The sequence below is a fragment of the Brasilonema sennae CENA114 genome (genome assembly GCF_006968745.1).
Classification (GTDB): Bacteria; Cyanobacteriota; Cyanobacteriia; order Cyanobacteriales; family Nostocaceae; genus Brasilonema; species Brasilonema sennae.
In genome coordinates this window covers 3377436-3422653 of the sequence record NZ_CP030118.1, presented here as the reverse complement: position 1 = coordinate 3422653, position 45218 = coordinate 3377436, and the positions used below count along the sequence as shown (strand labels likewise).

Here is a 45218-nt window from a genome sequence, read left to right as displayed (position 1 = left end):
TGCCTTGGGAACCCCCCGCAGTCGCCACAACGGTCAAAGCTCGCCGCTTGGGTTGCTTCCCCCGGCAGACTTTGGGGGAACCCCAACGCCAGATCCCTCTGTCGGGAAACCCTCTCCGTTTGCGTAGCGCCCCCTATGCCTGCGGCACGGCTACGCCTATCGGGGCTAGTTGCCACAACGCGCTTAACCCGCGCAAGGCACAACTCTTGGCAGCGCTGGTCTCACCAGATACCTCTGTCGGGAAACACTCATCAAGTACTGGCTCCCTCCGGGTTCACCAGTCGCCTACGGCGGGAAACCCGCCTGCAGCGCTGGATTCACCGCAAGGCACAACTCTTGGCAGGACTGGCTCCCTCCGGGAACGCCCGTCGCCTACGGCGGTAAACCCGCTCCGTTTGCGTAGCGCCCCCTATGCCTGCGGCACGGCTACGCCTATCGGGGCTAGTTGCCACAACGCGCTTAACCCGACGCCCTTCGGGTTCGCCAGTCGCCTACGGAGGGAGACCCTCCTGCAGCGCTGGTCTCACCAGATACCTCTGTCGGGAAACCCTCATCAAGTACTGGCTCCCTCCGGGTTCACCAGTCGCCTACGGCGGGAAACCCGCCTGCAGCGCTGGATTCACCGCAAGGCACAACTCTTGGCAGCGCTGGATTCACCGCAAGGCGCTGCTCTGGGCAACGCACTGCCTCCCCAAGACCGCGCTGCCTCACCCCGGCGCTGGCTCCTTTATGCCTGGGAACCCATCCACCGGACTGGCTCACCGCCAAGGGCGTCTACAGGGCTGCATAGTCGAAGTCCGTTAAAACGGACTGGAATTTATATTCAGTAAGCTTTAGCTTACTTGACCTTTGAGCCAAGAAATTTATTTCTTGGCGGATCCAAAAGCAGGTGCAAGATCTTAGTTTCCGGAAAACCCCTAAGCAACGCGGATTTCATAAAGTACAAAACCTCACCCCCAACCCCTCTCCTTAGTAAGGAGAGGGGAGACTTTAACGACAGTTAAAGGCGGGGTGAGGTCAAACGAGTGATTTGTATGTTATTTCATCGATGATCATATTTAATAAAATACAAAACCTCACCCCCAACCCCTCTCCTTACTAAGGCTATCCATTACCCGGATCTTTCTTAACAATCCCACAACTATTACAGGGATTGAGTTTTATAAATAGACAAGCATATGTGAACTTGACAAAGGGAGACTTATTGTGCTGCCGATTAGCCGGATATTTCTTAACAAAAATACAGATGACTTAAAAATAAGCCAAGGCATTGCTCGGTATAGTTTTGAGGGAATGAATGGAGCAGGCGATCGCTAATTCTAGGGGTGAATGATGGAAAAATGGGCTTCATTGGAACTGCAACACGTGCAACTTGGAGACTCGCGGCGCAAAAAGCGCTTAGTAAAAATAGTTGAAGACCTGGCGTCACAACCAGGAGAGAGTGTGCCGCAAGCATCGGGGAATGTAGCAGCAACAACAGCGGTGTATGATTTTTGGAACTCACGCTATTTTCACCCGCAAGATATCCGCATAGCCCATAGAGTAAGCACGATAGAAACAATTAAGCAACATAATACTGTCTTAGCGATTCAAGACACCACAGACTTAGATTTCACTGCTCATCCAGCTACCATTGGTCTAGGTCCAACAGATCATTCATCACTTCTGGGTTTAAAAGTGCATTCAACTTTTGTAACTAGTACACAGGGAGTACCATTAGGAGTGATTGACCAACAAGTATGGGCAAGAGAAAAAGAAACTATTGGCATAGCCAAACAGCGTCGGCAACGTGAAACGAAAGACAAAGAGAGTCAACGCTGGTTAGATGCCGCCACAGTCACACAACAGGTGATACCACAAGACATTCAAGTAGTCACCATTACCGACCGGGAAGGAGACATCTACGATTTGTTTGCTATGCCGCGAACAGAAAATTCGGATTTTTTGATTCGTGCCACTCATAACCGACGAGTTGACCATGAAACCAAATACTTACATCAAGCCATCCACAGTATGCAACCGTGTGGCACAATCACAATAGAATTACAGCGTCATCCAGAACGTGAAACCCGAAAAGCAACGCTGACACTACGCTTTATCACATTAGAGATTCAAGTGCCACTGCATCATCTCAAACGTTCAGAACTGAAACCTATAGGTTTGCAGGTAGTCTTGGCAGAAGAAGAAAACCCACCACAAGGAGTTACGCCTATCAGTTGGTTATTACTGACCACAATAGAAGTAGCTGGCTTTGATGATGCAGTGCGCTGTGTACGTTGGTACACTTATCGCTGGTTGATTGAACGTTATCACTATACCCTTAAAAGCGGCTGCGGGATTGAAAAACTCCAACTCGAAACAGCCCGTCGCATTGAAATGGCCTTGGCTACTTATTCCATTGTCGCTTGGCGTTTGTTGTGGTTAACTTATGAGGCTCGGATGAATCCAAACCAGTCGTGTGAGATAGTTTTGCAATCAGATGAATGGCAGTCTCTTTGTGCCACGATTGACAGAACACCACATCCTCCACAAACGCCGCCATCTTTACGAGAAGCTGTGCGAATGATCGCAACTCTCGGTGGCTTTTTAGGACGTATTGGTGATGGTGAGCCGGGAGTTAAGACAATTTGGCGGGGAATGCGGCGATTACACGATATCGCTACTACCTGGAAATTGCTTCACTCCAATTGTCAAAATTTCCTCTTTTGTTAACGATCGCCTGCTGTCATCTTCTTCCTCTTCCTCACAACAAGTGTCATTTTGTCAAGTTCACCTATGCTTGTCTATTTCTAAAACTCCATCCCTGTAGTAGTTGTGGGATTGTTAAGAAAGATCCGGGTAATGGATAGCCTTACTAAGGAGAGGGGAGACTTTAACGATAGTTAAAGGCGGGGTGAGGTCAAACGAGTGATTTGTATGTTATTTCATCGATGATCATAAATAAAAAGTCGAAGCAATAGTAAGGCACTCAAACGAAAACTTACTTAACAGTCACAATAGAATTGGTAGTAACAGTCGAGACAACGCAGAAATTTGTGGGGACGTAGGTAGGCAAAGATGGGGAAGCTAGCATTGCTGATAGGGGTGAGCGAGTATCAACCCGGACTAAATCCGTTACCGGGTGCGGTGAAAGATGTTGATGCAATGCGACGAGTACTGATACACCCAGAAATAGGAAATTTTGCTGAGGTAGATATTACAGTCCTGAAAAATCCCCAAGGTCAGGAAATGCAATATGCTATTGAGAATCTGTTTGCCGATCGCCAGAAAGAAGACTTGTTATTATTTTATTTTTCTGGTCACGGGATTAAAGATGAGTACGGCAAGCTTTACCTCTCAACTTCTACCACTCGTAAACAGAATAACAGGTTGTTCAAGGCTTCAGCAGTAGCAGCGAGTGTTCTGCACGAAAATATGAATGAGAGCCGTTCCCAAAGACAGGTGATTATTTTAGACTGTTGCTTTAGCGGGGCGATCGCCAAAGGACTAACGGTCAAAGATGATGGTAGTGTAAATTTACAGGAACAGCTAGGCGGTAAAGGACGGGCAATCCTCACCTCTTCGACATCCACCCAATACTCATTTGAACAAGAAGGTTCAGACCTCTCCATATACACCCGCTACTTGGTCGAAGGTATGGAAAAAGGTGCAGCGGATCGCGATGGCGATGGTTGGATTTCGATTGATGAACTGCACGAGTATGCTAGCAGCAAGGTAAAAGAAGCAGCACCAGCAATGACTCCCAAGTTTTACCCAATTGAGGAAGGTCATAAAATTTTGCTGGCAAAATCACCAAAGGATGATCCTAAGGTGAAATATCGTAAGGAAGTAGAAAGTCGGGCTAAGGAAGGTCAGGAGTTTTCTGTCTTTGCTCGTAGAATTTTAGACGGAAAGCGGGATGAGTGGGGATTAACTCCGCAAGAAGCCGCTGCAATTGAAGAAGAAGTTTTGCAACCTTATCGGGAGTATGAACATAAGCGCGATGAATATGAGCAAGCATTGATTCAGGCAATTGATCAACAATATCCCTTTAGCCAGACAACCCAAAAAGATTTAAAAGAATATCAGCAGTATCTGGGACTGCGCGATGAAGATATCGCCTCAATTGAACAACGGATCATTACTCCGAAACAAGCAGAATATGAACATAACCGACAAGAAGCAGAGAGGTTACAGCAAGAGCAAGAAAGAACTCAGCAACAAAAGCAGCAAGCAGAATTAAGAGAACTACCTGAAACTCAATCATCACGAGTTTCTCAGCCAAAATCTCCCTCTGTTATTCAAACTAATATTCAAACTGATATTCAAACTCAGCAGTTTGAGTTCGAGTATGCCACAATCATCCTCAAATCAAGTTTAGACAGAGGAAAAACCTACGAAATCAACCGTCATCGGGGTCAAGCAGAATTTTTCACAGAAAACCTGGGCAATAATGCGTTGCTGGAGATGGTGGCAATTCCTGGCGGTCAATTTTTGATGGGTTCTCCAGAGTATGAGCCAGAACGTTTGAATAGTGAAAGTCCACAGCACACTGTCACCATTCAACCTTTCCATATGAGTAAGTTTCCAGTGAAGCAAGCTCAATGGAAAGCCGTTGCCGGTCTTGCTAAGGTCAACATAGATTTAGATCCAGATCCATCCTTCTTTAAAGGAGCTAATCGATCTGTTGAGAGTGTGTCATGGGACGATGCAATTGAATTTTGCAATCGCTTGTCTCACAAAACTGGAAAGCCCTATCGTCTCCCCAGTGAAGCAGAATGGGAATATGCTTGTCGCGCGGGAACAACTACCCCTTTCCACTTTGGCGAAACTATTACCACAGATTTAGCAAACTACAACGGCAACTCTATTTATGCTTCTGAACCAAAGGGTGAATATCGTCAGCAAACAACAGAGGTAGGAAAATTTCCACCAAATGCTTTTGGTTTGTATGATATGCATGGTAATATATGGGAGTGGTGCCAAGATGCATGGCATTATAGCTACAAAAAAGCACCTGCTGATGGTACCGCTTGGATGAGTGAAAATGATAATGATAATCGTCTACTGCGGGGTGGTTCGTGGACTTACGAGCCGAGGGACTGCCGCTCTGCCAACCGCAGCAGGTTTGCGCGTGTCTTCAAGAACCACTACGTGGGTTTTCGGGTTGTGGTTGCGCGGCTCAGGACTTATTAGCCCTTTACACTTTTTTCCTTTTGCACTTTGCGCTTTATTCTTTTCTCTTCACTTTTGAGCGCGAAGCGCGAGCAATTTTTTTTAGATTTTTGGATGAGTGAAATTGAGTAAGGCTCATACCATATCATCTCTGGATAAAAAGTTATAAAAGACGAAGAACCTTACTCGCCTCCAGTAGCCTCTGTGCTGCTTGTACTATTTATTCATAGGGCGCAACATTTCCCGAACTGCAATCACGCACTCAGCAAACGCTAGCGGTGAAATTGTCACATCTTCTGTAAGGATTGCTTCACTTTGATAACCATTTTGACTCGGTAAGCGATATACGTGCAGCTTGCGTGCATTCACATCTAAAACCCAATAATCTACGATACCAGATCGGGCATAAGCTGGAGCTTTGACCTCTCGGTCATATTTGAAACTGCTATCGGCTATCTCAATCATCAGAAAGACTTCAGACGCAGTTGGATGATGGTCATCGTAATCTAGCGGATTGGGCATAACCACCGCAATATCTGGTTCTGGTTCTGAGTAATCATCAAGTTGAACAGGTGACTGAAGCCTTAGCAAAACTTGTTCACCCAAACGTTGGCGAAATAATCTCTCTGTTCTAGTAATTGCTGATTCATGAGCAGTTCCTTTCGCTGAGATTCGGATGATTTGTCCTGCAATCAACTCAACTCGTTCCTCTGGATGAAAAATTCCAATTTCCGCCATGCGATGATATTCTTGAACGCTTAAAAGGCGAATAGCAGGAACCATGCTACTATTCCTCGCTCAACTCAAAATTCACCCGAGCATAAATATCAGTATAGCTAATTTGAAAATCTATAGAATTTAGGACTAAAACGGCATCTTCCCCTTCATGCTCTTTAAAAGTCCATTCTCCTTGTGCTTTTTTCACATATTGTTCCACAGAAAAACTATACTGGTCAATCATAATATATTCTTGAAATTCAGCAATGGAACGGTAATATTTAAACTTGTCTGTTTTGTCATAATTTTTAGTTGAATTTGATAAAACTTCAACAATCAACAAGGGATTAGTAATAGTCGTCATATTCGTTCCTTCATAGACTGGTTCACCTTTAACGATCATGACATCAGGATAAGTGTAGAGACGGTAACGAGGTATCCATACCTTTACATCAGTCATATATATTTCATAAGCTTGTCCTTGTACTGTTAAAGGGAATTTTCTACAAAAATTTCCAGCTATTTTATTATGGTTAGTTGTTCCCCCTGGGATTGGGATAATTTCTCCATCTCTATATTCACTTCTGTATTCGACTCGCTCTTCTAATTCCAGATATTCTTGTGGGGTGTAATGGCGCTTTTGTGTTTGTAATACCATATTCAGTCTCTCAATTAAAAATAACTATACTCAGAACTTGAACCTTCCCCTAAGTACGCCTTGAACTTTAGTTCAAGGCTCATAATCAAAGTCCGTTAAAACGGACTGGAATGTATATTGAGTAAGCTTTAGCTTACTTGAGCTTTGAGCCAACAAATTTATTTCTTGGCGGACGGAAAAGCTGGTGCAAGATCTTAGTATAGTGTTTTAACACAAAGAACTCAGGAGTCAGGAGCCAGAATTCAGTATGAATTCTATGCGACTTCTAATGAGTATTTTTTTTATTGCGAGCGTAAGTGATTCTGACTCCTGAATCAGGACTTGCTGAATTCTTTTTTAAATCTTACTCAACAAACTTCGGTCTTGCCTTTTGAGTAGACTGTATGTGTTGTTCTAAAGCTACCCAATCTTCCTGCTCAACGAGATAAATCAATTCATCTAGATTGTGACGATATTGCTGGAGTGAATTGAGCAAGCAGGCACGATTGTACCGCGCCATCATCAGCCCTAACTCTGGATTACCGCCACCAACACGACTTGTATCTTTAAAACCAGAACTAGCAAACTTCTGGGCTAATTCCAGCACATTCGTGTCGGTTTCACTCATACAAGCTGCAATCAACGAGGAACTAACCATCACGGGCAAATGGGAAATCCAGCTGACTGCTCGGTCGTGCTCTTCTGGAGAACAATGATAGAGAGTTGCCCCAAGTTCATGTACAATTTTTTCTACAATTGTGATTGCATGTGGTGGTGTTGTTTCTGTTGGTGTCAGGACATAAGGTTTTTTTTCAAATAAATTGGGGATAGCTGCTTCTATACCACTATCGGTTCTTCCCGCCATTGGGTGTCCACCGATAAAATTCTCCCACAGGGGAGCTATTGCTTGAACTATCGGTGTTTTAACTGAACCGACATCAGTGACAATTGTATGAGAAGCCAGATGGGGGATGAGCTGCTCTAATGTGGGAACAATAAGCCCTATGGGTGTACAGATAAATACCACTTCGGCTTTTGCTAGCAGGCTGATGTCAACTGACGCTTCATCTGTGCTACCAAGGGCTACTGCTCGCTTACAGGTTGATTCTCGTCGGCTAACGCCTAAAACATGATGTCCTTGCGATCGCAAATCTAAACCTAAGCACCCACCTATCAGTCCAAGTCCTAAAATACCAATATTCATCTATTTGTCATTTTGAGATTTTATATCATGTATATTTTGCACCTTGGTGATCAAAAACTATAAATCTGGAGCTTTCAAACATTCAACAGTGAACAGTCAACAGTAAACAGTGAGTCCAGTGCGCATTATGAGGGTTTCCCGACCTACTAGGCATCTAGTGAGTCCAGCGCTGCGGGAGGGTTTCCCGACAGCCAGGCGACGGGCGTTCCCGAAGGGCGAAGCCGCCGATGGCCGTAAGGCGTGGCGTTAGCCATAGGGTGAAAACTGGTAACTGATAACTGATAACTGATAAGGATTACATTATATAAGTCATGAGTGAGCGGTTAGTGATTAACAGCTAACAACATTCAAAAGGAGGAAGAAACATGCGTAGTACCTTTAATAAGATGATAGGTAAGACCCGTTATGTGGTCTCTCGTATCATGCTAAATTTGAGTGGGTCTGAGGTAGCACCTATTTTAGGAGTTTTAAATCGTGCTGGCAGGGAAGCTATAGATGCCGATGGTGACATAGAAATTTTGGGAGAAGAATTGGTAGAAATCTGCCAAACCCTACTGCAATACGATGAATATTGGCTTTCTGCGGCTAATGAAGGCGACGTATTTTGGAGTGAAGGAGAGGCGGGAGACTATGTGAATGAATTATTTACAGACTCCGCTCAACGTTACCTCAGTGAACCAGATTTTAGTTCTGACTCGGGAAGAGATGAACCTTTATCTCTTCCTGTAACGCGCAATGTCGTGATTATGATCACAATCGCTTGTGAAGGAGAAGTCCCAGATCTAGAGACTGACTTGGCTAATATTACGGCACTTAAGGAAGGCTTTAAGGCTCTAATAAACTTACACTACAAACATAAATTACGGGCAATTCAGGTGCATTTTTCACCAGCTCGATTGGGTGATGAACTCACCAACGACCAGCTATTGCAATATTTCCCGGAATTAATTCCTTTGTAATTGGTTGGGTTGTCCGTACCAACCACCCTAGTAAGAAATTGTTAAGCTCGGAGATAGGATGAGAGTCAAATGTTCATGACAATCGTGCGTAAATTAACAGCGGTTTTTTTGGCCTTGAGTTTGTGTGTAACAACTGTCGCCTGCGGTGGCGGGGGGTCAGATAAAGCTACACCTCAAGCAAGCAGTACAACTCAAACGACGACAGCAACCACCAAACTGAATGATGGTCAGTATCCAGTACAGCAAGCTAACTATAACGATGCTGACGGGGAGTATACGTTGCTTTTACTCAACGCTACGCCCCCAAGTTTTAAAAGCCAAAATTTACAAATGGCGCGGCTGACGGATGATGAAATCAAGCAAGGAAAGAAAAGTTATCTAAAAGTAGAGAATGGACAGCCAGCTTTATATTTAACAGAAGACTTCAAAATTGATTACGTCCACAACGTTACTGAGACGAAAACCAATCCCCAAACCGGACAACAGGAAACAGTAGTCGTCCGTCAACAAAATAGCTTCTGGGCACCCTTTGCCGGATCTGTTGCTGGTTCTATAGCCGGACAGGCTATTGGTAGTATGTTGTTTAGACCTCAACATTATGTACCGCCTGTATATCAGCCTGGTGGAGTCCTGACTGGCTATGGTGGTTATGGTAGTAGCTATGGCGATGCGGTTAGTAGTTATCGCAGCCGCTATAATGCAGCGCCAGCAGTAGAGAGAAACCGTACTTCTTTCCGTAGCACAGGCACAATTAGAAGATCATATCCTGGTAATTCTTCAACCGTACGACAGACTACTCCAAATACGGGCAGTCGTTCGACTGGTTCCGGCTTTGGTGGAAGTACCCTAAGACCTTCTGGTAATTCTAATGTCAGACGTAGTCCTAGCGGTAGTAGTTTTGGTAGCGGCGGTCGTTCGCGAGTCCCCCGTTCAAGTGGTTTTGGTAGAAGGCGGTAGATAAGTCCGCAGTCAATACTGTTCGGTTAACGTTTTAATATTTTGAAGATCCCCGGAAGATCCCCCCAACCCACGCCAGGTGCTAACTCCTGCGGAGACGCTGCGCGTTCGCGTAGCCTGCGCCTTGCGCTTACAAGTCGGCAGAGCCGGACGCCAGATACCTACGGAGGGAGACCCTCTCCGAAGTTGCCACAACGCGGGGAACCCGACGCCAGATACCTACGGAGGGAAACCCTCCTGCAGTACTGGCTCCGCAAGGCACTTCTCTGTGCAGTACTGGCTCACGCCACATGCCTCAACGCGGGGAACCCGCGCACGGCAGTGGCTCCCCAACGCACTGGCTCCCCTTAAAAAGGGGGGCTTATAACCCTCTTTTACCCCCTTTTTAAGGGGGTCGCCGCAGGCAGGGGGATCTTAACCGAACTGTATTGAGTCCGCAGTTACCAACAATAATTGAAAAAACCCCTTCCCGTTACTGGGAAGGGGTTTTTTAGATGATTTAAAATTGACTTTTTACACTATTTGTGCTAAAGCAACCACTTGCTGCTGCCAACGCCCAACTGCCTTACCAATCACCGCAAGTTCTTGCATCAAAGTGTCGAAACGTTCCGGCGTGACAGATTGTGGTCCATCAGATAAGGCTTTTGCTGGGTTGGGATGAACTTCAATCATCAAAGAGTCACATCCACAGGCGATCGCCCCTAAACACATTGAAGGCACATAGCTAGCCCAGCCCGTACCATGACTAGGATCAACCATAATTGGTAGGTGAGTTAGTTTGCGTAGCACTGGCACAGCTGACAAATCCAAGGTATTTCTGGTGTACTGGCGGTCAAAAGTGCGAATACCACGTTCACACAAAATCACATTTGGATTTCCGGCTGCCAGAATATATTCCGCTGCCATCAACCAATCTTCAATGGTTGCAGCCATTCCTCGCTTGAGAAGAACTGGTTTTGACTGTGCGCCTACTTTTTTCAACAGCGAGAAGTTCTGCATGTTTCTTGCCCCAACCTGGACAACATCTGCGACTTGTGCGATTTTCTCCAAGTCTGCACTATCCATCACTTCTGTAATAATGCCCAGCCCAGTTTCTTCTCGCGCCTTTACCAACAATTCCAAAGCACTCTCGCCGTGTCCTTGGAAGGCGTAAGGCGAGGTTCGGGGTTTATATGCACCACCACGCAAAAAGTGTGCCCCGGCAGCTTTGATTCGCCGCGCGGTTTCTACAATCATTTCTTCATTTTCTACTGAGCAGGGACCAGCAACAATAACCACAGGGTGATGTTCGCCAAAAGGAACTGGTCCATTAGGAGTGTTAACGACGACTTCAGAAGATTCTCCATGTCGAAACTCACGGCTAGCGCGTTTGAAAGGCTGTTCTACTCGCAGCACTTGCTCAATCCAAGGGCTAACTTCTTGAATTTGTAGGGGATCTAAGTCAGCGGTGTCACCAACAAGACCAATAACTACCTTATGCTTACCAACAATTTTTTCTGCTGTCAGTCCCCAAGTGCCAAGTTCCTCGCCCAGACGGTCTATTTCCGCCTCAGGGGAACCAATTTTCATGACTACAATCATGTTAAAATTCCTGCCTAGTTGAGTCCTAGCTGAAAATATTTTCCTAGACGAATCAGTGGTTTAAAATTAGAAAGCTTAAGCAAAATCGAGTTTTCAATATAACGCTTAACAGTCGCCTCATTGATGATATTGTGTCTCAAAAGATTCATAAATTTTGAATTTGTAATGTTGAAGTTACAAAATATAAACTTCAACATTATTTTTTTCACTTTTACCCAACGTCACAGTGATTTACGCGGGAGTGGGCTACTGAAAATCTTCGTTCTGAATCGTGGTAAGTGGCAAAATCCCCCGCGCTATGCCCGAAGGGGCACCCTGCGCGAACAGCCGGGGGTAAGCTTACAGTGATTTACTCACTGAGTACTGTTCATCAAACGTTTTTTTTGCCAGTTTCACGCCAAGCTGCTACCATTCGTTCCGAATTAGTTCTGAAGTCATTCCAGCCCAGCCAACCTCCAACTCTGTGTTCATCCCAAGAGGCAGAGAGAACACCATAAGTTATCCCCAACACCCCCAAACCAAAAAATCCCATGTTCACCAGTAAGACGGCGACAGGAGTTAGTTTAATTCCAGCATAAATTAACAGGAAGTAACTCACAATCAGGGTGCTGATTCCCAAAGCTGTTGGCACACCACAAAAAACAGCCACTCGGCGAATCATCCGTTGGCTAACAACTTTGGGTATTGCCATCTCTTCTTTGGTAAAAGATGGCTTCTTGTCGTCCTTTTTCCCAGATTCCTGCTTGGTTTCTGGTTGTTTGCCTTTTGCTTTAGCGGGTTTTTGGCGCTTTTTGTTTGGTTCAAAAGGCAACTGACTGCGTTCAGATTCAGCAGACATAAGCACTAGTCTCTATCCACGAATGCCGAGACGACCAATCAAAGCTTGATAACGTTCTCGGTTTTCTTCCAGAATATAAGATAATAGACGCTTACGTTGACCAATAAGCTTCAACAATCCTCGACGCGAAGAATGATCTTTCTTGTTTGACTGGAGATGTTCGCTAAGACGGTTAATACGCGCTGTTATCATAGCGACTTGAACATCAGCAGAGCCAGTGTCGGTTTCGTGAACTTGGTACTGTGTCAGTATTTCTTGTTTGCGCTCTTGCGTTAAAGCCATGATCTAATCAATTTCTAAATGTATGCAGCAGTTTCCCATAATATCATAGCCATCCAAGAGCATCCCTATTTTGCTAAAAGACTGGGTGATCAGAAATCGCAAAGGCGAAATCCAGCGACATGGAGTCATTTGAGAGTGTGCAGTTTAGTAAGACGAGGATTTGTAGATTTTTTCTACTGCTGGACAAGAATTTTGGCTTGGAATGACTCTATATCAATTCTGATGCCGTCTTTCCCAGCTTCGACATTATAATTACCAGTCCACTCATGCCATGTCCCTGCACAGGGGTAGTCAGGAATATGATATCCACTCTTGTTTTGAGCGGAAAAATTTGCTATCACGACAACGCGAGAATCTTCTTGACTACGAACATATGCCAGTACTTTTTCGTCTAGATTCTCATGGAAAAATTCAATGTTCTCACTTTGCAAAGCCGAATTTTTTTTGCGTAGCACAATCAGTTTTTTATAGTATTCAAATAAATCCCGATTATGGTCTTTTTCTAATAAAGACCATGTAAGTTTTTGAGGCTGAGTGACAGTTTCACTTTTACGTTTGTCTTCTCCAAATTCTTCCCCCATCCACAGCATAGGTATACCCATTGCTGTTAGCAATAGCGCTGCTCCTAATTTGGCTCGTCTAAATGCATCTTCGTCAAAGATACCGCGTCCGGCAGAGCCGCGCCCCAGGCGAACGCCCAATTCTCTCAAAAGATGTTCACGGTCATGACTCGCTAAGTAATTGACTACGTTTATACTACCCTCATAACCCTGTTTTCTTGGGTCTAAAACCTCCTTGAGCTTTTCAGGTTCAAACATCTCACCGCAAATATGCGGAATCACAAAATAGCGAAAACTTTCATGCCAACAAGCATCTAACGGTCCTGATGGAGTCGTCACTTTACTGGTATCAGGAATATGTTCAGCAACGTTATAAAACTGTTTAGGAATCGCACTTTTTTTCGCTTGTTTACCCACCCAATCTAAAAATTCGTAGTTAGCTAATTGACGCACCGCATCAAAGCGAATTCCATCAATGTGATACTCCTGAACCCAAAACCGTATAATATCACCAACGTATTTCCATGCAGGCTTAACGTTTAACTTCTCGTCGTAGTTGTCATAGTTCAACTCCGGTCCCCAATAATTACCTGGATCTTCCGGATAATGCATATATTCGTAATACCAATAATTCCTATCAATCAGCATTAACGGACATTTTTCATCCGTGTGGTTAAAAATTCCATCAAGCAAAACGCGAATACCCCTCGCATGGCACTCGTCTATAAATCGTTTTAAATCTTCTGTTGTGCCGTAGCTAGATTCTGTCGCAAAATAATGACATACTTCGTATCCCCAATTATAATCACCAAAGTGTTCATTAACTGGCATTAATTCAATAGCGTTAATTCCTAACTCATGCAGGTAATCTAATTTTTCAATAGCATCTACATACTTTCCGTGCTGATCAGAGTCAACTTCGCCTCCAGTAAAATCAGCTACATGCATTTCGTATATCACTAACTCATTATTGTTTGGTAATTTTATATTGTCGTGTTGCCAAACATAAGTATCAACAATCTTTTTTCCATTTTTAATTCTTACTACACCGACTTTTAGTTTTTCATTAACCTCTGTTGCATAAGGATCAATAACATCTATCCATTGCTCTGGATAAAATTGTGGACTCTTCGTTTGAATACGGAACTTATACTGATAGATATCATCCTCTAATTCTACTTGAGTACGGAAAAAGCCGTCATTTCCTTTTTCCATTGGTATTTCTTGCCACTCAGAAAAAGAACCAATTAAGGCTGCTTTTTGATTACGAGGAGCAAATAAATAAAATTCAATACTAGTTGCCATTTAAACTACTTAATCAGTGTAATAAAGTAAAATCAAGAATATACAAATAAATTTTTATCTCAGGATAAATTAATATTCTTTATTGAGTAAAATTTATTTTTTCTAATCAATTATTTTCTCAGATACCTAATATTTTTTTGGTAGTTATAATACATATTAGATTTTTTGCCATTTGATGGATAAAAATAAATCAAAAGTAACAAAAAAGTGGGGACTAGCACTCTCTAATTCCCACTTCTTTGTCAATGCATTTGGTGAAAATATAAGTATTTTTTAAGCAGCTGGTACAGGGACAGTTGTTACAGTACGACTATCTAGGATAGGCTTACGGGTTTGAAAGTCAAATTTGTATCCATGTGGCAGAATATGAAGCTTTGCTCCGCAAACTGCTAAAGGTTCATCTTTCAAAATCTCGCCAACGTTGCTATGCACAACTTCTGAGTCATCGACAACTGTCACACAACCCTGTCCAATAACCTGAAACTGGTTATCGGTTACAACCATAGCGGTGTTCTCATCAATACCAAATCCCAAAACAGCAGGCTGCTGTGCTAAAGCTGCAACCAAGCGTCCCAAGCGTCCGCGTTGTGAGAAATGTTGGTCTATCACCACTCCTGGAAGAAAAGCCAAACCAGGACCTAAGTCTACTATTTCCATTCGAGGATTTGTCTCGGAGTCGCCTTCGATAATCATCACATCTGGCATGATAGCGGCTCCTGCGCTTGTACCTCCTATAACTATACCTTCAGAGAAGCGCTGATGAATAGCTGCATCTATTTCCGTATCCTTAAGAATACTTGTGATACGGGCTTGGTCTCCTCCAGTAAAAAATATACCTGTAGCTTTGTTTATCGCTGCTAACGCTGTAGATGAAGACCCATCTTCACGGGTTTCAGTGTCAAGTATACGAACATCCTCAGCACCTAGCCGTTCAAACACTCTAATATAATTCTCTCCGACTTCTCTTGGCAGTTCTGTCGCGGCTGTCATGATCACAATTTTGGCTTTTGTACCCCCAGCGTAGCGAACAAACTCCCGAAGAATTTGGCAATCCCCCTCCTTATCTTCCGCCCCCCCAATAATGACTAGTTGCCGTCTAATGTCACTAGCTACCATAGAGCCTCCTGATACAAGTGGTCTATTTATATAAAACATGATGAATTTAGGGTTAAAAACTACCATTTGGTAGAGAAAGATACAAAAATTTAATGCAGACTATAATATACAAAGTAAATGACCACATGTTTCTCTGTAAAAAGAGCAGAATAAGAGTAAAAATAGTGACTCTTTCTTTAATTCAAGTTCAAGTAAATAAATAAGGTCAAAAGTCATAAACATCTAATTGTTATGACTTTTGACCCGTAAGAGGCTTGTATTAGCTTTTGTATAAATTTTAAAGGCAACTTTTTTACTCACCCCACGACCATTGAAAATACCAAGACCGCTGATCTATAGCTAGCGCCAAGCTACGCCAACAGCAAAAGCCGTGGGATAAGATAAACTCTTTTAGGTTGACTTTAACCTAACGTAATGTTTTCTTTTTGCAAGTTACGTATAAGTTCTCTCAGTACATCAGTTTGCGTTCTGCCTAGTTTTTCGCAGTAATTGCGTAAGATTTCTTTCTCTAGATCATTCACTCTAAATGTAACAAAATTTGTTGGTTTTCCCATAGCACTGACAGTAATATATGGTCCATAGAAATATAGCACAGGTAGCATAACTGCGCTTTACGTGACAAAACAAGTCTGTGGAATCCACACATCTTTATGGTGAGAACACCAAGAATACTTTGGAAAATACCATAACAGGCTCTGTTGGATACGAGTGCAAGCCCCTCAGATTTTGAGCGTGCCTCCTAATTGTAAAATTAGGATGGTTGTAAAAATCAAAACACCTCCCGATTTCAATAATGTTCCGGAGGTCTATCTGACTGAGTGCCGTATACTATTGATGCTGAGTTGTGATGCTTCAGTTGAACGTTAAATACTCAATTCTTCAGAATGTTGATCACCCTGTTGTGTTTCAAACAGTAACTCGCATAAAAAAGAACGTGCCTCTTCTAAAGCGAAATGCCTGGGTTTACCTTGATATACAATTTGATACTCATTACCGTCTGGGCCATCCCCATATCCAGAAATGAGTTTGTGTTGGAAAGCTTCCTCAGCAAGATGCTGAACCTCTTTTCTGAGAACAGCTTTTGCGTTAGTCATACTTGCCGTCTCCTTAGCGCTTCTTAGTACTTACTATTTATAAATTAACTAGTGTCAAATTGCACCCTTCAAAGGTTATATTTTTAGCTATTAGTCAATAGCAATTGTTCAATATTGATCCATCTGTTATTTAGACTATTGACTATTCACTTAGTATAACAGCTTAACTATATCTTTAGATAGCTGAATGTTCTTGGGGATACTGAGTAAGATAATATTGTATAAAAGTAGCTATTAATGCCAGTGTTCACCAGAAAGCACAGATGTGGCGTAGGCATTGACCTTCGCTGACAAAAGGGTATTAAACTCATAGACAGTAAAGACGTCTGAGGAAACGCTAGTATGTGTTCAGATTTCAGGGTGTTTAGTCAGAGGTAATAGTCTTATGGTTCAAGACAAAATCACCAATACAGTTCGCATCAATGCCAGAAAAACTGATGCATTCGACATCTTCAAGTTCAAGCATTACATAGGACCAAATCCTTACTTGGACGCAGGCGCGTTGGTATTTGATTTTGCGGTGACTGAGTTTACAAAGCCTCTGCCGATTGAGGATTACGTCTCAATTATTGGCGATCGCTACCCACACCTGCGCGACCAAACATTTGATTCCTATGCTCATCTGTTTGCCCGCACCGTGTCAGAAGTCGGAAAGCTAGATATGGGCTTACACCTCGACCGTTGGGGTATTAAGTCATATGAAAGTTATGCGACAATTAGCATACAATCGCTTCATGAGCGTACAACTAGAGGTGTACTTTATTTTGTATGGGATTGGTTTGAAGCCATAACTCAACACAAAGACATTACTTTTGAAGAGCAACTTTTATCCCTTCAAAGTAAATTCCGGCAATCAGTCTACGGTGGTCCTACAGTTTACGCTTTACTGCGTACAGCTGACACAAAAGGTATTCCCGCTTTTTATCTATGGGATGAAGGACTCACACAGTACGGATACGGCAAAAAACAGGTTCGCGGAATAGCAACGACATTTGACAGTGATAGCCATCTAGATTCCGACTTCACCACGCGCAAAGATGACTGCAAAGCGTTTCTAAAAACCTTGGGTTTTCCAGTGCCAAAGGGTGATATTGTTAATTCAGAAAAGCAGGCTCTTGCAGTAGCCAGAGACATTAACTACCCAGTAGCAGTCAAACCTGTGGCTGGTCACAAAGGAATTGGAGTCACAGCCGAAGTACGAGACGAGTATGAACTCAAATCTGCTTTTAGAAGGGCGCTTGAGGCAATTCCAGAAAACGAGCCGACCCGAGTTATTGTTGAAAAAAGCATTGTGGGGTCAGACTTCCGCTTGTTGTGTGTGAATGGCAGATTTGTTGCTGCTATTGAACGTCGTCCTGCATGGGTTGTGGGTGATGGGAAATCAACCATTCAACAGTTAATCCGAGACGAAAACCGAAAACCTGGGCGTTTGGATACACCCACCTCGCCGATGACGAAAATTCAGTGCGACGAAGCGATGGAACAGTATCTTGAACAACAGGGCTTGTCATTGGACAGCGTCGTTGAGAAAGATAGAAACGTTTCTCTTCGCAAAGTTGCTAACCTCTCGGCTGGAGGTGTCAGCATTGACGCTACCCGCACTGTTCATCCTGACAATATCATTTTGGCACAAGATATTGCCCAACACTTCCGCCTTGTTTGCCTGGGGATTGATGTTATTGCACCAAATCTTAGCGAATCTTGGAAGTCTAACGACTTTTCTATCTTAGAAATCAACGCTGCGCCAGGAATTTTGATGCATCTCAAGCCTTCTATCGGTGAAAGCGTTGATGTACCCTCACACATTCTGGAAACTTTTTATCAACTGGGTACAGATGCCAGAATACCAATAGTCACGTTCAACAATATCTCAGTTCAGCAAATTCAAGAAACAATTGACCATATTCTTTTACAACATCCAGATTGGACAATAGGCGCTGTTTGTCGTGATGGTGTTTTCATAAATCGTTCAGCAAAAATTTTGAGTCCAGATTACAACACCAATATCCTTTCTTTGTTGCGTAATCCTAAGCTTGATATGCTGATTGCTGAATACAAAGAAGACGTTTTGGAAAATGAAGGAATGTTTTACTACGGAAGTAACATGGTAGTTTTAAACAATCCTACAGAAATCGAAATGACGCTAACGCGGGATGTTTTTGATGATTCAACTGTTGTAATCAAAAATGGAGATAATATTTCTATTAGGCGCAAGGGTTTGATAGAAGAATATACTCTTGGTGTAGATGAACCTTTTACACGGGTTTATTTGAAGGAGATTGGAACGGTTTTGTAAGTTGATGTCATAGCGAATCTAACGTAGGGTGGGCACTGACTAACCACTTATGGCACACCAATGACATAGAAAAGTCGCCAGTGCCCACCTTATACCAATTCAAAATTCGCTCATCACCGTTCGCGCAGCGTGCCCTACGGGCATAGATTTGAGTCTCCTGAGCCTGCCTTCGGCGGAGCCGAAGGGAGACGCTGCGCTTACGAATGTACTCGACATTATATTGAAACTGTATTTAGTGGCATCACTCGTGTTTTCCCAAAGTCAATCCATGCGGTCAGATATAAAGGGTTTTTACTTAAACTGGAAGCATTTCTTTTTGCATATACTCTTCAACACGCGTTTATTTGAAGGTAATCTTTACTATTTTAAAATAATTTAACACTTAGATTTGCACTCTCTACAGAAGTGACGGTGCGCGTAGCGCACCGTCAACTTGTCGTGTGCGATCACCTTTGGTGGCTCCTCCGGAGCATCGCATGAATCAACAAGTGAAAAGCACCCATAATTTAATAACCCAAGTTGTGGGTTATTACTTCAAGAAGACCTCGCCTGTTTTTTCAATTTTCATCGCAATTTTATCCTCACCAAAATTCTTCCCTTCATCCAACTTGACCTCTAATAATCCGGGTGCTGTTTCTTTTTGAAGATGAACACTAAGCAGTCCTTTATCCTGTCGTCGGAAGCTAATAGCTACAGCGACTGGTAAGTCTTTTAAGGTGACAGTTGATTTTCCGGAAAGGGTGCGTTGTTTGGTATGTCCAATGACTTCGTAAGCTAGCACAGCGTTAGTTTGGTTAGTCAGCTTCACGTTAACTTTTCCATTTACAGGTACAATCTTAGCGCTTGGAGTTTGTAGCTCTTCTGGCATAGGTGGGATTACAGAATCATTAGAAGTCTTGGGCGTTTGTTGAGCTTGGGCGCTTTGTGCTAAAAAAAATGGGATTGCAATTGATGATAAACCAATTAGTAAGCTTCCACAAATTGCTCCTACCCTCACAAAATTATTTTTGATAGAGTGTTTGGATTTAGTCATATTTTCAGATCCTATAGCTTTGCATAAGGTTTTATTGTTTTCATTGTTTTCTAACTCTTTATCATAAATATTTTGAGGAAGAGGAATAAAAAGTGTTACCCCAGGAATGAGTAGAATGACTTCTGGATTAGCATGATAAATTTGTTGCCACCGACTACGAACGCCATAAAATTTTTCGGCTATTTTTGGTAGTGTATCTCCATCTTTGACAGTGTAAAACATAAGTGCATTCTCGTGAGTTATCAAACTATTGACGTATTTATGATTTGAGCTACTGCATTTGAACAGGAATTGCACCTTTAGCACAGATAGGTCGATATTTCTTCCCTGACGACGCAAAAAAGAGCGCAAATTCTCGCCAACGGAGCTATTTTCTACAGTTTGTTATTTAGTTAATTGTGACAGTAGGGGCTGTGTCATGGTAAGAAGCTTGAACAGGTCTGGTTTTGAGCCATAAACTTCCTCCGAGAATCAGAGGTACTACTCCAACAGCGCTAACAATTTTTTGCTGAATTTCCATAGTTCAATCTCCCATCCATTGAGTTTATTGTTATTTGCTTATGTTTTCATGTTAAATAGGTTTTCTAAGAAAACGATGAGAGAAACATAAAATTTTGGTTTAGTCAAAGCGCAAATTTATCAAGATTAACAAGAGAAATTAAAAAAATGCTCAGAGGATAAATGACAGCAGTTTGTTTTTAGATAAATTATATATAGCAATCCTAAATGAGTTGTGAAATTATTCGTTGAGGTAGGGAACAGGGAACAGGGAACAGGGAAGAAGAATATACAAATGTACTTTGTTTTTTCACAAATGAAATAGGACTGCTATAGCAATCCTAAATAATCGCTAAAGCCAGCTAGAAAGACAAAGCGATGCAGCCCCATCCTGTCCATAATGATTCCACTAATAAACACGTAGAGGCTACCGAAAATGAGCAGGATGATGACAATATAGTCTAAGTCTGTTCGTCTCAGACTCACCCATCTCCTGCTCTCGCTGATTCTTTCTATATTTTCTTTTTAATTCGGAGGATCAAAGCGATTAACAAAGGCAGCCCAAGGAATCATTGGTAAACCCACGGCAAAACAGAACAACCATTGGTCAAACCTGAGGGGTACTGTGAAGAAAAACTCATTAATTAAAGGTACATAAGAAAAGCAAAGCTGCAAAATTATTGCGCCAATAATACCAAAGCCAATGGCTGGAATATCAACGTTTTCTTTAATTGTACCGTCCATTTTGGCAATCAGATTCGGCACTAATTGACTCAGGCTCAACAGATAAAAGATTCTGCCTGCAATTAAAGCATTGATTGCCATAGTACGGGCTAGATTTATATCCCCTGTAGTTTGTCGAATGTATTCAAAAACTCCAAATATCACAATCCAGTTAAACAGAGAAATCGCCAAGATGCGTTTGATTCTACTACCTGACAGTAATGCTTCATTGGGACGACGGGGCGATTGCTGCATGACATTTTGAGGTTTCGGCTCAAAGGCTAAGGGGACTGTCATGGTAATGGAATTAATGACATTCAGCCAAAGAATTTGCAATGATAATATCGGTAATTCTCTGCCTACCAGCGTGCTGAATAAAATTGTCATCGACTCTCCACCATTGACTGGGAGAATAAAGCACATAGCTTTGACAAGATTTTTGTAAACAGCACGCCCTTCCTCAACCGCAGCTTTAATTGAAGCAAAGTTGTCATCGGTGAGTAGCATATCAGCCGCTTCCTTTGCTACCTCAGTTCCCGCCATACCCATCGCAATGCCAATATCGGCTTGTTTCAAGGCAGGTGCATCGTTCACTCCATCCCCCGTCATGGCGACAATTTCGCCTTTTGATTGTAACGCTTCTACTAGACGCAGCTTTTGTTCTGGTGCGACGCGGGCGAATACAACCCCATCTTCTGCAACTTGGGCAAGTTCTTGGTAGTCCATTTGAGCAAGTTCAGCGCCGGAAAATGCCAGCACCGAACCATTTTTATTGATGCCCATACGAGTTGCGATCGCCTGCGCTGTGACAGCATGGTCGCCAGTAATCATCTTTACCTGAATACCCGCTTCTTGACAGGCTTTCACCGCTTTCATCGCACTTTCGCGTGGTGGGTCAATCATCCCCTGCAAGCCCAAGAAAATCAACCCAGTGTCAATATCTACGTGGTCTACGGTAGTTTGTTCGTTTGGTACAAGCTTCTTTGCCAACGCCAACACCCGTAAGCCTTGACGTGCCATAATATTGACTTCCCGTTCGATAGAGGAGGTATTTAATGTCTCTTGGCAGTCGATTGGTTTGAGTTGTCCGTTGCTATTTAACATGAAGGTGCAGCGTTTGGCGATCGCCTCTACTGAACCCTTAACATAAATCGTCTTACCTGTTGGAGTTGCGTGCAGAGTCGCCATGTACTGAAACTCAGACTCAAAAGGAATCCCATCCAGTCTCGGCATTTGCTGTTCTAGAAGCGGCTTGATTAACCCCAATTTATTAGCGGAGGTGATTAATGCCCCCTCAGTCGGATCACCAACAACAACCCATTTACCGTTTTTGGTTTCCAAGTGAGAGTCATTGCATAACAGTCCAGCGCTGAGACATTCGTGCAAACCGAGATCGCCACTCAAGTCGATTCGTTTGCCATCTTGTACAATTTCTCCTTCCGGAGAATAACCTACACCAGTGACTGCATACTGATGTCCTCCCGCATAGATAGCTTGCACTGTCATTTGATTTTCGGTCAAAGTGCCAGTTTTATCGGAACAAATGACAGTCGCACTACCGAGAGTTTCTACTGCTGGCAGCTTGCGGATAATTGCGTGGCGACGAGCCATGCGGGATACACCGATAGCTAGTGTCACAGTCACTACCGCTGGTAATCCTTCCGGAATCGAGCCGACAATTAATGCCACAGTAGCTTCTATAGCATCTCTCCAAGGTTTGGTTTGCAGTCCCGCCATCAAAGTCAGGGTTGCAACCCCCAAAACCATGTACAGCCAATTTTTGCTGAATTTGTCGAATTTTCGGGTTAAGGGGGTAGAAAGGTCGATTTTATTTTCTAATAGCTGAGAAATTCGCCCTGTTTCGGTAGTATTACCCGTGGCTACTACTATACCTGTCGCCTGCCCAAAAGTAACAAAACCGCCTGTATAAGCCATATTTTTGCGTTCTGCTAACGGGATATCTGGCGGTAGGGGCGGCGTCTCTACACCCGCCTCTTTTTCAACAGCTACAGACTCACCAGTCAGGGCGGATTCATCTACTTGCAGATTCCGCACCTTAATCAGTCGTAAGTCAGCAGGTACTTTGTCACCAGAAGTTAACAGCACCACATCGCCAGGAACTAACTCTCGTGAGGGAATGCGTAACTTTTGGTTCTCGCGGATAACAGTTGCTTCTGTCGTGATGGATTTAGCTAGGGCTGCGATCGCCCCTTCCGCTTTCGATTCCTGAACATATCCAATAATGGCGTTAGTTGTAGTTACACCCCAAATCACAAAAGCGTTGACAAACTCACCTATAATTGCCTTAGTAGCACCCGCAATTAGCAAGATGTACAGTAGCGGCTGATTATATTGCAAAAGAAATTTTAACCACCAGGGTTTTCCTTTCTTTCCGGTCAATTCATTGAAACCAAAACGCGCTATTCGCTCTTTGACTTGAATACTATTCAAGCCCTGTGCTTGGTCAGTTTCTAACAAGTCGATTGTTTCTTCTATATCGAGGGAATGCGAGTTTTGAGGCAGCTTGTCTTGCATTGGGCGAACTGGTTTCAACTTAACTTTATGGGTAGATACAGATCTAGTCATGAGTAAATTCCGATTACAGGGATATAAATTAATTAGGAATCCAGTTTGCTAAGAGAGGAACATCTGTCAAATTCCAGCCTTGCTCAGTTTTCACAATTTCTTTAGTGTTGGCATCAATGTACACTTCTAAATCATTGTTTAGTTCAACTTCCCACACCAAATTATTATTTTCATGCTCTAAATTGACATCAATTGCTGCTGTACCTGGGTTAGCAGCAAGAACCGTTTCTATGGCTTCAACCATTGTGACCGCAGGTGCTGTGTTGTCAGGAGAAGCTTGAACAGGTCTAGTTCTAAAAAACCAACCTCCTACAAGAATCAAAGCTACTACTCCACAAGCAGCTATAATTGTTTGCTTAATTCCCATAATTCAACTTCAGAATTGAAGGTTTGATGTTATTAGCTCATACCTTTATATTAGAGAGGCTTTTTAAGAATACGATGAGAGTAACAAGAAAGTTTTGGTATGAGAAAAGCTTCAAAAAATAGATATTACCAAATTAGATTAAGAAAAAGATGAGAGTCTAGAAAATAAGTTTTTATATAGCAATCCAATATGAATGGTGAGAATCAAAAGTCTCAGAGGTCATTTATAAAGTAAATTTTAAGAGCCTGATTGATGTATTTTGTAGTATTTTGTAGGTTGGGTCGAGGTAACGAGACCCAACTAAGAAGATAAATGTTGGGTAACGCTAAAGCTCTACCCAACCTACACAGACTTAATCTTTACTTTATAAATCAGATCTGAGAAACCCGGTAACTTCTGCGAAACCGGGTTTCCCATTTTTCATGATTGATGCGCGGATTGCTATATGTAAGTAAAGAGAAATATATATAATAATTGTAGGTTTGCTTGAACGTTGCGACTGTCTACGCTAACCTACAATTTATAACTATTAAAACACTAGCTTCAATACGTTAATCGCACTTACCAAAAAGACAATAGAGAAAAAAAGACCCCACAAAAATCCTCGCATAGCATACGGATAACAATCAATCATATATTGACTAGCTTCAGTTTCACATATCGTGTCTTCAGGTATCTGCTGCGATTGGGATATTTGCTGTAATGAAGTTGCATTCAGTTCCATTTCACTTACTGTCATGGTCTAACCCCATTTCAACTCGCTATAATTTAAAATTACAAAACGAAATTAAGAAAATAATGAGAGTCAACAACCATTAGCCCATATCATTAATTTTGATGGATTACATAATTTAATGAATTACCCTTTTTTCCTTTTCTCTTGGCGCACTTGGCGTCTTGGCGGTTCGTTTATTTGATCTGTCTCACGCAAAGCCGCAAAGGCGCAAAGAAGAACGCAAGGGTGTGGCTAATTACCTGAAAACTGCTGTAACCCATCAAAATTAATGAGACAGACCACTATGTTGGGCAATCGGTAGAGTGACGGTAAAAGTAGTTTCTTTGTTAGGAATGCTGTCAGCAGTAATAGTACCGCCATGCAAGCGAGCAATTTCGTGAGCGATCGCCAACCCCAAGCCAGCTCCACTTTTTCCTTGGGAACGGGCTGAGTCTGCGCGATAAAACCGCTCAAATAGGTGAGGTAAATGCTCTTTTGAAATACCTACTCCTGTGTTAATGATCATCACCTGCACGACATTTGAGTGCAAATTTGACCGCACCCAAACAACACCTCCTTGTGGTGTGTATTTAACGGCGTTGTCTACCAGGTTCAAAAACAAACTGGTCAACTGGTCGGGATCGCCTTGCACCCACAAATCGGGGGTCAAGTTATTTAGCAGCTTAATCTGTTGCAATTCTGCGGCATATTGCACTTGTTCCACAATCACTTCCAACAAGTTGTTTAAGTCCACAGGTAATGGCTCAAAAGGCAACTGTCCTCGGTCAATCCTTGCTAGTAACAGTAAACCATTGCTGAGGCGAATGAGCCGGTCTACCTCTTGTTCTAAATCCTGCAAGGTTTGGTGGTATTCATCTGGAGTGCGTTCCCGACTGCGGGTTACGTCTATGCGTCCTTTGATAACCGTCAGGGGAGTACGTAATTCATGGGCTGCATCAGCTGTAAACCGTTGTTCCCGTTCAAAACCTGCTTGTAAACGTTCTAACATCTGGTCAAAGGTGGTCGCCAACTGTCCCACTTCATCTTTTGCCCCTTTGTAGTTTAGACGTTGGGCGAGGTCAATGGCGCTAATAGCTTGAGCAGTCTGAGTGATTTGACTGATGGGTTGCAATGCTCTTGATGAGAGAAATAAACCACCACAACCAGCAAATATCAGTATAAATGGCAACAAAAATAAAAGTTCTGCAGATAATTTATCGGATATTTCTTCTAATGCCTCAAGAGACTTTGCTATTTGCAACCAGCCGATAATCTGACCTTGACGGATTACTGGCTGGCTAATTAGTCGCCAGTCTGCCTTATTTCTTGCCACTCTTGTGTATCCACTGGCACTTGGTATCCAGAGAGGCACTTCTTGGTATTTGCCAAAGCCGTCCACTATTTTGCCTTGGGGAGTGATCAGGCGAACTGCAAATCCAGCCTCTATCAAACGTTGTACGGTATTTTGTCGGCTTGGCTTGTCCGCAAAGGCAAGGGCGTTATTCTTATCGCTTAAATAAACCAAGGACTGAGAACCTGCTATTTGCAGAGCGGTATCCGCCTGGTTAATTATTTTACGCTCAAGTCGGAAATACAAGTAGCCCGTGAACCCGCCCAGAGTCAGCCCCAACAACAGGAGATACCAGGCAGTTAATTTTATACGTACAGGGATGTGATTCAGCCACTTCAAACTAATCATGATTCAGCATCTGCGCTGAGGCAATATCCTACACCACGCACTGTGTGCAGGAGGGGTTTGTCGAAACCGTGGTCTATCTTGCGTCGCAAGTAGCCAATATAAACATCAATAACGTTGGAATTTTCATAAAAGTCAAAATTCCAGGTATGTTCGGTTATTTGATTGCGGCTAAGTACTTGGCGAGGGTGGCGCATAAGATACTGTAGCAGTGTAAATTCACGGGGGCTAAGGTTGATACTTTTTCCAGCGCGGCGTACTTCCCTAATCGCAACGTCCATCTCCAAGTCTCCGACTCGCAGTATTGTGTCCTGTTGCATCGGAGGACGACGTAGTAAGGCACGCAGACGCGCCAATAGTTCGCTCAAAGCAAAGGGCTTAAACAAATAGTCATCAGCACCAGCATCTAGACCTCGAACCCGGTCTTCTACAGCATCACGGGCGGTTAGTAGCAGTACAGGGGTTTTAAGACCTTGCGATCGCAGTTTCCGCAAAACCTGTAGACCGTCCATTTGAGGCAACATTATATCCAATACAATGATGTCATACTCTGCGGCTAAAGCATAATTTAGTCCCTCCTGACCATCAGTAGCTATATCTGTTGCGTAACCTGCTTCTTTCAATCCCTGACTAATAAATTGAGCAATGCCAGGTTCATCCTCTACTATTAAGACGCGCATAAGTCAAGCAATGCTAGATTTTGAAGCCACTCCGTTGCAAAGGCAGCGAAGTGCGGTGAATCATCCCTATATACTTGTATTTTCCAATAATTCCTAATTAATGGCTACACTGGCTACAATCAAAAGAGCTGCCAAGCTGTGTAAGTAGCATAGGGTGTATTGCACCCAAAGTATTTAAAACCAACTAAAATCAACCATTTCTTCCTGTCAGCAACTCAAATTTGCTCGTATATCTGAAATATTCCGAAATAATTCAACTTGAGATTGTAGTTTGGTGTATTCTTGCCAACATAAGATGTACCCTTCCAGGGAGTTGCACCATACTTATGAAACTGGAGTCATTTTGTCAAATCTTGACAGCGGTTACTCAATCCTTAGCCATAGCTTCACTGAGTACGTTTCCTATAATTGCAGCTATCAATCAGCCTAGTTTTGCTAATAGTAATAAATTCTCCTGCGAAAAGCGTAATGGTACACCAGTAACAATGGTTCGTACCTCACGAGGAAATGAAACGTTTATTCGTTGGGTGGTTAGGGATTTTAAAGCTTTTCCACCGGAGAAACGTTGTGCGATCGTTTCTGCAAGATTCCAACAATACTATGATAATGGCTCAGTATACATCACAAGTAAAGATAACTTTAAAGGTTATCCTGTGTTGTGTATTGCGAGTCGTAAGGGTGGTTCTTGTGCCAACGATCAGGATGTACTAGTCACCCTTAAGCCGGGAACTGATACTGGACGCGTGCTGAGACAAATTCTTGATTTCCGCCGAGGCGCTGATGCGAAGCCGATTGAACTGAGCGGCAGTCAATATGTATCCTATTCTGATGGTGATTTATACGTAGATGTTAAGCAACTTGTAGATACAGATGACAGCGCGGGAGGTAATAAGCCTGCTGTAACCAATATTCCTAGTTCAGCACCACTTGAGCGTCGCTTTTGATTCTCAGTTAATTTTGGAGTCAGGAAGAAATGACTTGGAGATGGGTAACGCGGGGGCTTCATTGTACACTACTTTTGGTTGCCTGTCTTGGTGGAATTGCGATAAGCGGAGCTTGCTGCCAAGGGCAGATCGCACTCCCAAGACACAAACCCATTTCTGTGTCTTGTCAAAACCAAAATTGCAAGCTTTCTCAACTCTCGGTAGCCCAAGTGCAACAAAAAGCTGAAGCAATTACAGTCAAAGTTTTGTCAAAAGAGTTACTAGGGACAGGAACTTTGATGAAAAGAAATGGACAAGTTTATACCGTAATTACCAATGCTCATGTGTTGAGATCCGCTGATCCTCCGTATCAAATTCAAACTCCAGATGGGCGTCTTTACTCTGCTGTGGTTTCCAAGTCTGTTGTATTTAAAGATAGAGATTTGGCTATACTGCAGTTTCGTAGCACTAATACAGTTTATACAGTTGCAACGCTGGGAAATTCATCCAGTTTGAAAGTTGGGGATAAGGTATTTGTTGGTGGATTTACGTCACGTGCGGAGCAAAATGGGGCAAATCAGAAATACCTCACCCTGCCCTATCGGGCATCCCTCTGGAAAGTTGGGAGTGGGAACCTCACCCTGCCCTATCGGGCATCCCTCTCCTTGGTAAGGAGAGGGAAAGATTTTCGCGAAGCTAGGGAAGTTGGGAGTGGGAACCTCACCCTGCCCTATCGGGCATCCCTCTCCTTGGTAAGGAGAGGGAAAGATTTTCGCGAAGCGAAAAGCGAGGGTGAGGTGAAAAGCGAGATGTGTGTTGCAAACAAGGGAGTAGGCAGTGAGTATGTTTTTACAGAGGGAAAAGTTTCGCTAATACTGGATAAGGCTTTGGAGGGGGGTTACCAAATTGGGTACAGCAATGAAATACGCAAGGGTATGAGTGGCGCACCGTTGCTAAATCAGCGAGGAGAAGTTGTGGGTATTAATGGATTGCATAAAGATCCAGTATGGAATACTCCTGAATTATATATGGATGGTTCTGAGCCTTCTAAAGCTTTACAAGAGCAGATTACTCGTTCCAGTTTGGCAGTGCCCATAAAAACTGTTGTGCAGTTAGCTCCAAAGTTGGTGACACGTTCACTTAAGATGAGTGTATCCTTCGACTCCGCTCAGGTTACACCGCTAGTGAATTTTGATGCAAAACAAAAGTTCGATTTATGAGAGGACAGGTGATTAAGCTTTCTTGTGGTTTTTCTGTAGCGCTACTAGGTGCAGCACTTGTCATGGTACAGTCTCAAGTTGTAATAGCATTAACTCCACGAGAAGTCAATGGTATTGCCAAGCAGATTACAGTTCGCATTGATGGCGCAAATCCTGGATCTGGAGTTATTATTAAGCGCCAAGGAAATACTTATACTGTCCTCACTAACTGGCATGTGCTGAAAGAGAATGGAAACACCGTTCAAACTCCTGATGGTCGGCGTTACACTGTAAACCAGAGTCTAGTCAAACCTTTTCGAGGGTTAGATTTGGCGGAGTTCCAATTTACAAGTACGGAAAACTACCGTAAGTCTGAGTTAGGTAATTCTCAACAATTAAGTGAAGGCATAGCAGTTTATGCTACAGGTTGGGCAAATCCTGATGGTATCTGCTTACAACGCTGCTATCGATTTTCACTAGGAAGCATTTCCGTCATCTCGCCTAGTTCCAAAGATGGCTATGCTATGGTTTATACTAATATTATTAAGCCAGGTATGAGCGGTGGTCCAGTGCTAGACGAGCAGGGACGATTAATAGGAATTAACGGACAAAGTAAGCAAGAACCTATTACTGGTTCTATAGATTATTTAGGTATCCCCATTAACACTTATTTAAATTATACCTCAGAAAAAGTATTTCAACAGTCGCAAGTTGCTGTTTCTTCTGGAGGAGCTAAATTTTTTTGTGGTATGAACGAAGGTATGCTAGCTACATTAGTGAGAACTTCACAGGGAAACATACCAATGATTCGCTGGATCTCTGGAAATGATTCTGAAAAAACAGCACGCTGTAAAGATGTATCTGCCAGATTCCAGAGAACCTATGAAAATGGAACATTAAACTATCTAAGAACTGGGACTATAAAAGGACAACCCGTAATTTGCGCTGCTGCTAGCAAGGAAGATATTTCTCCTTGCACAGATAGTACTGTATTATTCATACTTAAGCCAGGCACTAATCCACAACAGATACTTGACAAGTTGGAGGTTCAGAGGACTAGAGCCTATGATCCTCAACTTAAGTTATAGGAATGTAGGAAGAAAAGATAAATATAAAGTTTGTTATGGGGTAAGTCAGGCTAATTAGAGGGCATATAAATGAAGTTTTCTTACGGACTTCCAATAGTGTTACTGGGTGCAGCAGTTGTCATGGTACAGTCTCAAGTTGCTGTAGGATTGACGCCAGCAGAAGTTAACGCTATTGCTAAACAGATTACAGTTCGCATCGATGGCGCTAATACTGGATCTGGAGTTATCATTAACCGCCAAGGAAATACTTACACTGTCCTCACAAACGAGCATGTGGTGCGATTAAAGGGAAACTATACTCTCCAAACTCCTGATAATCGGCGCTATTCTTTTAACCAAAGTGTAGTCAAATACTTTCCTGGTGTCGATTTAGCAGTGCTGCAATTCACTAGTACAGAAAATTACCGGAAGCCAGAATTAGGTAATTCTGGACAAGTGAGTGAAGGTACAACAATATATGTCACTGGCTGGGCTGATCCTGATGCTGTGAGTCCAGAGCGCAGTTATACTTTTTTACCAGGTGGCATTTCTAGGATTGTGAGAAATGCTAAGAATGGATACGCCTGGGTTCATACTAATCCAACTAAGCCAGGAATGAGTGGTGGTCCAGTTTTAGATGGACAAGGGCGATTGGTAGGAGTTAATGGATTATCGCTCACGAATCCTGGGACAGGCGCGACGGATTTTTTTGGGATTCCTATTAATACTTATTTAACGCTTGCTGCTAAACAAGGTGGAAATCAGCAAGCAACAAAACCTTCTTCTCCACCAAGTAGAAAAAAGACTGCTGTCACCTCACCACCAGCTACCACCTCACCGCCTCTAAATACCAACAGTACAGCAGCCAATTTCGTTTTAGCGAATAGTGTTATTGCAGATTCCTCAAATAATGAATTCTTCTATGGGGTTAATTCCGTCGCCATCAGCCCGGATGGCAGGACTTTAGCTAGTGGTAGCTGGGACGATACCATCAAAATCTGGAATCTTGCAACTGGGCAACTCATCCGTACTCTCGCTGGTCATTCCTATTCGGTTAATTCCGTCGCCATCAGCGCAGATGGCAGGACTTTAGCTAGTGGTAGTTTTGACAAGACTATCAAAATCTGGAATCTTGCAACTGGGCAACTCATCCGTACTCTCGCTGGTCATTCCTATTCGGTTAATTCCGTCGCCATCAGCGCAGATGGCAGGACTTTAGCTAGTGGTAGTTTTGACAAGACTATCAAAATCTGGAATCTTGCAACTGGGCAACTCATCCGTACTCTCGCTGGTCATTCCTATTCGGTTAATTCCGTCGCCATCAGCGCAGATGGCAGGACTTTAGCTAGTGGTAGTTTTGACAAGACTATCAAAATCTGGAATCTTGCAACTGGGCAACTCATCCGTACTCTCGCTGGTCATTCCTATTCGGTTAATTCCGTCGCCATCAGCGCAGATGGCAGGACTTTAGCTAGTGGTAGTTTTGACAAGACTATCAAAATCTGGAATCTTGCAACTGGGCAACTCATCCGTACTCTCGCTGGTCATTCCTATTCGGTTAATTCCGTCGCCATCAGCGCAGATGGCAGGACTTTAGCTAGTGGTAGTTTTGACAAGACTATCAAAATCTGGAATCTTGCAACTGGGCAACTCATCCGTACTCTCGCTGGTCATTCCTATTCGGTTAATTCCGTCGCCATCAGCGCAGATGGCAGGACTTTAGTCAGTGGTAGTTTTGACGATACCATCAAAATCTGGAATCTTGCAACTGGGCAACTCATCCGTACTCTCGCTGTTCATTCCAACGGGGTTAATGGAGTTAGTTCCGTCGCCATCAGCGCAGATGGCAGGACTTTAGCTAGTGGTAGCGGTGACAAGACTATCAAAATTTGGAATTTCACTACGGGGCAACTTATCCGTACTCTCCAAAGTCATTCCAGTTTTGTTAATTCCGTTGCCATCAGCGCAGATGGCAGGACTTTAGCTAGTGGTAGTGAAGACAAGACTATCAAAATCTGGAATCTTGCAACTGGACAACTCATCCGTACTCTTGGTGGTCATTCCAAACAAGTTTTGTCCGTCGCCATCAGCGCAGATGGCAGGACTTTAGCTAGTAGTAGTGAAGACAAGACTATCAAAATCTGGAATCTTGCAACTGGACAACTTATCCGTACTCTCGGTGGTCATTCCGAGTGGGTTCGTTCCGTCGCCATCAGCCCAGATGGCAGGACTTTAGTCAGTGGTAGTGGTGACAAGACTATCAAAATTTGGCGGTTGTCTGAGCGTTGATTTTCTGATTGAGTCATTTAATTTATTTTTCATTAAGATCTAGGAAATAAATAAACGTAACTGTGTCATTGCGAATGCGATCGCTACGCGATCGCGGAGGACATATCACGAATAATGTTATAGCCCACATTTACTCATGCCGAATGCGGTTTCTAACCGCCTATTTACTTTCTTTAACATCCAAAATTTGAAACGACTTAATCATCTGTTCCACATCTGCCAGATATTTATCATACTGTGTCACTTCTGCTGTATAGGTAACATAATAAGCCTTACCACCTCTAACTGTTCCTATTTCCATCACTTTTAAACGACATTGCTGTTCTTGACGCCTATAGCTCAATTTATAAGCTTTGTAATTTGACAGCGTAGTAGCAGATGTTGATTCATCAGCAATTTGAGTATCTGGAATAATATTTTTAATTTTATTTTCTACTGATTCTTTATATCCTTTAAGTGAAAATCCCTGGGATAATTCACTAACATTTACAACGATTTCTAGCGGACAAGCATTTGATGGTTTGTCACTGCTAGGAATAAATTTTGTCACCTCATCACCAAACTTAACTGGCTCATCTTGTCTTGTCCAATTTTCAGGATATTTTATTTCTACACCGTAATCAGAGTAAGTATTCGCCGAAAAATTTGGTTTTGGCTTGGTTGGTTTCACATTCCAAAACTGATAGCCGAACCAGATAATAAGAGGGATTAACGCTGCTACTATCCCCACTCCAACCCAAACTTTCTTAGGAGGCGATTTGGATGATAAACTTCTGACAGCTTGCAAAGCCTCATCTGCTGATTGGTAGCGCTGACTGAAGTGATCGCGCACCATTTTATCTATGATATTGGCTAGCTTTGGACTAACCTTTGCGCGATCGCGCCAAATAATTTCTCCTGTCTTGGAGTCTGTAGGCAATCCTCCATGTCTTGGATTGGAATTCATCCCTGTCAAAGCTTGAATACAGATAACTCCAACTGCATAGATGTCGCTGCTTAATGTTGGTTTACCTTTGGCTTGTTCGCTTGGTACATAACCAGGAGTGCCAACAGCAACAGTAAAATTAGTATGTCCTTGAGCATTAGCTATTTGAGTGGCTATTTGCTTAACTGCACCAAAGTCAATCAGCACAATTTTGCCATCTAATTCACGTCGCATAATATTTGAGGGTTTTAAATCCCGGTGAATCACCCCTTGTTGGTGGACAAAGGCTAAAACTTCTAAAATCTCTTTTAAAAGCTTAATCACCTCAGGTTCACTTAGTTGTCTTCCAGAAAAGACTTCTTGATTGAGATCCTGACCTTTAATGTATTCCTGAACGATATAAAATTCTTGATTTTGTTCACAATGTGCTAGAAGTCTTGGGATTTGGTCATAATTTCCTAAGACTTCCAGCATCTGTGCTTCCTGGTCAAAAAAACGTTTTGCGTGATGTAGAGTGTAGGCGTCATCTGACTGAGGTTTGAATTGCTTGACAACGCACTGAGGATTCCCTGGTCGCTGCGTATCCTCAGCTAAGAAAGTGACACCAAACCCTCCTTTTCCTATCTGTCGGATAATGCGGTAGCGTCCACATATTGTTTGACCCACCATTTAAGTCACCGTGTGTTCAATAATTTATCACTGTTTTAGCTTATTCTCTCATCAGTAGACCCATGTCCTATCCATAGCAATCCAATTCAGAACCCCGACTTCTTAGAGAAATCGGGGTTCTTGTTGTTCAGGAATGATTGCGGATTGCGATATTATCTTTGGCTAATATCAAGTTCGGATGAACACTTATAAAAAGAACCTTACCCCGCCCTATGCCTAACGGCACGCTACGCTATCGGGCACCCCTCTCCTTAGCAAGGAGAGGGGCAGGGGGTGAGGTCGTTTTATCGTAACTAATTAGGCGAACTTGATATAACAACTGATGACAGACAGCGAATAACTGATTTACTGCCAAACAAACACCTTAGCTTCGTATGGTCCAATATCAATCGTAATGCTATTGTCGCTAGCTTCTACATCATAATTGCCTGTCCACTCGTGCCATTTGCCATTGTTGGAGAAGTTAGAAACTTGATACCCACCTAAGAAGTTTTCTGAGAAATTCGCCACAACCACAACACGAGAACCTTCATCGTTCCAACGGCTATAAGCTAATACTTTATCTTCTGGATTTTCGTGAATGAAATCAACATTTTCTGTGTAGAGAGCATGATTGCTTTTACGCAGGTGTATTAAGCCTTTGTAGTATTCAAACAAGTTACGATTCAAATCATTACCTAGCAATCCCCATTCAATTTTAGATGATTCTTGTGTATTCGGCTTGTACTCGCCAAACTCCTGACCCATCCAAAGCATGGGTATACCCATTGCTGTTAAAAGGATAGCAGCTCCCAACTTCAACCGCCTAAAAGCTTCTTCATCAAAGATATTGTTGTTACCCAATTCCACCATTAAGCGATCATGATCATGGTTGGTGAGGTAATTCACAACATTTGTAGCACCCATGAAGCCTTGACGCTTTGCGTCGATCGCATCTTTGAGGCGTTCTAAATCAAAGGTGTTACCACAGATATGATCCTTAATACAATGATAGAAACTATCATGCCAGCAGCCATCCATTGGTCCATCAGCGTTGGTGATACTGGTCGTTTCTGGAATATGTTCGGCAATGTTATAAAAAGGCTTCATGCTGGCAGTATCTCTGGCTTCTTCGGTTATCCAGTGCATGAAATCATAGTTAGCAATTTGCCGTGCTGCATCGTAGCGAATTCCATCAAGGTGATACTCACTAACCCAATAACGAACTGTATCGCCAATAAATTTGCGAGCAGGATAAGTCTCTAAATTTTCATCATAGTGTTCGTAATTAAATTCTGGTCCCCAGTTATTATCGGGATCGCGAGGCTCATGATGATACCAATAATCGTGGTCAATTTGTGTTAATGGAGCTGATGATTCTGAATGGTTATAAATACCATCCATAATCACACGAATTCCTCTTGCATGGCACTCATCAACAAGATTTTTTAATCCCGATGTCGGACCGTAACTTGATTCTGGGGCAAAGAAGTGGCGTGGATTGTAACCCCAACTATAATCTCCTGGATATTCTTTAACTGGCATTAACTCAACCGCATTAATTCCCAGTTCACTGAGGTAATCTAACTTCTCAACGACGTGCTTGTACTTTCCTCGTGCATGTGGATCATCTTCTCCTCCAGAAAAGTCACCAACGTGCAATTCATAAATAACTAATTCCTCGTTTGCGGGCAGATGTTTATCGTCGTGTTGCCAAACGTAAGTATCTACAACACGTTCCCCATCTTTTATATGTACAACACTGTCATCATTCCCACTCATTTCATCAATATCAGTTGCATAGGGGTCTGTGACATCTACCCATTGGTCTTGTTCAAAAAACCAAGACTTTGACTGCACACGAAATTTATATTTATAATCACCATCTTCTAATTCAACGGTTGTGCGAAAATAACCATCCTCACGTTTTTTCATTGAAATTGGTTTCCAATCAGAAAAAGAACCAATTAAAGAAGCTGCTTCGTTGTAAGGTGCAAATAAATTAAATTCAATTGGCTTTGCCATAGTGAGTATATAAAAGGAGATGCATTGAAAAAAGACAAAATTTAAGTTACTAATGACTATAAGGATAATGGCTCAAAGCGATTAACTTATAGTGATTAGCAAGTGTTTAATCAATTCCGGCAGTCATTAGTATTTTCTAATTTAGAAACAAACTAGCCAATCATCCTCAAGAGATAATAAAATCATTTTTACGTATCTCTCAAGAAGGAATTTTTATATAAAGTATCTTTATGTTTGATAAATTAATTAATTATAAAGTTTTAGTGATTGTTCTAAGATAATTAGAAAAAATAAGTCAAAACCTTGTCAATCAAAAAAAAAAGTTGTAAGTGAGGAATAAGTGACTCCTCATTTCTCACTTTTTTAGTTGTAACTCGAAGTAGAATGTTCAGGTTTGCTCGTTGTTTTTATAACTAGCAACAGCCGCCCTGAGATTACCTTGGTATTGTGACAAGAGTTGTAAGCCCTCCTCTTTTTCCAAACCAGTCCAATGCATCAATAGCGCCAACTTTACCCACTTACCACTGCGTTCCAATAAAAAACCAGCGGCTTCTCGACTTAAACCTGTGAGGTCTTGTAAAATACGCATAGCGCGATCGCGTAACTTTTGATTCGTTACCGCCACATCCACCATGCGATTGCCATAAACTTTACCCAACTTCACCATCACACCTGTAGACAGGGTATTTAAAGCAAGTTTAGTGACTGTACCCGCTTTGAGACGAGTTGAACCTGCAAGAATCTCTGGTCCAGTCAACAAGCGAATATCAATATCAGCCTCACACTCCACTTGTTCAACAGGGACGCAGGCTATAAATATAGTAGTTGCTCCTCGCTGACGAGCAGCACTCATCGCGCCATGAACAAAAGGTGTTGTTCCACCGGCTGTAATCCCAACCACTACATCAAGTTGGGTGATTTGTCGTTGGGCGATCGCCGCCTCACCATCTTCAGCGCTGTCTTCCAAATCTTCCGAACTACGGACTAGTGCACCCGCACCACCCGCAATAATTCCCTGTACCATCTCTGGGGGTGTACAAAAAGTAGGTGGACACTCTGCAGCGTCTAACACTCCTAACCGACCACTTGTCCCCGCTCCGATGTAAAAAAGGCGTCCCCCGTTGCGCAAACATTCGGCAGTACGTTCAATCGCTTGAGCCAACTGAACTTTAGCTGCACCTACTGCTGCCACTGCCTTTGCATCTTCGCGATTGAATAACTCTACCAGTTCAACAGAACTTAGTTGGTCTAAATTAAGACTGTCAGGATTAACCTGCTCTGTCAAAAGATGACCGCGCCCCTGTAAATTCGTCGTCATTTGTTTTTTTGTCCAAAGTGCAATTGAAAAGCAGTACTGTGAGCGGGTTTTCCGGAAGTACTACAGTTTATTTGTAATCAGTCATCAGTAGTGACTAGTGACTAATGACTTACTACAGTAATCCTTCCAGTTTCCGGCGAATGCTGTCTAGTTCCGAATCAGAAATTTCCGGTTTTTCCTGCGACTCCTGGCTGCGAGGCAGAGTTTCCTCAGCAACATTCTCCTGGGACTCTAGTTTCCAGTCTGTTTCATCAACGTTGACTTCTGGGGGAATTGCCAAAGCACTGTCATTTGGGACAATTTCCCAATCGTAATCCGCACCTTGACAAAATTCTTTCACTTCCTCTGAATCAATCGCCTCTACAGTTGGTGAGAGGAAATCTTGAGCTTCCAGCATGAGGGCAAAGCGTGTCGCGTCGTCTTCTGACTCGAACATCAGAACTTTATTGCGATCGCCCACCTGAATTGTGTGGATTCCCTCATTTTCTGTCCGAGCATTAAACAGTAGTACAAAAACACGCATGGGTGTAATCATTAATCTTACATTTTTGATCTATTTTTAATTAAAGTTCTAGAAGGCGTCCAATGAAAAGTCGAAGCAAAAATTTTCACTTTTTTATCAAATCTTAATATTTTCCTGACAAGGTAAAGACCACAATATCAATAATTTTCTTCAAGAAAGTGACTAGTCTCTCAACAAACACAGGGGTGTAGGGGAAAAGAGTGTTTTTTCGATTCGTAGCGGGTGGTGCGTCCCCCCTGGGGCGCTTTCAACAAACATCATCCCTTTTGTTGCCTGTTCCCTGTTAAGCGTTCCCTCTTTTCTTACGAATACTGATAAAAAACTCCTGCCGTCTTTTGTATCGTCGGTTATCCTGGAGTAGGCGCAATTAATTGTGTACCAATCAGTTCTACCAATGTGGCAGTTTCATCCGTATCTTGAGTGCTAAGTTCTGAATAAATCCTTACAGATATATTCGGGGGATAAAATCAGGAAAAAAGGCTATGATGGCTCCACAAATAAATTCTGGACACAGTGCTGTGAGCGGCTGTACCCACTTGATGTAAATGCCGTTAGTTTTTCGCCTAAGAAATTTCCCAAACTTAAGGCAACAAGCACGTTACACAGCACAATGCTGTGTAGGGGAGGACAGTTCCCTTCGGGTATGCCTGCGGCATGGGCTTTGCTCGAACGCAGTCGCCTAGGTCGGGAGAACGCCAAGTGCTACAACGGGGCGGCACGTTATGTTCCCCCGCTTCCCCCCAAAAGCTGCCTTGGGAACCCCCCTTCGGGTATGCGCAAAGCGCACGCCTTACGGCGTAAGCGCAAGCGCACGCTAAGAGCGAACGCGCAGCGTGCGCTTTGCGCTTACGCCAGATGCCTAGGTCGGGAAACCCTCCTGCAGCAGTGGTCTCACCGCAACGCACTGGCTCCCCTCCTGCATAGCGCTGTCTCACGGTGGGCGGGTCTCCTGACAGTCGCGCATCTGTCCGTTGAGCCACTGCTGGATTTGGGTTTACCAGTATTCAGTGCAAGTGGCGTTTTTCCTGAAAGCGACTATTATGCAACTAGCATAGGCTTTAAACCTCTTTCTGAGCGCTGAGTCTCTCAAAGAATGTAAACTGATAACACTTTCAGAATTTACACTCGGCGCTCAAGACTGTTTCGGTTAGTCAGTAGTGAGAGACGACATGACCAAAGCTTTTAATCCAGATGATCACTCCCAATCCCTCCATTTTTATAAAAAGTATCAATGGCTGCTGATTTTAAATCGTAGTGGCATTGCCTTGGGCGGAATTTTGTTTATTGGAATTCTCGGCAGTACTTGGCGACTGTGGAATTTGATTCATAAAGAATTAGTGCCACTGGCGCAAAGCAATCTTACCACTACACTGAACCGTCCAGTAGAACTGGGACAGGTCAAGCAACTATCGCTTACAGGAGTGAAATTTGGAGCTTCAGCCATCCCAGCAACATCTATAGATCCAGATAAAGTTACAGTCGAGGGTGTGGAGGTAGGTTTTGATCCATTACAGTTGTTGTTTAAGCGAAAGCTCAACCTAGACGTCACCTTAGTCAACCCAGATGTTTACATTAAACAAGATCAACAAGGGCGCTGGCTAACCACAAAAATAATCCCCTCACCTCAAAAAGGACCGATTAAAACAAATTTAGACAAACTGCGATTTCGCAATGCCAAGCTGATCTTGGTACCGCAGGAGAGGAAAGTAGAGGAACTTGGGGTACAACAAACCAGAGAAAACAACAGTGAGAAAGGTAAAGAAGCTCTCCCTCCTTCCCTCTCTCCCAGCCTACGGCTCCCTAGCCCCGCAGGAGGTGCTGCGCAAACGGTAACACTCCCTCCCTCCTCCGTAGCATTCTCACAAATCAACGGAACTGCAGAGCTATTAGAAAACTACAAACTAATAAAATTTGATTTGGGTGGAGAATCAAATAATGGTGGTAACGTTTCCATACAGGGAGACCTTCGTCCAAAGACACAAGAAATTAATTTAGAGTCCCTGCGTGGGCAAAACTTGCTTGCTACTGAGATTTCTCGCATCGTTAAGTTACCCATACAATTTCAAGCAGGTCGAGTTGAGGGTGATCTGAAAATTCTCAACATTCAACTCAAACAAAAACAGCAAAACCCGCTCATTTTCGGTAATGCTACTTTGCAAGGGGTTCAACTTCAAGTTCCCCGAATGCCACAACCATTTACGAATTCTCAAGGTCACCTGCGGTTTGAAAAAACCGAAATGCAGTTAGAGAATGTCTCTGCGGGTTATGGCAAAATCCCCTTGGTAAGTAGCGGTACCATTGACCGAAAAGCAGGCTACAACCTGGTTGCACGTGTGAATTCGGTGAATGTAGCAGATGCCCGCGAAACTCTCAAGGTAAAATTGCCAGTACCGACAATTGGGGAAGTTAAGGCAAACTTACAGCTTGTTGGACCAACTACCAATCCAATTCTCTCTGGCACAGTCGCTACCATCAAAACAGCAAAAATTGATAAAGTCGATTTTAATACTGTCAGCACACAGTTTGAGTTTTCTCCTGTTGCTTCTGTCATAACTTTTAAAAATATTCAGGGTAAAGCCGCAGTCGGTGGTGAAATCACAGGCGCTGGTAAAGTTCAATTTGTTAACAAAATTCCTCAAATCAACTTTAACGTCACAGCAAAGAACGTTCCGGGAGATGCGATAGCCTCTGTTTATGACGCAAAACCTGCATTTCAAATTGGTACTGTCTCAGGTACAGCCCAGATGATTGGCAGTGATAACAAGGTTCAGACAACAGTACAATGGCAAGCACCCCAAGCAACCTACCCCGGAAGCGGAGAAACTATCATCGCCCCAGACAAATCTGTTTCTTTCCGGAATGTTGATCTTAATGTTGCTGGTGGTAAAGTGCAAATTGCTGGCAATTGGGCTAATCAGCGTTGGGAGGCGATCGCCGATACCTCACAACTACAAGTGCAGCGTTTTGTCAACCCCAGCCAAGTACAAAACGTCTCTGTTGATGACGCACGGTTCAACGGTCGTCTGATCTTATCAGGAACCTCAGCCCCATTCAAAGTTGCCACGATTCGCACCACAGATAACACAAAAGTTCAACTTGCAGGTGGCACAGTTGCCATTTCTAACATTCAATTTGGTGAGGAAAGCTTTTCTGCTCAATTAATTGCAAATGGTGTACAGTTGGGACGCTTACTAAAACAAGCGCCTCCAAGTTTACAAGGACCATTAGCGGGTAAGTTCCAAGTTTCAGGAAACACAAACGCTTTCAACCTCAAAACATTGCATGCGACGGGCGAAGGACGGCTATTAGTTGCGGGTGGCGCAATTACAGCTTCTAAAATCCAAGTGGCAGAGGGTTTGTACAAAGCACAACTTAACGCTAATGACGTTGATTTGAAACAGTTAGCACAATCACCATCACAATTTCAGGGAAAATTAACCGGACAGTTCAACGTTGCTGGTTCAGTTGAATCTTTCAAACCAGAAGCTGTGACAGCGACAGGACAAGCACGTGTGAATTTTGGAAGTAACACAGTCAGCGCCTCTAACATTGAACTTGCTAACGGTCGTTATCAAATGCAACTTCAAGCAAATAACGTACCATTGCAGCGTTTGACACAAGTATCACCGCAGTTGAACGGTAATTTAAGTGGTCAATTCAATGTTGCTGGTCTCATTAATTCGTCTCAGCCACAAGCGATAAAAGCGACAGGTCAGGCGCGACTAAATGTCGCAAATGGCACTGTGACTGCTTCCAGTATTCAAGTGGCAGATGGTCGCTATCAGGCTGTGGTTGATGCTTCTGGTGTGGAATTAAAACGGTTGTCGCAGCAGCTGCGGGGGCAGTTCGGTGGTAAGCTGCAAGTCGCAGGCACCGTGGGAGCTTTCAAGATATCTAACGTGCGTGCCTCTGGTCAGGTACAGTTTTCTCAAGGTCTTGGTGGTATTGAGCAACCACTCACAGCAGCTGTTGGTTGGGATGGACAAAAGCTGAACATTGAGCGAGCCACTTCCCCGGATTTGAATGCTAATGGTTACATTTTAGCCAAATCTAGTGGGGAACGTATAGCAGAAATTACTGAATTCAATTTGAACGTTCAGGCACAAAATTTGAATCTGCAAAAGTTGCCAATACCCTTATCCAAGAGTGTAGGCTTAACCGGTAAAGCCGATTTTGGTGGGAGAATCAACGGCACACTACCAGCACCAAATATACAAGGAGAACTCAGGTTACGCGACTTGGTGGTGAATCAATTGCCTTTTGAGTCGGTTTTAACTGGGAATATTCAGTCGGGACAGGGACAGGGTTTAAATTTAGATGTCACAGGTAAACGCGATCGCATTACTGTGAACACAGATGCAAACAATCGCCCCAACTCTTTCTTAGTGCGGTGGCAAGATTCATTAGCCAGCGGTCAAAGTCAAGGGGATAATTTGGCAGTGAAAGTAGACAATTTCCCCTTAGCGATATTAAATCTTACCCCGCCTGCTAACAGTCATCTTGGTAAAGGTACAATTGCAGGAGTTTTGACTGGGGATTTTCAAGTTAATCAAAAGACATTCGCGACACAGGGGGATGTTGCTATTGAGAAGCCTCAAGTTGGTAGGATAAAAGGCGATCGCCTGAATGCACAGTTCAGTTATGGTGATGGTCAAGCTACCATCACAAATGGTGAATTTGTCAAAGGTCTTAGTCGTTACGCCATGGCTGGGACTTTCACCCAAACTCCCAAAGGTCCGCAAATCAAAGGTAAACTTAACGTGACTCAGGGTGAGGTGCAAGATATCTTGAGTGCGCTACAGATATACGAATTCCAAGATGTCCAACGCGGTTTGTCTGAACCAAACTATGGCAAAGCAGCGGATTTGAGTTCTATTCAGTCAGTCGGGCTTGCAAATAATCAGCCTTTGTTAACCCAACTTAACCGCTTTGCTGAAATTGAATCCCAGTTCGCACAACACAAACAACAGCGTCGCGATGCTTCTCGCATACCAGATTTAGAAGATTTAAAAGGAACTTTCAATGGTGAAGTCTCCATAGATACTGCTGCTGCGAACGGACTGGATGTCAGCTTTAATTTAAACGGTCAAAACTTTGTTTGGGGCCGGGGAGATAAACTAGAGCAGTTGTATAAAGCAGACCAAGTGATTGCTCAAGGCAGATTTGAAAACGGTGTTCTCAGATTTTTACCTTTGCGAATTGAGTCTGGGAACCGGCTGATCGCCTTAACAGGTAACATTGGCGGTAGTGAACAATCTGGTCAATTGCGAGTGATCAACTTCCCCGTACAAGTGCTGAATAATTTTGTCAAAATGCCAGTTGGTATAACTGGTAATCTTAACGGCACAGCAGCGTTAGCAGGGAGCATTCAAAATCCACAGGCAAGGGGAGAATTGCAAATCGCACAAGGGACTCTGAATCAAAAGGCAGTAGACTCAGCAATTGCGAGTTTCAACTATGCCAATGGTCGCTTGGACTTTGGCAGTCACGTTGTGGTTTCTGGTTCAGAACCTGTTAAGATTGCCGGTAGTATACCATATCAGTTACCTTTTGCTACCGTAAAACCAGACAAGGATAATATTAGTCTGGAGATGAAAGTGCAAAATGAAGGATTGGCAGTGTTAAACCTGTTAACCAACCAGGTAGCCTTTGAAAAAGGTGAGGGAGAAATAAACCTGATGGTACGGGGTACAAGGCAACAGCCGATCATAGATGGACTTGCCACTGTTAATAATGCTACCTTTTCATCTCAATCGTTACCAGGAAAGTTGACAGATATTACAGGAAAAGTGCAGTTTGATTTAGACCGCATCATCGTGCAAAATCTTCGAGGTAAGTATAATAACCAAGGTAGTGTTGAGGCACAAGGGGAAATTCCTGTCGCCAACCAAGGAACAAAAATAAATAATCCTCTCAATGTGACCCTTAATCAATTAGCTTTGAATATTAAGGAACTTTACAAGGGAGATGTCAGTGGTAACTTGCTCTTGACTGGTTCTGCGCTTAACCCAATGGTTGGTGGTCAATTGCAGTTAGATAATGGTCAGGTATCACTTGCAGAATCTAAAAATCCAACTACCCCTGAAAATAGCAATGATACGAATGTCTCACCTTTAAAGGCGGCAAAGCAAGAAACTCCTAAAGAGAGTCCGAAAGTTAGCAATACAACCACTAAGTTTCAGGATTTAAAGTTAAACTTAGGCAAAAACGTAGAAATTACCCGTCCACCTATTCTTAGTTTCCGTGCAACTGGTTCCCTAACCGTCAACGGTTCATTTGGCGAACCAATACCAGAAGGAACTATTCGGCTAAAGGGAGGAAGCGTCAATTTATTTACGACTCGATTTAACCTTGTTAATGGGTATAAGCATAAAGCTATTTTTCGGGCAAATCAACCTCGTGACCCCAACTTAGACATCCAACTATTTGCCAAAGTACTCGACGTTCTTCAAAATACTGACTTCAATAAACCAAATATTACAGGGTTGGCAGCTTTAGAAAATATTCGTGTCGAAGCTAGGGTACAAGGCCCTGCAAGTAAACTCGATCAAAGTGTAGAATTGACAAGCAGTCCTGCACGCACCGAAACAGAAATTGTTGCCCTGCTTGGGGGTGGATATGTAAATAATCAAGAAGGGAGCAACAACGATGCTACTTTGGGACTTATTAATATAGCAGGATCGGCTGTACTGAACAATCTTCAAGAACCTCTAAATCAAATTGGTACTGCACTGGGTTTAAGTGAACTGCGTTTATTCCCAACTATTCTTTCTGATAGTGTACAAACAGGTAGGACGAGTTCAAGTTTGGAGTTGGCAGCGGAGGCTGGGGTAGACTTGAATCGTAGGATCTCTATTTCTAGCCTCAAGATTTTGACAACAAACGATCCTTTCCAATGGGGTGTTAATTATCGACTGAATAATTCCCTTCGTCTGCGTGCAACTACCAATTTCTTAGATGATAATCGGGCAGTTGTTGAGTATCACAAGAGGTTTTAGTTATTGAGTAATATCATGTCCGGCTAATCACTTACGATTAAGTAGGAATTTCAGTCCACATATAAGTGGTTAATACAAAACAATAAAAATTCATAAATATAAAACCTCCTTAAGAGAATTCTCATTAAGGAGGTTTTATACCAGTCAAACACATTAACAGCCTGAAATGTCCTTAGAAATCATCCAGAAACTGGCTAATACGGCTGATAACTGGATCAACTTCTTGAGAAGGAGTAGCAGCAGCATGATTAGGACTAGAAGTATAATTGATAACTTCTATGGCTGAGACCTGTTGAGGGGTTGGA

At 43.0% G+C, this 45218-nt stretch carries 35 protein-coding genes and 1 pseudogene (1 of these 36 only partly in view); 13 read left to right on the top strand and 23 right to left on the bottom strand.

Going from position 1 to position 45218, the window contains the following annotated elements; genetic code table 11:
• The 3 genes from DP114_RS14505 to DP114_RS14495 form a co-directional block, all read left to right on the top strand.
• Positions 1-830, top strand: an 830-nt coding sequence (locus DP114_RS14505; protein ID WP_172195114.1) for a hypothetical protein, incomplete at its 5' end; no start/stop codon positions are given.
• A 502-nt stretch (positions 831-1332) separates the two neighbouring features.
• A complete protein-coding gene (locus DP114_RS14500) occupies positions 1333-2712 on the top strand; it encodes an IS4 family transposase (RefSeq protein ID WP_169268310.1) in 1380 nt (459 codons plus the stop codon).
• A 345-nt stretch (positions 2713-3057) separates the two neighbouring features.
• The gene (locus DP114_RS14495) at positions 3058-5175 is read left to right on the top strand and encodes a caspase, EACC1-associated type (protein ID WP_171976427.1); all 2118 of its coding nucleotides are present in this window, start codon (positions 3058-3060) and stop codon (positions 5173-5175) included.
• 195 nt (positions 5176-5370) lie between these two features.
• Here DP114_RS14495 and DP114_RS14490 read toward each other — a convergent pair whose 3' ends face one another.
• The 3 genes from DP114_RS14490 to DP114_RS14480 all read right to left on the bottom strand — a co-directional run bounded on the left by DP114_RS14490 (position 5371) and on the right by DP114_RS14480 (position 7712).
• Positions 5371-5937, bottom strand: a complete 567-nt coding sequence (locus DP114_RS14490) for a Uma2 family endonuclease (RefSeq protein WP_171976426.1) — start codon at positions 5935-5937, stop codon at positions 5371-5373.
• Positions 5938-5941: 4 nt separating this feature from the next.
• Positions 5942-6529, bottom strand: coding sequence for a Uma2 family endonuclease (locus DP114_RS14485; protein WP_171976425.1), 588 nt, complete (start codon positions 6527-6529; stop codon positions 5942-5944).
• A 343-nt stretch (positions 6530-6872) separates the two neighbouring features.
• The gene (locus DP114_RS14480; RefSeq protein ID WP_171976424.1) at positions 6873-7712 is read right to left on the bottom strand and encodes a prephenate/arogenate dehydrogenase; all 840 of its coding nucleotides are present in this window, start codon (positions 7710-7712) and stop codon (positions 6873-6875) included.
• Positions 7713-8077: 365 nt separating this feature from the next.
• On the opposite strand from DP114_RS14480, the gene DP114_RS14475 reads away from it, so the two are divergent.
• Both DP114_RS14475 and DP114_RS14470 read left to right on the top strand, forming a co-directional pair.
• The gene (locus DP114_RS14475) at positions 8078-8671 is read left to right on the top strand and encodes a DUF1517 domain-containing protein (RefSeq protein WP_169268303.1); all 594 of its coding nucleotides are present in this window, start codon (positions 8078-8080) and stop codon (positions 8669-8671) included.
• A gap of 69 nt (positions 8672-8740) precedes the next feature.
• Positions 8741-9628 carry a hypothetical protein gene (locus DP114_RS14470; protein ID WP_171976423.1) on the top strand — a complete coding sequence of 296 codons (888 nt, stop codon included), beginning with the start codon at positions 8741-8743 and terminating at the stop codon, positions 9626-9628.
• A gap of 513 nt (positions 9629-10141) precedes the next feature.
• Here the strand turns inward: DP114_RS14470 and aroF are convergent.
• The 7 genes from aroF to DP114_RS14440 form a co-directional block, all read right to left on the bottom strand.
• On the bottom strand, positions 10142-11209 hold the full coding sequence (aroF, locus tag DP114_RS14465) for a 3-deoxy-7-phosphoheptulonate synthase (protein WP_171976422.1): 1068 nt from the start codon (positions 11207-11209) through the stop codon (positions 10142-10144).
• A gap of 14 nt (positions 11210-11223) precedes the next feature.
• Complete coding sequence (locus tag DP114_RS35765) at positions 11224-11358, bottom strand: hypothetical protein (RefSeq protein WP_256379381.1); 135 nt, start codon at positions 11356-11358, stop codon at positions 11224-11226.
• Positions 11359-11579: 221 nt separating this feature from the next.
• Complete coding sequence (locus tag DP114_RS14460) at positions 11580-12047, bottom strand: PAM68 family protein (protein ID WP_169267266.1); 468 nt, start codon at positions 12045-12047, stop codon at positions 11580-11582.
• A gap of 12 nt (positions 12048-12059) precedes the next feature.
• Positions 12060-12329, bottom strand: coding sequence for a 30S ribosomal protein S15 (gene rpsO, locus DP114_RS14455; protein WP_169267267.1), 270 nt, complete (start codon positions 12327-12329; stop codon positions 12060-12062).
• Positions 12330-12502: 173 nt separating this feature from the next.
• Positions 12503-14194, bottom strand: coding sequence for an alpha-amylase family glycosyl hydrolase (locus tag DP114_RS14450; RefSeq protein WP_171976421.1), 1692 nt, complete (start codon positions 14192-14194; stop codon positions 12503-12505).
• A gap of 273 nt (positions 14195-14467) precedes the next feature.
• Entirely contained in the window at positions 14468-15310 is an 843-nt protein-coding gene (locus tag DP114_RS14445; protein WP_169267269.1) for a cyanophycinase, read from the bottom strand.
• Positions 15311-16173: 863 nt separating this feature from the next.
• Positions 16174-16404 (bottom strand): hypothetical protein, encoded by a 231-nt coding sequence (locus DP114_RS14440; protein WP_169267270.1) that lies wholly within the window; start codon positions 16402-16404, stop codon positions 16174-16176.
• A gap of 385 nt (positions 16405-16789) precedes the next feature.
• Between DP114_RS14440 and DP114_RS14435 the strand changes: the two genes are divergently transcribed.
• Both DP114_RS14435 and DP114_RS36565 read left to right on the top strand, forming a co-directional pair.
• Positions 16790-18700: an ATP-binding protein gene (locus DP114_RS14435; RefSeq protein WP_169267271.1), complete on the top strand. Its 1911-nt coding sequence runs from the start codon at positions 16790-16792 to the stop codon at positions 18698-18700.
• A gap of 207 nt (positions 18701-18907) precedes the next feature.
• Positions 18908-19048, top strand: a pseudogene (locus DP114_RS36565) (IS982 family transposase); the annotation flags it as partial.
• A gap of 181 nt (positions 19049-19229) precedes the next feature.
• On the opposite strand, the gene DP114_RS14430 reads toward DP114_RS36565, so the two are convergent.
• The 8 genes from DP114_RS14430 to DP114_RS14400 all read right to left on the bottom strand — a co-directional run bounded on the left by DP114_RS14430 (position 19230) and on the right by DP114_RS14400 (position 26998).
• A complete protein-coding gene (locus tag DP114_RS14430) occupies positions 19230-19955 on the bottom strand; it encodes a LysM peptidoglycan-binding domain-containing protein (protein ID WP_169267272.1) in 726 nt (241 codons plus the stop codon).
• A 166-nt stretch (positions 19956-20121) separates the two neighbouring features.
• A complete protein-coding gene (locus DP114_RS35760) occupies positions 20122-20253 on the bottom strand; it encodes a hypothetical protein (protein WP_256379380.1) in 132 nt (43 codons plus the stop codon).
• 308 nt (positions 20254-20561) lie between these two features.
• The gene (locus tag DP114_RS14425) at positions 20562-20717 is read right to left on the bottom strand and encodes a hypothetical protein (protein WP_169267273.1); all 156 of its coding nucleotides are present in this window, start codon (positions 20715-20717) and stop codon (positions 20562-20564) included.
• Between the two features lie 39 nt (positions 20718-20756).
• A complete protein-coding gene (locus tag DP114_RS14420; RefSeq protein WP_171978196.1) occupies positions 20757-23489 on the bottom strand; it encodes an HAD-IC family P-type ATPase in 2733 nt (910 codons plus the stop codon).
• A 79-nt stretch (positions 23490-23568) separates the two neighbouring features.
• Positions 23569-23907, bottom strand: coding sequence for a PepSY domain-containing protein (locus tag DP114_RS14415; protein ID WP_171976420.1), 339 nt, complete (start codon positions 23905-23907; stop codon positions 23569-23571).
• Positions 23908-24436: 529 nt separating this feature from the next.
• Positions 24437-24646 carry a hypothetical protein gene (locus DP114_RS14410; RefSeq protein ID WP_171976419.1) on the bottom strand — a complete coding sequence of 70 codons (210 nt, stop codon included), beginning with the start codon at positions 24644-24646 and terminating at the stop codon, positions 24437-24439.
• Between the two features lie 262 nt (positions 24647-24908).
• Positions 24909-26321, bottom strand: coding sequence for a sensor histidine kinase (locus DP114_RS14405; RefSeq protein ID WP_171976418.1), 1413 nt, complete (start codon positions 26319-26321; stop codon positions 24909-24911).
• A complete protein-coding gene (locus DP114_RS14400) occupies positions 26318-26998 on the bottom strand; it encodes a response regulator transcription factor (protein ID WP_171976417.1) in 681 nt (226 codons plus the stop codon). Before DP114_RS14400 ends, DP114_RS14405 begins: the two co-directional genes overlap by 4 nt.
• 326 nt (positions 26999-27324) lie before the next feature.
• Here DP114_RS14400 and DP114_RS14395 point away from each other — a divergent pair, with 326 nt between their 5' ends.
• The 4 genes from DP114_RS14395 (at position 27325) to DP114_RS14380 (ending at position 32476) form a co-directional block, all read left to right on the top strand.
• Entirely contained in the window at positions 27325-27942 is a 618-nt protein-coding gene (locus DP114_RS14395) for a COP23 domain-containing protein (RefSeq protein ID WP_171976416.1), read from the top strand.
• Positions 27943-27971: 29 nt separating this feature from the next.
• The gene (locus DP114_RS14390) at positions 27972-29141 is read left to right on the top strand and encodes a S1 family peptidase (RefSeq protein ID WP_171976415.1); all 1170 of its coding nucleotides are present in this window, start codon (positions 27972-27974) and stop codon (positions 29139-29141) included.
• Complete coding sequence (locus DP114_RS14385; protein WP_169267280.1) at positions 29138-30208, top strand: COP23 domain-containing protein; 1071 nt, start codon at positions 29138-29140, stop codon at positions 30206-30208. The genes DP114_RS14390 and DP114_RS14385 overlap by 4 nt, the downstream gene beginning before the upstream one ends.
• Positions 30209-30277: 69 nt before the next feature.
• Complete coding sequence (locus tag DP114_RS14380; RefSeq protein ID WP_172195214.1) at positions 30278-32476, top strand: trypsin-like peptidase domain-containing protein; 2199 nt, start codon at positions 30278-30280, stop codon at positions 32474-32476.
• A 160-nt stretch (positions 32477-32636) separates the two neighbouring features.
• On the opposite strand, the gene DP114_RS14375 is transcribed toward DP114_RS14380, so the two are convergent.
• From DP114_RS14375 to DP114_RS14360, 4 genes are all read right to left on the bottom strand, one after another.
• Positions 32637-34070: a serine/threonine-protein kinase gene (locus DP114_RS14375; protein ID WP_171976413.1), complete on the bottom strand. Its 1434-nt coding sequence runs from the start codon at positions 34068-34070 to the stop codon at positions 32637-32639.
• Positions 34071-34415: 345 nt separating this feature from the next.
• Positions 34416-36074 carry an alpha-amylase family glycosyl hydrolase gene (locus tag DP114_RS14370; RefSeq protein ID WP_169267283.1) on the bottom strand — a complete coding sequence of 553 codons (1659 nt, stop codon included), beginning with the start codon at positions 36072-36074 and terminating at the stop codon, positions 34416-34418.
• Between the two features lie 388 nt (positions 36075-36462).
• On the bottom strand, positions 36463-37392 hold the full coding sequence (murQ, locus tag DP114_RS14365; protein WP_169267284.1) for an N-acetylmuramic acid 6-phosphate etherase: 930 nt from the start codon (positions 37390-37392) through the stop codon (positions 36463-36465).
• A 112-nt stretch (positions 37393-37504) separates the two neighbouring features.
• Positions 37505-37927, bottom strand: a complete 423-nt coding sequence (locus tag DP114_RS14360) for a DUF3110 domain-containing protein (protein WP_169267285.1) — start codon at positions 37925-37927, stop codon at positions 37505-37507.
• A 631-nt stretch (positions 37928-38558) separates the two neighbouring features.
• Between DP114_RS14360 and DP114_RS14355 the strand changes: the two genes are divergently transcribed.
• Together DP114_RS14355 and DP114_RS14350 are read left to right on the top strand one after the other, a co-directional pair.
• On the top strand, positions 38559-38996 hold the full coding sequence (locus tag DP114_RS14355; RefSeq protein ID WP_172195212.1) for a hypothetical protein: 438 nt from the start codon (positions 38559-38561) through the stop codon (positions 38994-38996).
• Between the two features lie 88 nt (positions 38997-39084).
• The gene (locus DP114_RS14350) at positions 39085-44913 is read left to right on the top strand and encodes a translocation/assembly module TamB domain-containing protein (protein ID WP_171976412.1); all 5829 of its coding nucleotides are present in this window, start codon (positions 39085-39087) and stop codon (positions 44911-44913) included.
• 172 nt (positions 44914-45085) lie between these two features.
• Here the strand turns inward: DP114_RS14350 and fcmC are convergent, their stop codons facing one another.
• Positions 45086-45218, bottom strand: partial view of a filament morphology membrane protein FcmC gene (gene fcmC, locus DP114_RS14345; RefSeq protein ID WP_171976411.1) — the end only. 410 nt of this gene lie beyond the right edge of the window; only the last 133 of its 543 coding nucleotides appear in the window; the start codon falls outside the window, past its right edge — the gene reads right to left on this strand; the stop codon is at positions 45086-45088.

What these genes read in the sequence shown, in the direction of transcription:
- DP114_RS14350 (WP_171976412.1), top strand. Translation starts at nt 39,085, where the DNA reads ATGACCAAAGCTTTTAATCCAGATGATCACTCCCAATCCCTCCATTTT.
- aroF (WP_171976422.1), bottom strand. Translation starts at nt 11,209, where the DNA reads ATGATTGTAGTCATGAAAATTGGTTCCCCTGAGGCGGAAATAGACCGT.
- DP114_RS14430 (WP_169267272.1), bottom strand. Translation starts at nt 19,955, where the DNA reads ATGTTTTACACTGTCAAAGATGGAGATACACTACCAAAAATAGCCGAA.
- DP114_RS14480 (WP_171976424.1), bottom strand. Translation starts at nt 7,712, where the DNA reads ATGAATATTGGTATTTTAGGACTTGGACTGATAGGTGGGTGCTTAGGT.
- DP114_RS14415 (WP_171976420.1), bottom strand. Translation starts at nt 23,907, where the DNA reads ATGGGAATTAAGCAAACAATTATAGCTGCTTGTGGAGTAGTAGCTTTG.
- DP114_RS14470 (WP_171976423.1), top strand. Translation starts at nt 8,741, where the DNA reads ATGTTCATGACAATCGTGCGTAAATTAACAGCGGTTTTTTTGGCCTTG.
- DP114_RS14445 (WP_169267269.1), bottom strand. Translation starts at nt 15,310, where the DNA reads ATGGTAGCTAGTGACATTAGACGGCAACTAGTCATTATTGGGGGGGCG.
- DP114_RS14440 (WP_169267270.1), bottom strand. Translation starts at nt 16,404, where the DNA reads ATGACTAACGCAAAAGCTGTTCTCAGAAAAGAGGTTCAGCATCTTGCT.
- DP114_RS14475 (WP_169268303.1), top strand. Translation starts at nt 8,078, where the DNA reads ATGCGTAGTACCTTTAATAAGATGATAGGTAAGACCCGTTATGTGGTC.
- DP114_RS14370 (WP_169267283.1), bottom strand. Translation starts at nt 36,074, where the DNA reads ATGGCAAAGCCAATTGAATTTAATTTATTTGCACCTTACAACGAAGCA.
- DP114_RS14460 (WP_169267266.1), bottom strand. Translation starts at nt 12,047, where the DNA reads ATGTCTGCTGAATCTGAACGCAGTCAGTTGCCTTTTGAACCAAACAAA.
- DP114_RS14500 (WP_169268310.1), top strand. Translation starts at nt 1,333, where the DNA reads ATGGAAAAATGGGCTTCATTGGAACTGCAACACGTGCAACTTGGAGAC.
- DP114_RS14390 (WP_171976415.1), top strand. Translation starts at nt 27,972, where the DNA reads ATGACTTGGAGATGGGTAACGCGGGGGCTTCATTGTACACTACTTTTG.
- DP114_RS14380 (WP_172195214.1), top strand. Translation starts at nt 30,278, where the DNA reads ATGAAGTTTTCTTACGGACTTCCAATAGTGTTACTGGGTGCAGCAGTT.
- DP114_RS14435 (WP_169267271.1), top strand. Translation starts at nt 16,790, where the DNA reads ATGGTTCAAGACAAAATCACCAATACAGTTCGCATCAATGCCAGAAAA.
- DP114_RS14385 (WP_169267280.1), top strand. Translation starts at nt 29,138, where the DNA reads ATGAGAGGACAGGTGATTAAGCTTTCTTGTGGTTTTTCTGTAGCGCTA.
- DP114_RS14355 (WP_172195212.1), top strand. Translation starts at nt 38,559, where the DNA reads ATGCCTGCGGCATGGGCTTTGCTCGAACGCAGTCGCCTAGGTCGGGAG.
- murQ (WP_169267284.1), bottom strand. Translation starts at nt 37,392, where the DNA reads ATGACGACGAATTTACAGGGGCGCGGTCATCTTTTGACAGAGCAGGTT.
- rpsO (WP_169267267.1), bottom strand. Translation starts at nt 12,329, where the DNA reads ATGGCTTTAACGCAAGAGCGCAAACAAGAAATACTGACACAGTACCAA.
- DP114_RS14450 (WP_171976421.1), bottom strand. Translation starts at nt 14,194, where the DNA reads ATGGCAACTAGTATTGAATTTTATTTATTTGCTCCTCGTAATCAAAAA.
- DP114_RS14400 (WP_171976417.1), bottom strand. Translation starts at nt 26,998, where the DNA reads ATGCGCGTCTTAATAGTAGAGGATGAACCTGGCATTGCTCAATTTATT.
- DP114_RS35765 (WP_256379381.1), bottom strand. Translation starts at nt 11,358, where the DNA reads ATGAATCTTTTGAGACACAATATCATCAATGAGGCGACTGTTAAGCGT.
- DP114_RS14420 (WP_171978196.1), bottom strand. Translation starts at nt 23,489, where the DNA reads ATGCAAGACAAGCTGCCTCAAAACTCGCATTCCCTCGATATAGAAGAA.
- DP114_RS14485 (WP_171976425.1), bottom strand. Translation starts at nt 6,529, where the DNA reads ATGGTATTACAAACACAAAAGCGCCATTACACCCCACAAGAATATCTG.
- DP114_RS14360 (WP_169267285.1), bottom strand. Translation starts at nt 37,927, where the DNA reads ATGATTACACCCATGCGTGTTTTTGTACTACTGTTTAATGCTCGGACA.
- DP114_RS14375 (WP_171976413.1), bottom strand. Translation starts at nt 34,070, where the DNA reads ATGGTGGGTCAAACAATATGTGGACGCTACCGCATTATCCGACAGATA.
- DP114_RS14495 (WP_171976427.1), top strand. Translation starts at nt 3,058, where the DNA reads ATGGGGAAGCTAGCATTGCTGATAGGGGTGAGCGAGTATCAACCCGGA.
- DP114_RS14395 (WP_171976416.1), top strand. Translation starts at nt 27,325, where the DNA reads ATGAAACTGGAGTCATTTTGTCAAATCTTGACAGCGGTTACTCAATCC.
- DP114_RS14405 (WP_171976418.1), bottom strand. Translation starts at nt 26,321, where the DNA reads ATGATTAGTTTGAAGTGGCTGAATCACATCCCTGTACGTATAAAATTA.
- DP114_RS14410 (WP_171976419.1), bottom strand. Translation starts at nt 24,646, where the DNA reads ATGACAGTAAGTGAAATGGAACTGAATGCAACTTCATTACAGCAAATA.
- DP114_RS14490 (WP_171976426.1), bottom strand. Translation starts at nt 5,937, where the DNA reads ATGGTTCCTGCTATTCGCCTTTTAAGCGTTCAAGAATATCATCGCATG.
- DP114_RS35760 (WP_256379380.1), bottom strand. Translation starts at nt 20,253, where the DNA reads ATGGAAATTCAGCAAAAAATTGTTAGCGCTGTTGGAGTAGTACCTCTG.